This window comes from Allomuricauda sp. ARW1Y1, from assembly GCF_013407935.1.
In the GTDB taxonomy this organism is placed as follows: domain Bacteria; phylum Bacteroidota; class Bacteroidia; order Flavobacteriales; family Flavobacteriaceae; genus Flagellimonas.
Map to the genome: position 1 here is coordinate 57,672 of NZ_JACBZU010000001.1, position 57,671 is coordinate 115,342.

Sequence of the window (57,671 nt, forward strand, 5' to 3'; positions counted from 1 at the left end):
TGTCGTTGGGGGGCACCACTGGCTATGCCATCAACCCGGCACGTGATTTGGGTCCGCGCATTGTGCATGCGCTCTTGCCGTTAAAAAATAAAGGTTCCAATGGTTGGGGCTATGCATGGATTCCCGTAGCGGGACCTATTCTGGGAGGGGTGATAGCCGCTTGGGTAGCCATGCTCTTGCAATAATCTCATGAGGATATTCCTTGTGCAGCGATGTAGGCACCCGTCCATGCGTTCTGAAAGTTAAAACCGCCAGTTATGGCATCGACATTGATGATTTCTCCTGCAAAATAGAGGTTAGGATGTAGTTTGCTTTCAAAGGTTTTAAAGTTGATTTCTTTTAAATCGACTCCGCCTGCGGTCACGAACTCTTCTTTGAAGGTGCTTTTTCCTTCCACTTTGAACGATGATGCAGTCAATTGCTCTGCCAAGGTCTGAAGCTGCACCTTCGTAATGTCTCCCCAACGTTCCTCTGGTGAAATTTGGGCGGCAGCTACCAAACGTTGCCACAAGCGTTTGGGCAACTCGGTGAGGTTGGTTCGCATCACGGTCTTTTTGGCCTCTACGCCTTTTAATTCCTTTAAATACGCTTCCATGGATTCGGTGCTGTAATCGGGCAACCAGTTGACCCGAATTCTAAAAGCGTAGTTATACTCGTTCAAGATATTGGCTCCCCAAGCCGACAGTTTTAAAATGGCTGGCCCGCTCATCCCCCAGTGGGTTATCAATAGTGGACCATCGGCATACAATACGGCATCCTCCCTAGCCACGCTTTTGAGGTTGAGCGATTTTCTATCGGTATGGAACGTTTTTTTGGGCAAAACCTCAACTGTTGCGTAGGTACTCAATCCTTGTATACCTTTAATTCGTTCATCATTGATATTGAAGGTAAACAAAGAAGGCACGGGAGCCACGATATGATGCCCCAAGTCTTCCAGCAGCTTCCATATTTTAGGGTTGCTCCCCGTGGCCAATAGTAATTTTTTGGTAGAATACATTTTGTTCATCGTCGTGACCTGCCAACCCTCATCCAACTTTGCAATGGCTTTTACTGAACTATTTTTGAGGATGTGCACCCCCAAACGTTCCGCTTGGCCCACCAAACAATCAATGATGCTTTGGGAAGAATCGCTTTTTGGAAAAACTCGGCCATCTTCCTCGATCTTGAGCGGAACGCCACGTTCCTCGAAAAAGGACATAACATCCATGGGAGCATAGGTATGAAAGGGCCCTAGAAGCTCCTTTTCGCCCCTTGGATAGTTGGCCGTAAGTTCTTTCGGAGAAAATTCACCATGGGTTACGTTGCAGCGTCCGCCGCCTGACACTTTTACCTTGGATAGCACGGTCTTACCGCGTTCAAAAATGGCAATGTTCAGGTTCGGTGCCTGTTCCGCAATGTGAATTGCGGCATAAAATCCGGCTGCTCCGCCCCCTACTATGATTACATCGAACATCAGTTCACTCGTTCCGGGAAGTTGGTGATAATACCGTCCACCCCGAACTCCATCATTTTTTGGATGTCAGCAGGTTCGTTTACTGTCCAAGTATACACTTTGTATCCCGCTGCTTGCATTGCCGCTGTATTCTCTTGGGTCAATTGTTTAAAGTAGGGATTTATGGCCACGGCGTTCAGTTCCTTGGCGACTTGCATCGCCTCCATAGGATCATCTTCGGTCAAAACCGCGATTTGAATGTCTTTGTTCTTTTCCCTCATCGTACGGAGCTCATCCCATTTGAAGCTGGAAATCACAAAATTTTCCGGGCTCCAACCCTCTTTTTCGATATAATAGTTGACGATATGGTTCACCTTGTCGGCAGTGTCATCCCCTTTTAATTCGATATTCAGCACTACTTGGTTATTGATCAATCTCAAAACCTCCTGTAACATTGGAATCTTGTGTCCACCATCCAAAATGAGCTGTCGAAGATCGGCAATATTGTATTCCTCGATATTGCCCCCGGCATTGGCAAGTCTATCCACTCTTTCATCGTGAAAAACAACGACTTCCCCACTGCTTATTTTGAAGACGTCGATTTCGATCATATCCACGCCCAAATCCAAGGCTTTTTGTACCGATGCCAATGTATTCTCGGTCTCATGCCCCATGGCTCCTCGGTGACCTATCACCAATGGTTTTTTCTTCATTTCACAACTGGTTAAAAGCAACATAGCTCCGAGAGCTGCAATACAGGTTTTCTTCATTTTTGGTTCGTTTTGGTTGATAAAAATACAATTTGCTTCGGAAATTTGGTTGATACTGGGGCCCATGACATTGCCGTATGCATATCATTTGTTTGAATAGTATCAAGGCAACTGAAAAATAAAGGATTCCAAGGGTTCGAGCTGCACTTGAACCTGACCTTGACCATTCTTCACTTCCAATTGCGGTTGTGTTTGTTGATACAGCATTTCTGTTAAAGGATACGTTCCATCGGTCAACTTCCATTTCGCAATCACGTCTTCCGGCACCTTCAGGTCAAGGGAATAGCTTTTTTCTGCATCAAAATTGGACAGGACAATCAGCTTTTCATTTTCGGTCCATCGCACATAGGATAACACTCGGTGATCATAGCCTTCGGTGTGGTCCTTATTGTAAAAATGGATTTCTTGATACGCTCCCATCAAGGCTTCACTATTGATGGTGAAGTTTAAGAGTCGCTTATAAAAATCGCGTAAATCCTTTTCTTCTTCGGATAATTGGCCACCATCAAACTTTTTATCATTAACCCAACGTTGATGATGAGGCACTCCAATATAATCGAATATCGAAGTCCGTGATGGTTTTCCAAAACCTGCATCTTCCGCCCCGGGCTCTCCCACTTCCTGACCAAAATAGATCATGGTAGGAGATGTACTGATGGTAGCGGAAACCACCATGGCAGGTTTGCCCAATTGAGCATTTCCAGCAAACTCAGGACTTGCAATACGTTGCTCATCATGGTTTTCCAGAAAATGGAGCATGTGGTGCTCTATGTCTGCCATTCCTTTTTGGACCACGGGAATATGGTCGGTCCAACCGTAGCCTTTCATAATGTGTTTGATGCTATCGTACAGTTCTACCTTGTCGTAGAGATAATCCATTTTTCCCTTGTGGATATAATCTCGGTACAATTGGGGATTGTAGACTTCGGCCAAGAGAAAGGCATCAGGATTTTTCATTTTGATATTGGAATTGAGATAGCTCCAAAATTCCACGGGTACCATCTCGGCCATATCAAACCGGAACCCGTCTACACCAAAGTCCAACCAATATTGGGTGATGTCCTTAAACTTGTACCACGAATCGGGCAGGGCCTTATCCTTCCAAAATTCGTAATGTTCCTTATAATCTTTTTGACGGTATTCTTCGGGCAGTTCCTCAAAGTCTTTGGTTCCGTCCGGACGTACGCCATAATTGATTTTTACAGTTTCGTACCAATCATTAAAATGGGGCCGGGCCAAGCGCGAGCCATTTCCGGTCCATTTGGCAGGAACCTCTTCAAATTTGGCATCGGCCAACCGATGTGCATTACCGCCCAATGGCAGGTACCCATCTTGCCATTCGGGCACTTGGAAAGCTTCGCCGGGGATATAGTAAAAATTGTTGTTTTTATCGTAGGCTTTGGAGGTATCGTCCGAAGCCCCAAAATCTTCCACACCTTCGGGATTGGTCAACCCTTCGTAGTTTCTGGCTACATGGTTGGGCACAATATCGATAATCACTTTCATCCCCGCATTGTGCGTACGCTGAACCAGCGCCTTGAACTCTTCCAGTCTTTTTGAAGGATCAATAGCCAAATCGGGATTCACATTATAATAATCTTTTACCGCATAAGGGGATCCTGCCCTTCCCTTGACAACATCAGGATCATCATTGGAAATGCCGTATGCAGTATAATCACGGATAACAGCATGGTGAGGCACACCGGTATACCAGATATGGGTAATCCCCAAATCCTTTATTTCGGTCAGGGCTTCGGTGGTAAAGTCGGCAAACTTGCCCACACCGTTTTCTTCAATGGTTCCCCAAGGTTTGTTATTCGTATTGGTATTGCCGAACAATCGGGTAAATACTTGGTAGACTACTTCTTTCTTCTTCATGGTCGGGACTGTCGGTTTTTGACTGGGTTCTTCTTTGCACGCAGATAGGATGGTCAGGATAGTCAGAAAAATAAGGGTCTGTTTTGCATTCATACCATCTGAAGCTAGGTTATGCGACTTAATGTGCAATGGAATCACGGATTACCAATGTGGGTTCCAATATTTTGGTCTGATAGGTCTCTTCCTCCGCTTCGCTTTCTACCTTATCGATCAACATTTGGGCAGAAACCTCTCCCATTTTTTCACCATGCTGCGCCACCACGGTGAGGCTGGGGTTGGCATATTTGGACAAAACGCCATCGGTAAACCCGATAAAGGCGATATCCTCGGGAATACGCAATCCTTTTTGCTGCACCAATCGCATACTGTACACGGCAAATATTTCATTTACACAGAGCACGGCATCCGGGTTTTTGGTATTTAAAAAGTTTTTGATGGCCTGTTCATCCATTTCCATGGAGGGCATTTTTAAGATCATGGATTCATCCGCCTCCAATTCACTGTCCTGCAAGGCCTTCCAATAGCCTTTGGTCCTTGCCTTGCTTACGCTCAAGTAGTCGTCGGTAGTAATCAGGGCGATACGTTTTTTGCCTTGGGATATAAATTTGTTGGTGGCTTGGTAAGCCCCTAGCTCATCGTCGATAATCACCTTATCACATTCCACTTCATGAGTGATCCTATCAAACAATACCACAGGAATACCTTGCTCGGTGACTTCCTTTAAGTGGTTGTAATCCCCTTTTTCCTGTGTTTGGGAAGAGAGCGACATGATAAAGCCATCGATACTGCCATTGGCCAACATTTCCATATTGATGACCTCCTTATCAAAAGATTCTTCGGACAAACAAACAATCACGTTGTAGCCCCGTGCATTGGCGTATTTTTCGATTCCACGAATAACTGTGGTAAAGAAATGATGTACAATATCGGGGATAACCACACCAATGTTTTTGGTACGCTTGTTTTTAAGACTTATGGCTATGTTATTGGGCTTGTAATTGTAGAGTTTGGCAAAGGCCTGTACCTTTTCCTTGGTATCCCTGCTGATTTCCTCACTGTTCTTCAATGCTTTGGATACCGTGGAAATGGACACCTCGAGTTCTCTGGCTATATCTTTAAGGGTAATCTTTGCTTTCAATGACCTAATTATTTAAACGGAGCTTGACAATCCGCGCGTGAAAATTACTCATTTATGCTTCAAGAGCGTACAGAAATGGTACTTTTTTAACACAATGGACACAATTCAATAAGGACCCCAATTCCATTTAAAATCCTTACCAAAGGATAAAATTGTTATATTAGGGCCAATATTGCTATATTCACAATCCCCACTGCTTTAATTGGGAATGCAGCAAACAGGTTGATTTAAATTTGTCGATTTAACACATTATAAAGTTATGAACACGAAACCGTTTTCGTTGTCTTTTACGATATGCTTAAATTTACATTAACCTTTTTTTTATATATGTTTAACACTTGAATTAAAATTAACTAAACTTAAATCTAATTATTTATGAAGATTACGCTACTACGAAGCTTTTTGATGCTCGGGGCATTTTTATGCTTTGGGTTGGTGAAGGCTCAAACAGTATCAGGTACCGTTTCTGATGCAAACGGACCGTTGCCAGGGGCAAGCGTATTGGTAAAAGGGACTACCAATGGTACGCAGACCGATTTTGACGGTAATTACACCCTTAACGATGTGGGAGAGGATGCTACGATAGTGTTTAGCTACATTGGTTTCCAAACCCAAGAGATTGCCGTAAATGGTCAATCTACCATTAATGTGACCTTGACCGAAGATGCGCAAGCTTTGGACGAAGTGGTAATCATTGGTTACGGCCAAACCACGGTCAAGGATGCGACCGGTGCGGTTGCTGCGGTAACTTCCGAAGAATTCAACGGAGGTGTGATCGCATCCCCAGAACAGTTGATTCAAGGTAAAACCGCGGGTGTACAGATTACACAGGCCAGTGGTGAACCTGGTGCCGGGGTTAATCTTAGGATTAGGGGTTCCAACTCCATTCGTTCCAACAATAATCCGCTTTTCGTAGTGGACGGTATTCCACTTTCAGGGGAGTCAACAACTCCTTCCGGTGGTGACGTAATCAACGGTAGCAACGCTACAAGAAACCCATTGAACTTTATCAACCCGAACGATATCGAGAGCATGTCCATTTTGAAGGATGCTTCCGCTACGGCCATTTTACGGTTCCCGTGGTGCAAACGGTGTTGTAATCATTACCACTAAAAGTGGTAGAGCTGGTTCAGGCGGCGTTTGGGAATTCAACTCCAACTTGAGTATTTCCACACCTGCCAATGAGTATGACTTGTTCAATAGAGATGAGTTCTTGTCTGCCACTGCTACTGAAAGAAGTCAGGAAATTGCCGACGCTGCTGATTTCGGTTTCGATACAGATTGGCAAGATATCATCACAAGAACTGTTGCTTCACAAAACCAAAACCTTTCTTATTCCAGAAACTATGGTAGCGGTAACGTAAGAGCTACTTTCTCTTACAGTAAGCAATTTGGTGTGATTGAAAAATCTGCGCAAGAGCGTATCACAGGAAGAATCAATGCAAGCCAAAGATTCTTGGACGATAAGTTGCGTTTGACCCTTCAAGCTTCGCTTTCCCGTGTGAACGATGATGCTCCACCTATTAGTGGTGGTTCTGGAGCTAGTGGTAACTTGATTGGTGCTGCCTACTCGGCTAACCCAACTTGGCCTTCAAGTCCAGATTTCTTTTTGGAAGGTAACCAGTTGAACCCAGCCAACTACTTGGCTAGCTGGCAATCTGTAACCAACACCAACCGTGCATTGATCAACGTTTCTGCAGAATATGATATTCTGGACGAGTTGACTGCCAAGGTAAGTGTAGGTTACGATGATTCGGATGCAGATGCGATTACTTCCATTTCCGCAAGAGCCAACAACTTTAACCGTGTTACTGGAAATGGTCAAACCGCCTTCAACAACTTGAACGCTACCAGCCAACTGTTGGAAGCTACCCTTAACTACAAAAAGGATTTCGATAATTCTTCTTTGGATGTTATCGTAGGTTATTCTTTCCAGGATTTCCGCAGAAGAGGATTCAACTCTCAAGGATGGCGAGCCCCTACCCAAGACTTGAATGCTATGGGTGAGCTTTTGGTCGACGATGTGAACAGCATCCGTAACAGCATCACTGGACCATACCAGCAAGCTGGGTTTGCTCCTAACGGTACTTTCGTAAACAGTATCAATCCTTTTGAGGATACAGCAACCTTGGATATTACTTCCGGTAACTACACCTCTGTTTGGATTGACACTTTCGATAATACAGACGAATTGCAATCTTATTTTGCAAGGGCGAATTATAGCTTGATGGACAAATTCTTATTTACGGCTACCATAAGAGCTGATGGTTCTTCAAGATTTGGTGGAAACAATCAATATGGTTACTTCCCATCCGGTGCTTTTGCCTGGAAATTGAACGAGGAAGACTTTATCGGTGACGCTTTCTCCACCTTGAAATTGAGATTGGGTGCTGGTATCACCGGTAACCAAGAAGGTTTGGGTTATGCCAACTTCTTAAGAAGGGTACGTTTTGGAGGACCTGGTATCACTGACAGTGGTGACATCATTAGGCCAGGTGCACAGACCGTAGCTGTACAAAACCCAGATTTGAAATGGGAGTCTACTTTGGATCTGAACGTTGGTTTGGATTTCGGTATAAACATGGATAGATTCAGCGGATCTGTTGACTTGTACCGTAAAGAAACAAGAGACCTATTGTTCAGACAAGGTGCTGCAGCCCCTGCTGCCGACCCATTCGTGTTCAAAAACCTTGAAAATGGTACAGTAATCAACCAAGGTGTTGAAGTCGCGTTGAACTATGACTTCGTTCAAACACAGGATGTAACATTCTCCACTTCCTTCAACGTAGCTTACAACAAGAACACCGTGGAAGGTTTGAATGGTATTACTGCTAACTTCGGTGCATTGAATGGACCTGGTCTTACAGATGCATTCGCTCAGCGTTTGGGAGAAGGTAGATCTTTGTTCTCCTTCTACATGGCCGAGTATTCTGAAGACAGCAGTGGAAATCCAAACTTCAACCCTGATCAAAAAGATTTCGTGGGCGAAGATGGTCTTCCTGATGTAAACGCTGGTCTATCCCTAAACCTTAGGGTTAAAAACTGGGATGCTTCAGCTTTCTTCACAGGTCAGTTTGGATTCTCAGTATATAACAACACTGCCAACGCCTTCTTGAACAGACCAACGTTTGAAACTACAAGAAACGTTGACCCAAGAGGCTTGGAAGTTAATGTAAGCCAAGAAGTATCTACCCTGTATTTGGAAAAAGGTGATTTTGTGAGATTGCAGAACGCCAACATCGGATACAATGTACCATTGAGCGGAGAAGGAGCCTTGAAAAGCCTAAGATTGTCACTAACCGGACAAAACTTGTTTTTGATTACCGATTATAGCGGATTGGATCCAGAAGTATCCTCCAACACAGGAGACTTCGGTACTGGTATCCCCAGTGCAAGTATAGATTACACTGCGTTCCCACGACCAAGAACAGTAACTTTGGGAATCAACGCTAAATTTTAAAAAAAAAAGAGCAATGAGAAATATTTTAAAACAAACGAACAGATATTTGGCACTTCCCTTGCTAGCAGGTGTCATGCTGACTTCCTGTACCGATTTGGAAGTAGAGCCAACTGATTCATTACTGGCGGAGGGTTTCACGGGAATTGAAACCGCTGAGGCCGCATCCAGCCAGGTGACTGCAATGTACAACGATTTGTATGGCTATTTTGGCACGCAGGCTAACCTGTATGCATTGAATGAAGTAACCACAGACGCCCTTTTGGTACCCACCAGAGGTTCCGATTGGGGTGATAATGGAATTTGGAGACAATTGCACCAGCATTCCTGGACTCCCGAGCACCAATATATTTTAGGTGTTTGGAACGAATGGAACGGATTGCAATTGCAGGCCAGCGAAGTTTTGGATTCTAGATCAGCTTCCTCAACCGAAGCGGTTGGTCATGCTGCCTTCATCAGAGGACTGTCCATGTTCATTATCTTGGACAACTTTGGACAAGTACCTTACAGGGACACTGAATCTGCAGACCCATTGGGAGATCCAGATGTTTTGACTGGTGAGGACGCTGTATCCTTTATTTTGAGTGATTTGGATACTGCTATCTCCAATCTGCCAACATCATCTGCTGGTGACGACAATTCAAGAGCTACCAAGGCTGCCGCTAGATACTTAAAAGCAAAAGTACTTTTGAACAGACATATCTACAATGGATCAGGAACTCCTGATTCGGCTGATATGACAGAAATCATCTCTTTAGTAGATGGTATTGAAAGCGATGGCTATGAGTTGGCTGACAATTACTTCGACATCTTTGTACCAGGAGGTGACACTGAAACTATTTTTTACGTACAGGCTTCCGCAGGTGCCAGAATTTTCAACACTTTGCACTATAACTCTACCGAGTTAGGTGGTGGTGGTTGGAATGGATTCAGCACCTTGGCAGAGTTTTACGACTTGTTCGAAGGAGATGCCAACAGCAACAGAGGCCTTAACGATGGCACCTTGCAAGATGGTCAAGAAACCCGTAGAGGATTTGTTCCTCCAAGCGGAATTGCCTTTGATGGATCTTACGGTACTGACGAAAACAGCGATGGCATCGTTGACGGTTCCAACGTTGGATTCGGATTCTTGATTGGACAACAATATGGTCCAAACGGTGCAGCCCTAGAAGATAGAAATGGCAGCCCATTGAGCTTCACCAGAGATTTCTTTAGTGCTGTAGACGGACAACCAAGCTTGGTTGACAACAACGAAGTAACGGGTATCCGTGTAATCAAGTACAACCCAAGGGATGGTGCTTTCGCTAACCATATCATCTTCTTCAGATATTCAGATGCGTATTTGATGAAAGCAGAAGCTATGATGAGAAGTGGTGGTGACCCAACCGCTATGATCAATGAGTTGAGAACCCTTAGGGGAGCTGCTCCTCTTGGAACAGTTACAGAGCAAGATCTTTTGGATGAAAGAGCTCGTGAGCTGTACACTGAAGGTTGGAGAAGAAACGATTTGATTCGCTTTGGGCAGTACACCAAAGATTGGGACTTCAAAGAAGCTGACGCTGTGGGCAACCCAAATCGCCAATTGTTCCCAATTCCATCTGCACAACTTATTCTTAATCCTAACTTGGTGCAGAACCCAGGATACTAGTAATTCAAAGTTTAAGCTGTTTAATATAGGAAGAGACCACCGATTGGTGGTCTTTTCTTTTTGCATTGTACATCATTAGTCAATTATTAATTCTTTCTTAGAAAAACATTAGTGTATTTGATGTCCGCCATGCAAAGTAATTATTTATATTACCCCCTGCTATTGAAGAAAGAAATGAAAGGACAGTTCTGGATACTTTTTGGAGTCTTGACGACCTTAATAAGCTGCGGTTCCCAACAACAGGAGACTCTCTTTGTGCTGAAAGAAGCCAAGCAAACAGGTATCACTTTCAGCAATAGCCTAAAACAAACTCCTGAACTTAATATTCTTAACTACCTTTATTTTTACAATGGCGCTGGGGTCGCTTCTGGAGATTTCAATAGCGATGGACTGCCCGACCTATACTTCACCTCCAATCAAGGGGAAGACAAACTATACCTCAATCAAGGTAATTTTAAGTTCAAGGATGTTACCAAGGAATCCAACCTAATGAATAATGATGGATGGACCACTGGGGTAACCCATGCCGATGTCAACAATGATGGTCTGCTGGATATTTACGTTTGCAAGGTCGGAGATCATGGCATTATTCGTGGGCAAAACCTACTCTACATCAATCAAGGGAACAACGCAAAAGGTATCCCAACATTTAAGGAAGAAGCCCAAAAATATGGTCTGGACTTTATAGGCTATGCTACCCAAGCTGCCTTTTTCGATTACGACTTGGACGGTGATCTGGACATGTACCTCCTTAACCACTCCGTAAACCCCAATCGTTCCTACGGAAAAGGGGCCAAAAGAAAAATCGTCGATTCCATGTCGGGCGATATCCTTTTTGAAAACCAAAATGGAGCTTTTATCGACGTATCCAAGAAAGCCGGTATCTTTCAAGGAACCATCGGGTATGGACTTGGGCTTGCCATAAGCGACATCAACAATGACGGTTATCCCGACATTTATATTGGTAACGACTTTTTTGAAAATGACTACCTCTACATCAACCAAAAGGATGGCACCTTTAGGGAAATCATCTCCGAGAACGACCAGAAGCTAGGACATACCACCCACTTTTCCATGGGGAACGATATTGCCGATATCAACAACGATGGCCTTTCCGACATTCTTTCGTTGGATATGCTTCCCGAAGACCTGGAAACCTATAAAACATCTGGGTTGGAATACGCCTATCCAGTGTATCAGCAGTTCCTAAAGAATGGTTTCGCTCCCCAGTACATGCAAAACACCCTTCACTTGAATCTGGATGGGGAAAATTTTGGGGAAATTGCCAACCTGAGCGGTATCGATGCCACGGAATGGTCCTGGGGCGCCCTATTTGCCGATTACGACAACGACGGGTTCAAGGACCTATTCATTTCCAATGGCATACAGGGGGTAACCAATAACATGGATTATATCAACTATATATCCAATGAAGAAATCCAACGAAACATTGAAACAGGGCTATCGGACAAGGACATGGAACTGATTGACCGGTTGCCCAAAAAGAAAGTGCAGAACTATTTTTATAAAAACAACGGCGGGGCTCATTTCAATAATGTCACCAAAACGTGGGGGCCTCAGATAGATTCCTACAGCAATGGATGCGTATATACTGATCTGGACAATGATGGGGACCTTGATATTGTAGTGAACAATGTCAACCAAGAAGCCTTTGTGATGGAAAACACCCTAAGCGAGGGGAATTTCATCAAAATGGCCTTTAAAGGAAGTGAAAAAAATACCTTTGGTATAGGCACCAAGGTTATTATGTTTCGACAGCAGGGAGTATCGGTTCAAGAAAACATCCCCACACGCGGCTTTATGTCCGCCAAGGACAATACCTTAACCTTTGGTGTTGGCAACGATTCCATAATTGATTCGCTCCATGTGGTTTGGCCATCAGGAAAGTTTGAAACGCTGAAAAACGTAAAAGCCAATCAACTTTTAAAAGTTGACCATTCCAATGCCAGTGGCAGTTATTATGAAAAACCCTTTAAAAAAGAGCAACTACATTATAATCCGTCCTCACGCAACCTCAATTTTGTGCACAAGGAATACCCCACCTTGGACTTTGATCGGAATCCATTGGTTCCATTTGCCCATTCAAATGAGGGACCTTCGGTAAGCGTAGCCGATATCAATAATGACGGATTGGACGACGTCTTTATTTCTGGAGGCAAAAAACAGGGTTCCAAACTCTATCTTCAAGATCAACAGGGAAACTACAACGACCATCAACCAGAACTCTTCGAAGAAGATGCCATAGCAGAGGACGTTGACCAAGTATTTGTGGACGTAGACAACGATATGGACCTCGATATTGTGGTGGTAAGCGGCGGAAACGAGTTTACAAGCGGCAACCCATTACAGCCGAGATTGTATCGCAACAATGAAGGGATACTGGAGAAAGACAACAACGCCTTCCATCAAATAGAAATCAACGCCGCTAAGGTAGATGCTGTAGATATAGACAATGATGGCGACATGGACCTCATGATTTCATCCAATGCGGTTTCGACCAAATTTGGGGAGAAAAGCCAACAATACCTTCTCCAAAATGACGGTAAGGGCAAATTCCAAAACATCACCGCTTCATTTGCTCCACAATTGCAAAATTTAGGCAACATTAAAGACTTTGTTTGGCAAGATTTGGACGGAAATGGCTATGTAGATCTTATTGCCGCAGGGCACTGGAATCCTATCTCCATCTTTTTGAACGATGGCAAAACACTATCCCTCCAAAAAAATAATGGACTCGACAACACCCATGGTTGGTGGAACACACTAGAGCTTGCAGATTTTGACAACGATGGCGATCTGGACATACTGGCCGGAAACTGGGGCCTAAACACCAAATTTGACGCTTCCGTTGAAAAACCAATCACTTTGTACATCAACGATTTTGATGACAATGGGTCTATTGAGACTGTTGTGACCCATTTTCATGGGGACCGGGAGACTGCCTTTGCCTCAAAGGATGAGTTGGCCAAACAAATGCCCTTTTTGAACAAAAAATTCCTGTTTTACGAAGACTTTGCCAAAGCATCCTTGGATGAACTCTTTGGAAAAGACAAATTGAATGAAGCTATCCAAAGAAAAGTATATCTGCTAAGCACCTCCTATTTTGAGAATGATGGCAATAACAACTTTACCCTAAGAACATTGCCCCATTTGGTACAGTCATCTTCGGTAAACGATATACAGTTAGTAAAAAACGATCAAGGAAAGATTAATGAAATATTAATGGTGGGCAATAATTTTGAGATAAGCACTCAACTTGGTAGATTGGATGCTTCACACGGATTTTTGTTGCAGAATGACGACAGTGGCAACATTAGCTGGGAGCGTAGTCTGGGCATTTCCGGTGCAGCCAGAAAAATTGCAAAAATAAACAACAATGGGAACGAAGAATTCATCATTACGATGAACAATGCTGCTCCCATTTTTTTGGTTAAAAAAAAGAACGTTAGATGAAACTGAAATATATCACCCTATCCCTTGTACTACTAGGTCTATCTGCCTGCAACAGCAAAAAAGAAGACCAAACCGCACAAGAAGCGAAAAAAGAGACCCTTTTCACGTTGCTCTCACCTGAGGAAAGTGGCGTTACCTTCATCAACAAAGTAGAGAACAGAAAGGATTTCAACATTTTCAAATACCGAAACTTTTACAATGGTGGAGGCGTGGCCATCGGCGATGTTAACAACGACGGGCTTCAGGATATTTACCTTACCGGAAACATGGAACCCAACAGACTTTATCTCAACAAGGGCAACATGAAATTCGAGGATATTTCCGAGCAGGCCGGGGTACTGGGGAACAAACCTTGGTCCACTGGGGTGGTTATGGTGGACATCAACCACGATGGCCTTCTGGACATCTATGTCTGTAATGCCGGAAACATGGAAGGCAATAACCACGATAACGACCTCTACATCAACAATGGGGATTTGACCTTTACCGAAAAAGCAGAAGAATACAACTTGGCCAAAACAGGCTTTACCACACATGCCTCCTTTTTTGATTATGACAAGGATGGCGATTTGGACGCCTATATCCTCAACAACAGCAACATCCCCGTTAGCAGCCTTGGTTATGCGGAACAACGAGACGTAAGGGCGCAAGACTGGGAAGGTGTTCCAGATATTTTTAAGGGTGTGGGCGATATGTTGCTGCGCAATGACGACGGTAAATTTGTGGATGTCAGCGAAGAAGCCGGCATCTACGGAAGTCTTATCGGATTTGGTCTTGGTGTTTTGGTCACCGATTTTAATGGAGACCTTTACCCAGATATCTACGTATCCAACGATTTTTATGAAAGAGACTACCTCTATATCAACCAAAAGGATGGCACTTTTAGTGAGGAAATCAACGACTGGACCTCCCATTTGAGCCTATCCGCCATGGGAATCGACGTGGCCGACATCAACAATGATGGACATAACGATATTTTTATCACCGATATGCTTCCGGAGAAAGAGCATCGGGTAAAATCAGTGATGGAATTTGAAGGGTACAACGTATTTAACCTGAAACAGAATAAGGATTTCGGACAACAGTACATTCAAAATACCTTACAGCTCAACAATGGCAACGGCACTTTTTCCGAAGTTGCCTACTACAGCGGCATACACGCCACCGATTGGAGCTGGGCCGGCCTTATGTTCGATATGGACAATGATGGTCTTAAGGACATTTTTATCACCAACGGTATCAACCACGACCTGACGGATTTGGATTTTGTGGATTTCTTCGCCAACGAGATTGTGCAAAAAATGGCACTGACCGGAAAAAAGGAGTCCATAGACTCCATCATCAACAAAATGCCCATAAAGCCACAGCCCAACTATGCATACAAGAACAATGGCGATATTTCCTTTACCAATGCAAATGAGGAATGGGGTTTTGAGCTCCCCTCCCGCTCCAATGGTGCCGCCTATGGCGATTTGGACAATGATGGGGATTTGGACCTAGTCATCAATAACGTGAACACTCCCGCTTACATTTATAAAAACAATACGGAGTCCCAGTTGAACAATAACTACATACAGCTCAAATTCAAAGGACCCCAAGGCAACCCTTTTGGTGTGGGCACTTTGGCCAAGCTTTATTTCGATGGAAATATTGTCAACCAAGAATTGATTCCCTCAAGAGGATTTCAATCCTCCATCCAATACGATATGACCATTGGACTGGGAAAAACCGCCCAATTGGATTCCATTCGCATCGTTTGGCCCGATGAACGAACCCAGAAATTTGAAAACGTACAAGCCAATCAAGTCCTGAATGTAGAACATGCCAATGCAACCGAAACCTACGTCCTTCCAAAAAAGGAGGTGAAAAAATCCTATCTCAAGGAAATGGATGCCAATTTTGCGGCTGCACATCAGGAGGATAGCTACAATGATTTTGATTACGAAGGATTGATTTCCCACAAACTTTCCCAAGAGGGACCCTCCCTTGCGGTTGCCGATGTTGACGGCGATGGCAACGAAGACTTCTTTATTGGAGGCGCCAAAGGTCAGCCTGGAATCGTATACCTGCATCGAGGTAATGGCAGAATATCTGCAAAAAACAGTGCTTCCTTCGAAGCGGACAAGAATTTTGAGGACGTGGCCGCAGCGTTTTTTGATGCTGATGGCGATGGGGACCTCGATTTGATCGTTGGCTCTGGAGGCAACAACGTGGGCATGGAGCGTACATACGTTGCCCGACTGTACCTCAACGATGGCAATGGGAACTTTTCAAAATCAGGGAACGAACTGCCATCCACCTATAAAAACATCGCGACCATAGCACCGCATGACTATGACGATGACGGTGACATAGATCTATTTATAGGCTCCCGAAGCGTAGTTGGCGTGTACGGAATCTCTCCAGACCACCTGTTATTGGAAAATATGGGTGATGGCACCTTTACCGATGTTACCGAACGGTTGGGGTACGATTTAAAAGATGCCGGAATGGTGACCGATTCCCAATGGCAGGACATGGACGGGGACGGTAAAAAAGATTTGATCGTCACCGCAGAATGGGACACCCCAAAAATCTATAAAAACACGGGGAGGAGATTGACCAAAATGGACAGCTCCCTGGACAGCCTGTACGGATGGTGGAACACTGTAGAGACTGCAGATTTGGACGGTGATGGCGACCAGGACTTGATTCTGGGCAACCAAGGTCTAAACCTACATTACAAGCCCACGGAATATGCCCCGATGAAACTCTACATCAACGATTATGACAACAACGGGACCATAGAGCAGATTATGACCCTTCAGGAAAATGGAGGGGATTATCCCATTCACCAAAAAAGGGAACTCACCGAACAATTACCCAACCTCAAAAAGCAAAACCTCAAGGCTTCTGATTATGCCCACCGGACCATTCACCAATTATTCCCGGAGGAGGTAATGGCCAAATCGATAGTGAAAAAAGCGGAAACCTCAGCATCAGTAATCGCCATAAATGAAGGTAACGGTAAGTTTATGATCAAAAATCTTCCCGCTCGGGTACAGTTGTCCTGCGTTTGTGATATCACTTGTACCGATGTCAACAACGATGGCAATTTGGATTTGATCATGGCCGGGAACAACTACGAATTCAAACCGCAATTTTCCCGATTGGATGCCAGCCAAGGCAATCTCCTTTTGGGCGATGGGCAGCTTGGCTTTACATGGCAAGATTATGAAACCAGTGGATTCAAAGTTCGGGATGAAGTAAAATACCTGAAGCAATTCAAGGACAAAAACGGAAAAACTTACGTTATTGCGGCCGTAAACAATGACAAACCAAAGATTTTTGCCATCAATGAATAGGTTTCTCATCATAGCGTTGATTACCCTTGGTACGGTCTCCTGCAAAAGGGAAGGGAGTCTTTTTGAAAACCCCGAACCCCAAAAAACAGGAGTTGAGTTTACGAATACCCTCACCCCTACTGATGATTTGAGCATATTGGATTACCTGTACTTCTACAACGGAGGAGGCGTATCCATCGGCGACATCAACAATGATGGCTTGCCGGACATCTTCTTCAGTGGAAACCAAGTCAAGAACAAATTGTACCTCAACAAGGGAAACCTACAGTTTGAGGACATCTCGACCTCCGCAGGAATAGAAGGCAATAGCAGTTGGAATACCGGCACCACCATGGCCGACATTAACGGGGATGGCTTATTGGACATCTACGTTTGTGCCGTAGTGGGCATTAATGGATTCAATGGCTTCAACGAGCTGTACATCAACAATGGAGACAATACCTTTACCGAAAGTGCCGCGCAATATGGGCTGGATTTCGACTCGTATAGTTCCAACGCCTCTTTTTTCGATTATGACCTTGATGGCGATTTGGACCTCTATCTTCTCAACCATGCGGTACATACCCAAAACTCCTTTGGACGTTTTGACCTGAGGTACGAACGTCGGTACGAAACTGGGGACAAACTGCTCCGCAACGACAACGGAAAGTTTACCGATGTAAGTGAAGAAGCCGGCATCTACGGTGGAATCAACGGATACGGACTTGGATTGGCCATTGCCGATTTTAATCAAGATGGCTACCCCGATATCTATGTGGGCAACGACTTCCACGAGGACGATTACTATTACCTCAACAATGGCGACGGAACCTTTACCGAAAGCCTTAAAAAATATTTTGGACATACCTCCCGATTTTCCATGGGGAACGACGTGGCCGACATCAACAACGATGGCCGCCCTGATTTTCTTTCCTTGGATATGCTTCCCGAAGACGAAGTGGCGTTAAAATCATCGGAAGGGGACGACAATGTCCAAACCCAAAAAATGCGCATCGACCGTTTTGGGTACCACTATCAGTTTACCCGCAACATGCTTTTTGTGAACCAACCCGATGGCAACTTCATGGAAACCGCCCTAATGAGCGGCATCGCTGCTACGGATTGGAGTTGGAGCGCCCTCTTTGGTGATTACGATCTGGACGGTCAACAAGACGTTTTTATTTCCAACGGGATTCCGAAAAGACCGAACGACCTTGATTTTATCAAATTTGTATCCACAGAACAAATCAAACAAAAAATAGACAATACTAAACTGGTGGACCAAAAAGCACTGGAGCTGATGCCTTCGGGCAATGTTCATAACTACGTATTTAAGGGAAACAAAGACCTACAATTTCAGGATATGTCCGAAATATGGGTGACCAAGGATACCCTGATTTCCTGTGCCACCGCAATGGGCGATTTGGATGGTGACGGTGATTTGGATTTGGTTACCAACAATATCGACCATCCCGCATCGCTCTACATCAACAAAACCAACGGAAAAGGCAATTACCTAAAGGTAAAGTTCGACTATACCAAGAATAATAGATTCGGTATTGGCACCAAGGTGTATGCTTACAACAAGGAAGGACTTCAATTTAAGGAACTGTTTACCACTCGCGGGTTTCAGGCCTCTTCCGAACCTATGGTTCATTTTGGATATGCCTCGGACCAGCCTTTGGATTCCTTAAAAATTATTTGGCCCGATAAAACCTATCAAGTGCTGACGAATGTCAACTTGAACCAAACATTGACCATAAAGCCATCCAATACCCAACCGTTTGATTATGGTAGCCTTAGGGCAAAGAAACAACCGATGTTTACTCCCGTGGACAATACATTGGGCTTGGACTTTACCCATGTGGAGGACAATTATACCGATTTTAACCGTGAAAAACTGATTCCCTATCAGATTTCCGATAGAGGTCCCGCCCTTGCCATTGGGGATTTAACAGGCGATGGAAAAGAAGATGTCTTTTTTGGAGGGTCCAAGTACATATCCTCCCGATTTTTTGTGCAACAGGATTCCATTTTTGTGCCCAAAAGTTTTGCTAGCCTTCAAAAAGACTCCATCAAAGAGATAGTTTCCGCGAGCATTGCAGACTTTGACAATGACGGCAAGAATGATATTATCACCAGTTCCGGCGGCGGTGACTTTTATGGAACTTCGGAGGCTCTTTTAGATGCTTTTTACGTACAAAAGGACACTGTATTCGAAGCCGTAGCACTACCAGAAATCTACCAAAACTCCTCGGTCGTCAAACCTTTCGACTTTGATGATGATGGTGATTTGGACGTGTTTATTGGTGGACATACGCTAACCGGTAAATTTGGAACCCTGGCCACATCGGTTTTGCTCGAGAACCAAGGAGGCAAGTTTGAAGCCAGAAAAGAGTTTGAATCCTTGGCCAAAGGGATGGTTACCGACGCCATTTGGAGCGATTTTGATGGGGATTCCATCATCGACCTTATTTTGGTCGGGGAATGGATGGCCCCAAAATTCCTAAAATACCAGAACGGAACTTTCACCGAAGTGGCACAATTGGATTTGACCGGACTTTGGCAGACCATTGAACCCTTTGATATGGATGGTGACGGGGACATGGACTACCTTTTGGGCAACTGGGGCACCAATTCCAAGTTTAAGGCATCCAAAAAACACCCCATGAGGCTTTATTTCAACGATTTTGATGAAAATGGTCAGACCGAGACCATTACAGCCATGGAAAAGAACGGGAACTATTATGCCTTGGAAACCTTGGACGGACTGGCATCGCAATTGGTCTATCTCAAAAAGAAATATACCACCTACAAATCCTTCGCCGGACAAACCATCGAAGAAATTTTCGGTGAAGATGCTTTGGATGCATCGACGCTGTTGGAAGTAAACACCTTACAATCGGGCTATGCCAGAAACGACGGTGGCACATTTACCTTTGTCCCGTTCAACAATGCGCTTCAGGTATCTCCCATAATGTCCATTCTAGTGGACGATTTCGATGGGGATGGCAAAAAGGAAGCACTTTTGGGAGGTAATTATTTTGGGGTAAAGCCCTACCACGGCAGATTGGACTCGTTTCCGGGCGCCCTTATCAAAAATGAAGATGATATCGTTTTAGGAAACCAACTTGGGTTGGATTTTACCAAAAAATCGGTTCGTCATCTACAAACTTTTACAGTACAAAATCAAAAATATGTGTTGGCCGTCTTCAATGATGATGCAGCACAAGTATATAAAATCAATAAGTAATCGTTAGGCCATGATAAAAAAAGGAATACTACTGATCACAGCCATTTTGCTGGTTTTGGCATCTTGCCAGAAAAAAGAGGAACCCATTGAAATTTCTCCGGAGGAATTGCACGCTTCGGTGGACAAGGTCATTGAGATCATGATCCATGATATATTTTCCCCGCCCGTAGCCAGCAGAATTTTTGCGTACCCCAACATTGCCGCTTACGAAATTGTTGCCTTAAAAAATGACAAATACAAGTCGTTGGCGGGCCAAGTAACCGATTTAGGAAACATTCCCGCGCCTAAAAATGAGGAAAACATCAATTTTGAAATGGCCGCTTTGGTGGCCCACATGGATTTGAGCAAGCGTCTCATTTTTTCGGAGGAGCGGATGGAGACTTTCCGGGACAGCTTGTACACCATTTGGATGGAGAAAAATGAACCCATGTTTAATGCCTCCAAGGCTTATGGATTGGAAGTGGCGGATTTTATAGGGGAATGGATGAACAAGGACAATTATAAGGAGACCCGCACCATGCCCAAGTTCTCCGTGAATTCGGACGATCCTTCGCGTTGGCAGCCCACTCCCCCAGCCTATATGAACGGTATTGAGCCCCACTGGGAAAAAATCCGTCCTTTTGCCATCGATTCAGCTCAGCAATTCAAGCCCATACCCCCACCAGAGTTTTCCATGGAAGAAGATTCACAGTTTTACAAAGAAGTGATGGAGGTTTACGAGGTTCGCAAAAACATGATCGGTAAAGGTGATAAATCAGAAGAGATTGCCATTGCGCAATTTTGGGACTGTAATCCCTACGTTTCCGTAACACGTGGACATTTAATGTTCGCCACCAAAAAGATTACCCCCGGAGCGCATTGGATCGGCATTACCAAAATTGCATCCCGGAAAACAAATTCCGATTTTGCCAAAACCCTTTATGCCTATACCAAGACCTCCATTGCCATTGCCGATGCCTTTATCAGCTGTTGGGACGAAAAGTACCGAAGCAATCTCATCCGCCCGGAAACCGTCATCAACGAGTACATCGACGACAGTTGGGAGCCAGTGTTGCAAACCCCGCCATTCCCAGAATACACAAGCGGGCATAGTGTAGTCTCCGGAGCTGCGGCTATTGCGCTGACCAGTATTTTTGGCGATAACTTTGCCTTTGATGATGATACAGAAGTAGCCTACGGCCTTCCGGTACGTTCTTTTTCCTCGTTTAACCAAGCATCCGACGAGGCAGCATTGAGCCGAATGTACGGTGGTATCCATTATAGGGCGGCTATCGATGTTGGGATAAAGCAAGGTAGGGACCTAGGGAAATTTGTGGTCGATAAATTGGACATGACAAAAGGCTAATCCGTATTTTTGCTCCTTAGTTATGAGGAAGATCAGTTCAATAATCCTTGCCCTTGTGGTAGGAGTGATTTTATGGTACTTTGTATTAAAACCCCAAGATTATCAGGTCAATTTTAAGGCCAAGGCCATTCCTGGGACCATATTTGAATCGGTAAAGGCTTGGAACCAAGGATTTGATTCCGTTATACCGCTGGATTACGAAAGTCCAAGACATTTTAGGCAAACCATTTTGGTAAACGATTCCTTGCAGGTATTTGAGTGGGAGATTCAAAAAGTGCATGACTCATTGAGCGAAGTTCAAGTAAACATAACAGACTTGGATCATTCCTTCAATAATCGTTTGGGCGTCCCTTTTTCCGATACCGATTTTGAAAAAGGCTCCAGACGGTTACTTTTGGATTTCAACGATTTTTTGAACGACCATATCCAACGGTTTACGGTATCGATTGAAGGTGAAGAGGAAATATTTTCATCCTTTTGTGCCTGTATACAGCTTACCACCACCACGGAAGGCAAAGCTTTGGGCATGATGAAGAACCACAATTTTTTAAATGGTATCTTGCTTCAAAACCAAGTGCAATTGAACGGCCCTCCATTTGTTCAAGTAGTGGATTGGGACTTAAAGAACAACCGCCTGTCCTATAACTTCTGTAATCCCATAATACGTTCAGAGAAACTTCCAGACCATCCAGATATCGTATACAAACGGATATTCTCCCAAAACGCAATTAAAGCCATCTATCATGGCAATTATATCACGTCTGACAGAGCATGGTTCGCATTGTTGGATTATGCCGAGGAAAAGAACATCCCTGTTGAGCGCACACCGATAGAGGTTTTCTACAATAACCCCAATATGGGAGGGAATGAACTGGAGTGGACCACGGAAGTGTTTATGCCCATAAAGGAAAGTGATGAATAAATTATCCCTTTTATTGCTCGTCATGGTTGCGCAAACCTGTGCTCAGCAAAATTTTCTGCGCGAATTGGAACCCATGGGCGATCTTCCTTCCAAACTAAAGGAAGTATCGGGTCTTGAGCTCGCGGATGACGGCCATTATTGGGTGATAGAAGACAGTGGTAACCAGGACGAAATTTATAAAATTGACGACAAGGGCCACTTAAAGGAATCCTTGGAAATTGACCATGCCAAAAACGAGGATTGGGAGGATTTGGCCATGGATAAGAAGGGCAACCTGTATATCGGAGACTTCGGAAACAACAAAAACGAACGGGATGACCTGGTCATATATAAAATTCCGAAAGAGGAACTGGACAGAAAAAAGCCAAACGCCGACAAAATTAAGTTTCGGTATCCCCAACAAAACGATTTTCCACCCAAAAAGGACAGTCTCTATTATGACACAGAGGGATTTTTTCACCTGAAGGGGCATCTTTACATTTTCACCAAAAATCGAACACGGCCTTACTCCGGAAAAACATTGATGTATCGTGTACCTGACGAAGAAGGGTCTTACGAAGCCGAATTTTTGGGTTCTCTTTTCCTTTGTGGGGACCAAAATCGCTGTTCGGTGACCAGTGCCGACATCTCACCGGATGGGAAAACCATTGCACTTTTGAGCTATGGACTCGTTTTTTTACTTACTGACTTTACAGTACCGGACTTCTCCCAAGCCACCATTAAAATAGTGGACTTAAAAACCAATACACAGATTGAATCGGTCTGTTTTGCCGACGACAAAACCCTTATCATTGCCGACGAAAAAAATCCGTTTGGTGGGCAGCATTTGTATAAATACACTATTGATTAAAATCCAAAACCAAGTCCAAAAGCGAATCGAAGTCCATCGGAGCTATTGAAAAGTCCGAAATTGGCGGAGAGTATATCTGCTCCGTTCACGAAAAATCCACCTCCGTACGAATTGTGCCAAATTCGCGAGGAATCTCCCGGGAACCATACCCTGCCATAATCAAAACCACCATAAATTCCGGGTGTTACAGGAAGAATTCCCGTTTTGGTCCTTCGAAAGCTGTAACGGATATCCGTATTTTGGAAATAAGCCGTTTTACCCGTAAACCGTTGAAATCTAAAACCGCGCAATCCATTGTTGCCGCCTATGCTTGCCGCTTGATAAAATTCATATCCATTGCCAATGGTAAAGTGACCCTTGAGTTGCGTGGCCAAAACCAACCTACCGTCCGCCGAAAGTTTATGGTCCATGGAAAATGACGGTATCACATAGCCAAAAGACCGTGAACCATCGTCCAAATTTTTACGAAATCCACCTTCCAAAGAAAAGGCCATGCCCACAGTCGGGAACGCTTCGTTATCCGTATTCGAATAGCTGTATTCGCCATCCAACCCAAAAAAGCTAAGGTGGTTTTCTTCGCCGTTGGCCACATAAAATTCATTGATAAACCTGTCTTCGGTCTCTTCGATTTCGATGTTCTCGTAGGCTAGGCCCAATCGCACTTTGGACCCCAGAAAACCGCGCCATACCAACGAGGGTGCAAGCTGTAGAGTACGGATGCGTACCCGATTGTAATCCAATCCTAAGGGTTCTGTATCATCATTGTTGACCGTTTCGTTGCCAAACCCGAAAAAGTTACGGGTAAAGTTGGGACTCGTAAACTTGGCATACACCTCAAGGTTCACTTTGTTAAACACATGGGCAAACTCTCCACGATAGCCCAAATCAAACCCATCCGTGGCAAAATAATAGGCCGCATTAAAGGTATGTTGCTGCGTAAATGGGTTTTTCCTAAAACCGTTGAAGGTATAGGTATCGGTAAGCCCAATACGTACGCCATCGTCAGGATTAAAACCAATGGTAGGCAATATTTGGTTGTTACTGGCCTTGATGTTCAAAAACTCATAAGTGTTGGTGTCATAATCCCTTACAAGGCGAATCTTTCCACCGTAGGCTTCGTCCAGCGTATTCTTTTTGTCTTTAAAATCGTAGACCGATAATTTCTTGGAGCCTTCGGAAATTTTGTACACATCGTTGTTTTGCCCCCCCACAATGCGAACCTTTATTTGTGAGGTTTCGGTACGGGCATCGAATACATCATCATCATCCAGACCGTACACCCATATCTCCTTGGTATAGGCTGGATCATAAACCTTGTTGAAGAACAAATCGGTCATTTCCCCTCCCTTGATGCGATATGCTCGAACCTCAACATGACCGTTGGGCAATGATACGATATTGAAGTAATCATCCTTATCCGTTCCGGTGACCACACTGTAGCGATTCAAAACAGCGAAATAGTCCTTCGCAGTCTGAACCAGGTTAGCTTTTCTGGCCAATAGTATCCTTTTGATTTCGGTCAACGTTTCGTCCCTGACCTCTTCTGGAAATGCCAAAAATGCTTCATCGATGATTTCTTCGTTCAGATTTTGCTGAATGAATTCGGCCTGCTCTACCCAGGTGTCCAAATCGGTTTCTGATAACAGGGCCATATCCAAGGCAAAGGTGCGGGGGGAAGAGGTGAATCCTTCCACACTTCGTATTTCTTCGTGGAAACCTTCAAAAATCCGTAATCCAGGTACGGCCCTGGAACCAAAGCCCATGATCAATCCGTCTCCCCAACGGGAAAATACTTGGTCCCTGTCTCGAGCAATCGGTTTGTAGACTTTATTGCCCTCTTCGGTTTCAAACTCTGCCCATCTCCATTGATCCACGTGTCTATCCCAATCCCCGATCATAATATCAAAAAGCCGGGCCTTGGCGTACTCCTTCTGGTCAATGCTATACTCTTCATCTTCGCGGAGCTTGTCCATCAGGTCGTAGGTGCTTTCGATTTTTTTGGTATATCCGAAGCTTTTGAGATTATCATGATCATCGGAAACATGCTCCTCGATCATATAAAGGCTGTTTCCGAATTCTTTATTGTAATCTCCCAAAACTGATTGTTTGGGCACGTAAAACAATTTGGGATTGGTATGGAACATTCCGAGGGCCTCGGAAAGTTTACCTATGGTAAATGGGGCATAGGGATGTGCTCCGGTATACAGGTCCAGCAACAATTCTTGGGTATAGGTGTCCTGAAATTCCCCAATGATATATTGCTCTTGGAATGCAATGGCCTGGAGGTATCTTTCAGCGCTCTTCCTTAAATCCCGCATAACGTACTCCCGACCTTGCTTATCTGCCAATCGCAACGAATTGGATTGGTTGCCGCCACCTTTCCGTACCACGGTGAGTCCCCCAAAAAGTGTATCCAATCGCACCGTGGGTGCCTTGATCTGGGTTCCGTAATATTTTCGATACCGCTCTCCCCAAAGGAATTTGTGAAATCCACTCTTTTCGATTTCTTCCGGTGAATAGACCGAAGCCATTTGATACGCCGGAAAATCATCATCCATCTTGATTTTTTTCGTTGATCTATCTGGTGGAAGGACAGGGGTCCGGAACAATACGGTATCTGCTTCGGTCCCACGGAACACCACCTCGGATGAACCATCTTTGTAAACGGTCAAAACCGCATACCCATTCATTCCTGAAGAAAACTTACTGCCATTTAGCAATCGGGTTGCACCAGTTTTTGCTCCAGAACCACTAACAATCTGAGGCTTACCAAATTCTTCGATATACTGGAGGGTATGTTCGTGTCCTGATGCGAAAATAATCTTATCAGAATATTGCGATAGCGTCAGGATTCGCTGCTTTAACTCGTTGTATAACGGATTGGAAAGGTCTTCTGCGGATGCGCCCGATGTCTTCCGTAGCAGATTGATGGCTGCACCCAAAAATGGCATGGGCACCTTACCTCCGCTGGGATAAAGCCCCTGTTTAAATGAGAATTGCCCTCCGTGCACTCCATAGGACAACAGGGGGTGGTGCATGGCAATGATCACCGTTTTGTCCCTGTTCTTTTTGATTAAACTTTCCAGTTCCTCAAAAAACCGTCCCCTACTTTTGATTTCGCATTCATCGTTCATGGTGGGATGCTTATCCCAATTGACCAAGTACCACTCTGTATCAATGGCAATGACCATAACTTTGTCACTGATCTCTATATCCTCAATGGGGCAGCCGTTTTCGGGCTGAAAGGCCTCATTATCATCCAATACATCCTCAACATACTCCTCTTCGCGCTTCAGGCCTTTCAAACCATCGCTATACCAATCATGGTTTCCTGGGATAAATAGTGGTCTGCCTTTAAAGGCTTCCAAGGTAGCCAACTGGGCATCCAAATAATGTTTGGATTGCCAATAGGCCCCTGGGTCGTGATCCTTATCCACAAAACCGGCGGGATAAATATTATCTCCCAAAAAAATAGCGGTACTGTTGGGCTGGGCGCTCTCCAGTTCTTTCTTGAACTTTTTTAAGGTGGGGTTGAGCTCTCCCATGGGAGATTTTCCCGCGTCTCCAATCAAGTAGAAGGTATGCTCCACTTCCTTTTGAAATTGGCCAGTGGTACCCGGGTAAGAATCCGCATACTTGGTTTGGTAGGTGGCGCAACCATGCAATACGCCGATGAGCAGGGCTAGCAAGTAATGTTTCTTCATATTGCACGACGTTAATACCAAAATTTCGTAATTTGGAATTCCAATCAGAATATATGTCGGAAATTGTTGATAAAACTAAACACTTCGTTTCTAAACTTTTAACGGAGGAACTTGACCCCAAGTTCTTGTACCACAACTTGCGACATACCGAACGAGTAGTCAAAAGTACTAAAGAATTGCTCAACTATTATAACTTGGGCGATACGGAGAACGAACAACTGCTATTGGCAGCTTGGTTTCACGATGTAGGTCACATTAATGGCCATGAGGACCATGAAGAAAGTAGTTGTAAGCTTGCTTCCGATTTTCTTAGGGAACAGGGCTACGACCAAAAGGGAATCCATAAGGTGTGCACCCTCATCATGGCCACCAAAATATACAGCGAACCCCAAACCTTGCCGGAAGAAATTATCCGCGATGCCGATATGTCTCATTTCGCCAAGCGAAGTTATTGGGAAACCACCGATTTTTTAAAGGAAGAATTCAAGCAATTGGGGATTGCAGACTATTCCTCCAAAAAGTGGCGGGACAAGAACATCAAAATGTTCCGCAAGCACCAGTTTTACACGGATTACGCAAAGGAAAACTGGGAAGATGGAAAGCAGAAAAACTTGAAGCAGCTCCTCAAAGAGAAAAAGGCTGAAAAAAAGATTGCCAAAAAAGAAGCCCTCAAAGCCAAATACAAAAGTGAAAGTCCCGACCGAAGTGTACAAACGCTGTATCGGGTAACCTTAAAAAACCACTTGAAACTAAGCGATATCGCCGACACCAAAGCGAACATCCTGTTATCGGTGAATGCGATTATCATTTCACTGGTATTGGCCAATTTGCTTACCAAACTTGACAATCCTTCCAATACCTATATGATCTATCCTACCTTGATCTTGATCATGTTCAGTGTCGTTTCCATGGTGCTGTCCGTATTGGCAACAAGACCCAATATCACCACTGGGAAATTCACCAAGGAAGATGTGGAAGAGCGACGGGTAAACCTTCTCTTTTTTGGAAACTTCCATCAAATGGATCTAAAAGAATACGAATGGGCACTGCAGGAAATGGTGAAGGACAAGGATTATGTGTATTCTTCCCTTACCAAAGACCTTTATTATTTAGGTGTTGTTTTGAACAGAAAGTACAAGATACTTCGGATTACCTATAATATATTCATGATAGGGATGATCATTTCGGTAATTTCCTTTGGGATTGCCTTCCGATTTTTTGGCCCGGACCGGTTGATTTTCTGATCTAGCTGTTGAGTTCCTCCATGAGATCATCGTAGGTATAGGTACGCTCGGATTTTTTATCCTTTTGATATAGGATTTCAGCACGAATGGCTTTCAACCCCGAAACTCCTTGTACACCTTCAAGTTCCACGATTTCGATGTTATTGGTAAAGTAACCTTTGGCTTTTAGGAAACTGATATATCTCAAATATTCCTTTTCGTCCTTGCGCTGGGAGTACACAATGGCCAATTTACCCTTTTGGGTAAGGCGCTCGTTGGTTCCCTTCACAAAGGATTTATCGATTCGCTTTTTAATGACCTCGTATCTGGCATTGTAGGTGCCATCAACATCAAAGCGCTTTTCGTCCATCCTAAACCGTATGGCCAAGGACGTACTGTACACCAAGACCAAGGAAGCCACATCCAACTTAACGGGCAAATGAGGTTTAAGTGCGTAATACTTGTTCTCCATCTCCACCATTACCTGCAACTGCCACAATCTTAGGTTGCTCAAAAACAGTTCATTGAACTCTCTGTCCTTTGCAATGGAACTGCCGATGTACATATTGTGTTCCACTCCGTCGGTTTTGTACCGTTCAAAATAGTGCGGGAACATTTTTTGGGCCTCTTCCTGCTTTTTATCCAATAGGGCCGCCAATTTCATGTTGGCCTCCATTACGCTATCATCGTAGTTTCTACGATGGTCGTAGTAGCTTTCGGTGGTCTTGTCTATTTTTTGTTTGTACGCTTGAAGTAATCCTGCGATTTCTTCATCTTCTTTTTGTAAATGGTCAAATACAGGGTCTACTTCCTCTTTTACAAAATCGAAAACCGCTTGTTCGGTGTGGGTGAACAAGGCCTCCTTAACTTCGTTTAGGTAATTGTTGACCCTGAACATCAGTTCCTCATAGATGGGAAGTTCATATTTGGAGAAAGCAATTTGGAGGATATCATTGATTTCAGATAACTGAATCATCAAATCACGTTGGATCGCCAGATTGCGTTCCTTCGCGGAATCCTTGATATCAATTTGTCCGTATAGCGGGTAAACATCCTTGAAGACGATTTCTTTAAAAACGGCTTCGTTGCCCGAAAGTTCATCGGCCATAAAGCGCTTGGCCTCTTCTTGAAACTTCCAATATACCGATGGGTGAACCGAGGTGCATTCGTGCTGGATTACTGCATCAATCAGATTCTCCTCTTCTTCAATGGTGCGCATCACTGCCGCCACGATGTAAGGCATCACATCGTCCAACTTGTTGGCATTAACGCTGTTGAGTTCGTTTACTTTGCCGGAAACCAGTTCCAAAACCCCCAAAAGCTCGCCGTGAACAGCAATAGGGGCCAAAATGGCACTTCGGATGCCCTGGTCCATCAAATTTTTATAGGGCTGTACTTTGCCTTCCGTTTTATTATAATACTTCTCCACATTGGAAATGGCAAAATACTTGTTCTCCTTAAAAAGCTTTCCATGGGAATAACTACAAAACGTGGAATTACAGTCTTCGGTTTCCTTCCCATTCAGGATATAACTATCCATTCCCTTTCCATAGATTTTAAAAAAGCGGTCTGCACCGGAATCGTAGCCCGCAAATCCGACCTTAATATCGTTCAACCTAAAGAAAGATCTAAAGGTATCCTCGAAATTTTCCATAAAGGAGTCGTTCCCACGTTGGGTCTTTCCAATCAAGGTCGACTTGATTTCCGAAACGGAATGCTCGGCGGTAACATCGAACATATTGGATATAACAAAACCCCTCGCCAAAAAACTGTTCGGTGGAATTTTTTCCTTCCAAAGATCTAAGTTGTAAAAGTTCTCCAACAATTCATCCACATCATCTTGGCTAACGGGCTTTGCTTTGTCCGTTGGGATGATTTCCATAAAATCAGCATTGTACAAAATACGGTAACGGCGCATCACACCGTTGGAATCGGGTATATCGAAAAAAAATGGACGTTTAAAATCTAAATTGTAACCGTAATAAAACTGCAAGATCACCGTACACTTCATGATGTAATCAAATTCCCTTGGAATGTTGGTGATTTCCGGTTCGTACTCCTCTCCGGCATCCTTCAAAATTTGACGAAACCGTTCAGAAGAGTTAAAAACCAAGTTTTCGAAGGGCGTTGAAGCTGTTTTTATCTCGTTCTTGGTCAAAATGGGGGCAAAAGAATCCTCTAAAATTATGCTGATTACATCCTTATGGGTCTCCAACAACGACAAATCGGTGAAGCCTTCACGAAGTTCTGGGTAGGGAGCCTGTGCATCCAAGACATATTTGGCCCGTTCGGCCAAGTGCTTGTTTGAACTCTTAAGCTGCTCATCGTAATGTTCCAACAGTTTGTTGAAACTCACCAATTGAACAAGTGGGCTTTCAGAATGGTAGTCGTGCTTCATACACCATTTAGTCGAGGTTTCTACTACAAATTTACAAAAAGTAAAGGCGCATATGGTTTTATCAATATCTTTATGGACAAAACGTCCTTTTTTAAGGATTTTAGTACCTTTTTCATGTCCTCTTCGAGCCGATTAGACAATGCCTACAAAAACGCCAAGGTCATTCCCTTTGATGAAGGCTCCAAATTCATTTTTTTTAGTGATTGTCATCGTGGTGACAACAGCTTCGCCGACGATTTTGCCAATAATCGGAACATTTACTTTCATGCGCTAAACCATTATTATCGGGAGGGGTTCAGCTACATCGAACTTGGTGATGGGGACGAGCTTTGGGAAAATATCAGTTTTGATTCCATTTTTGAGGCACACAAGAATGTCTATCAATTGTTGCGGAGGTTCCATTTGGAAAACCGTTTGCATATGCTTTGGGGCAATCACGATATGGTGTACCGCGACCCCGCCTATGTGGATGAGCATCTTTCCCACTATTTTGAGCCCATTGATGGGTCGGACAAGGAACTTTTCGAGGGCATTACGTATCACGAAGCTATTGTTTTGAAGCATGCTGAAACGGGACAGGAGATATTTTGCGTTCATGGGCATCAGGCAGACTGGTGGAACTATGTCTGCTGGCGGATTGGTCGATTTTTGGTGAGGGTGTTGTGGAAACCGCTTCAGGTAGTGGGCATTGCCGACCCTACGAGTCCTGCCAAAAATTACAAGGAGCTCATCCGAATCGAAAAGCGCATCAAACGCTGGATTCTTAAAAATGGATTGTTGATTACCATGGCGGGACATACCCACAGACCGAGGTTTCCAGAGCCCGGACAAATTCCATTTTTTAACGATGGTAGCTGTGTACACCCGCGAAGTATCACCGGTATTGAGTTGGAAAACGGAGAACTATCACTCATTAAATGGCACATTGATACGAAGCCAGACGGCACCCTTCAAATTGTTCGGGTATTATTGGAAGGACCTGAAAAGCTTCGGGATTATATGGATCATTAAGTTCGCTTTGCCATCGTTTTGATGGCACTCACGAATTGGTCAAGTTCATTGGTGGTGGTAAACACGTTGGGCGTGATCCTGCAGCCATGGACATTTTCAAAATCTATGGCAACGGTCCAGATGTTGAACTCATCCAGTAGGGTCTTTGCCATTTCCGAAGGCTTCATGTTGGTAAGTCCCACATTGGCAATACCACAACTGCGGTGCGGCTCCACTGGAGTATTGATGACCACATTCTCCACATCCCGGAGTTGGTCGCTCCAATAGCGTTGCAGGTAGCGCATTCGGTTTTCCTTACGCTCCAATCCAATCATGTCCAAGTAGTCCACAGCATCATTAATGGTCAAATCTGTATGAACGGGATGGGTTCCTGTATGGTTGAGCCTACGAATCTTGGTGTCATCCTCTTCGTGTTCCGCAAACAAGGGCCATATTTTAGGAATATTCTTCTCCGCAACATAGAGCATGCCCGCTCCCAATGGGGAACAAAGCCATTTGTGCAAACTGGATCCATAGTAATCGCAGTCCAATTCGGCCAAATCCACCTTTATGTGTCCAACACAATGGGCGCCGTCCACCATGACTTCGACCCCATGGGCATGGGCCATATCGCAAATCTTTCGGACGGGCAATATCTGTCCGGTCACATTGATCATATGGCAAATCATCAATAATTTGGTCTTTGGAGTTATTAGCGATTCGTAGAGCGACACAATTTCCTCATCCGATTCTGGGTGATTGGGTACGGATACCTTTTTGCAAACAATACCATAGCGGTCTTCCATTTGATGAAAATGTATCTGCATGGCCCCATAATCTTGAACGGCAAAAACAGCTTCGTCACCCTTGTTCCAAGGAAAACCACCAATGATCATATCCAAGGACTCGGTGGTATTTCGGGTAATTATTAATTCCTTTTCAGAACAATTGACGAGTTCCGCCACCCGTGCCGCTGCCTTGTCCTTGTTTTCCCATTGCACGGTACGCATATAGTACGAACCTTCATAATTTACGTGTTGTACGTGTTCGGTGAACTTGTTAAGGATGGGAGTTGGAATAATGTTGTAGTACCCACTTTCCAAATTAATATAATCCGGCTTTAAGCGGTAATCTTCCCTGATGCGTTCCCAAAATGCTTCACTGTCCTTATCGGGATACGGCCCTTTCTCGGTCATGGCGCCATCCAAAGTAATCGGAAAAAGAGGGGCGGCCATGGCGGCACTGCCCATATAGCGTAAGAATTGTCGTTTTTTCATTTTGGTGTCAGGTTGATTTAAAAAAGAATGGTAATTTTCATTTTTACTTGCTTTCAAGATACAACTTATACCCCATAAATGAATGATGTAGCGGCCATATTAGATCAAATCCCCATTCGGTACGACCTTGCATCGCACATCATGCTCTTGGGCATAGTACAGGGGGTTTTCTTGGCCTTGGTCATCTTTTTAAGGGCAAAACGCGATTCGGCCATCATTTTCTTTGGTTGGTCCCTTTTGGTGCAGTGCCTCGTATTTTTGGACATCTACCTTTGCTACACCGGTTTGATGAAATACACGATGCACTTGAACGATTCAACCGAGTTTCTGGTGCTCTTGATTGCTCCAACCTTATACTTTTTCTTGTTTGCCCTGTTGGAACGGAAGCCCATCGGCCTAAAACAGCATTGGCCCCATTTTATACTCCCATTGCTCTATGCCATTTCACAAGTGAACTTCTATACCAGTCCCATCGAAGTAAAAATCAACGCCTATCTCGGAGCTTACCATAGTGATTTAGGCTTTTTGGAAGTCCCGGGCACTATGGACTACTCATACCACCATATTAAAGACCAATTTCGATGGTTGGTCCTAATCAGCTTTGCATTTTATCTGATTTTGTCTCTTATGTTAGTGCTTAAGTCCCATAAAAAAGGATGGACCAAGGCCAAAAACATTAAAGTCGACAAGTACATATTTTCCAGAAACACAGTTATTTTTTTCTTAGTGATCCTACTGACTATATTTATTATTTATCTCAATTTTGATGATGACGGTGGTGATCATATCATCGGAATCATACAAACTGCCACTATCTTTATCACCTCTTATTTCATACTTTCCGAATCGCGCTTTTTTGAAAAATCTTGGATTGCCGATAAGTATGAGACCTTGTCGGGCACTTCCGTTCAATTTAGGACCCTTGAAGCATTTATCGAAGATTCCCAATATTACACCCATCAGGATATCAGCTTAAAAAAAATATCCGAGCAGCTGGATACCAATAGCAATACCATCTCCAGATTGATCAACTCCGAAACGGGCAACAACTTCAACGATTACATCAACCAAAAAAGGATTGCTCTTGCACAAGTGAGGTTATTCCATCCAGAATTTCAGCAGCTCACGGTTGAGGCCATTGGTGAATCGGTCGGGTTCAGGTCCAAATCAGCCTTTTACAGTGCTTTCAAAAAACATACAGGCCAATCCCCTTCCGCTTATATGAGGGAAAATAGAACTTAATTCCTCCAGAATTGCAATTCAGGACATTTACGAGCTCCAAAAAATATGTGGTTTCCCCTATGCTCCACATCTTTGGAAAAAATTTTAGCAATGGATTCCAGCATTAGACGTTACGATTTGGATTGGCTTCGGGTGATTGTATTCGGCCTACTTATTTTTTACCACGTGGGGATGTTCTTTGTCCCCTGGGGATGGCATGTGAAAAACAACATTATTTACGATTGGCTGCGCTGGCCCATGCTGTTTTTAAACCAATGGCGATTGCCCATACTTTTCGTGATATCCGGAATGGGTACGTTTTATGCCCTGGGCAAACGCGGGATGGGAAAATTTATGTGGGAACGATTTCTGCGCTTGGGGATTCCTTTGGTGGTAGGTATGTTGCTTATTGTGCCCCCTCAAGTGTACGTGGAACGCTTGGCAGAGGGACAGTTTACGGGTTCCTATTGGGCATTCTTTTCAACAGTTGCTTTTGATGGGGTGTATCCCGAAGGAAATTTAAGTTGGCATCACCTGTGGTTTTTGCCATATTTGCTGGTTTTCTCGTGGGTCTTGGCCCCGTTTTTCGTCTATTTGAGGAACCACAGCACAAAATTCGTGGAATGGGTTAAAAACATCATCCAAAAATCATGGGGCATTTACCTATTCGTGATTCCGCTTTATTTGGTGGAATCCTTGGTAGAACCATTTTTTCCCATTACCCATGCTTTGGTGGATGACTGGTTTAATTTTATATTCAGCATCATTCTGTTTTTTTACGGCTTTGTTCTGGTCGCTACGGGAGATATCTTTTGGAATACCTTGGGCAGGATGAAGAAAAAAGCCCTTCTTTTAGGTATCGTAGGTTTTGCGGGGCAGGCCATCATCTGGTTATTTTTTGAAGACGGTTATGTAATTCACTTTACCGAGGCCCTTCTGAAAGTGGTGAATATCTGGTCGTGGATCTTGGTGCTATTTGCCTACGCCGCCCAATACCTCAACAAACCGAGCACTGGACTTGCCTATGCCAACAGGGCCGTATACCCATTCTACATATTGCACCAGACCATCACGGTCTGCATCGGCTATCTTGTAATGGATTTGGATTGGGGACTTGCCCCCAAGGCGTTGATCCTTGTTGTAGGTACCTTTGGACTGAGTTGGCTCATTTACGACTTGATTATCCTTCGGATACCCGTTCTACACCCACTTTTTGGACTTAAAAAGAGAAAGCACTCCAAAAAAGACTACAGCTTAACGATTTAACGTCAATTTATACAATTGGTGGCAAGGTATTTGCTAATTTTATAATTGGACCATTGCCTTAGTTGCCATGAAAAAGAGTGTATTTGCTTTGTTAGGGGTTCTTTTGTTTGCCATGCCCATGCATGCGCAAGGTGACATTCCCACAACCCGGCCCTTAAAAATTGGCGATAATAATAAGCTCGATGTCAAAACCAGCAACCAAGGTACCTTGCTAAGAATGCCTTCCGTGCTGGACGAGAGCCTTACCTCCAAGAATGAGAAGCCCGGAGTTCAAATGTTGCCAGACAGGCAACTGGTTCAGGCAGGTCACGACATGGTCATCGACCCAAAGATCAAAGAAAAAAAGGAAAAAGGCTCCAACGAATATTTTGGAGACCAATATTTGGGAGATTTCACCACCAAAGCCAAGTTTGTGGGCATTGTGGCCCGCGACCACGAATATGTGGATGGTGACCGCATCAAAATATATGTCAACGGTGAAGTTGTAGAGTACAATCTGCTACTCGATGGTTCTTTCAAAGGACTCAATCTGGATTTAGTGGAGGGTTTTAACCGTGTAGAGTTCGAAGCCTTGAACCAAGGTTCTTCTGGACCGAATACCGCACAGGTAGTAGTCACCGACGACAAGGGCGTGGTTATCCATAACAACCGCTGGAACCTCTCCACAGGTTCAAAGGCCAGCCTCATCATCGTTAAGGAAGAGGACACTGGCATCGAAAAGAACAACTAAACCCTTATCTTACCTTTTACCGGGCGAGTAGGTCTCTTTTGCACGTTTGAGCACATCTTCTTTGTAATAAGCGGCATCTTTGAATTCCATATCGGCATAGCGCTGTGCCTGATCGTTAAAATGTGGAGAATTTGGGTCGCCGCTCTGTCCACCGGCCAATATGGTCTTCGCCTTCACTTTATCGCCAAACTCGACTGCCGCTACGAAGCTATTGCCCCGAGTACCGTAGATTTTTTTGGTATTGTTATCATATCGGGCGCCATAGGCAGCCAATGCCCCCCAAGTACCACTGGCAAAACCAATGGGAATGCTGGGTTTGGCATCATCAAAAGGTTGAAGGATATCACCATTTAAACGTTGGTAACGATTGACCTCGCCCCAAGGCATTTTCCAAGTTCCAAAATCGGACTCCAAAATACCCAAGGCCTCTTTGAGGAAGGCAAGCTTTTTATCGTCGTCCCATGCATCTCCCCAATATTCCACCAATTCCATGGAAAACATCCCTTCAGGCCTTTCCGCCTTCGCATAACAAAGGGTTCCATAATAGTGCGCCAATGTCATTGCAATGGATTCTTTGGATGTGGTATAGTCCCAATTCCGAAGTGTATCGATAGCTTCCTGCAAGGCTGGGTCCGGATTATTGTCATACGCCCTGACCAAACCCGGAATCAATGCTTCAAAGGCAGGCAAATAGGGGTCGTGGGCCAGCTCAATCAAACTGTCCAAAGTGTATCCGCTTCTTCCTGTCAAAAGTTGAATGGCATGGATACCCCTAAAATTTTCTTGGTCCCGGGACATGTAATTGGGATAGTCCTTCCGCTTGGGACTGTACTCCAAAGCAGAAGTATAAGGGGTGGAATTACAATTTTGAATCCAACCATTGGCTGGATTGAGTACCAAGATATTTTCATTCACCGTATGCAATCCTTGCCAATCTGTTTTGGGATTGCTACCATCCACAGGCTCAGTGTAATCAAAAATGGTATCGCGCTTGGGCACAAAATTCCCATGGAAATAGGCAATATTACCTTCGGCATCCGCATAAACCGTATTATTGGAAGAATTGGTCCGTATATCCATCATGTTGCGAAAACCTTCATAACCGTCCTGCTTGGTTCGGATATAGGACTGTTCCAACGCCTTGACCGGTTCCCACATCATGGCCGAAGCGGTCCATTGGTCATCCACTTGATGTGTAATCGGTCCGTGATGGGTTCGGTACATGGGGAATGTTCTTTCTTTCATGGCCTCCCCTTCCTTATATTTTAGGGTGACGGTTGTGGAATCCACAGGTCGTAATTCTTCCCCATATTGGTAAAACAGCTTGCCATCGTTCTTTACAATGGTCTCCTTAAACTCGTCCATTACATCGGTATAGGTAGAGGTATGCATCCAACCGGTCTTTTCATTGAAGCCCTGATACACAAAAAACTGCCCCCATGTTACAGCTCCGTAGGCGTTCAATCCCTCTTCGCTCACCACATGCACTTCGCCCCTAAAATAAAAGGAGGTATGGGGATTGATTAAGAGCATGGCATTACCGGATTCGGTCAAATCACCGGAAATGGCGATTCCGTTAGAACCTTGGGGTTCTTCCATTTCAGCTTCCTTTTTGAGTCGCAGGGCCTCCATCTCGGGTAATTCCATCCCACTTTCGTAGAAACTTTTGATTTTTCGTGTGGAAATACGTTCAATATCCCCTCCTATGGAGCCTTCGCTAAAATACATCGGCATCCATGGCTCGAAACGGGTCAGCAGTTTTGGTTTCACCTCAGGATGGGTGTGTAGGTAGTAATTGATACCGTCGGCAAAGGCATCGCACAGCTCCTTGAGCCACTCGGGACTATTTTCGTAATTGGCCTTGGCCTCTTCCTCGGTCATGAACATTTTTGCCCGAAGGTCGCTGTAGAGGGCATCCTCGCCTTCCACTTCGGCCAATCGGCCCGTGGCCCAAATATAGTTTTGTTCCACCCGGTTAAAATCATCTTCGCATTGGGCATATAACAAGCCAAAAACCGCATCGGCATCTGTTTTTCCATAAATGTGGGGAACGCCAAAATTATCACGGATAATGGTAATGTTCTCAGCTTGGGCCTCCCATTGTTCCACCTCGGTTTGAGGAGATGGGGAACAGGATATAAATATCAGGATGGCGGCGAATAGTAAGTTTCTCATAAGTTAGTTTGAAAAGGTATTAACGGTTCAATTTGATAAGACCACTTTTATTTTTTCTTTTTAAAGATTGCAAAAAGAACCACCATTCCAACTATAAACCCTAAAATGAAAATCACAAAAGAATTAGCCATAATAATTGATGGTGTTAAATTTAGTTGTTGGAAAATACAGAAATTAAACCACAATTACCAACTTCCACTGGCCCCACCACCTCCAGAACTGCCGCCACCTCCAGAAAAACTACTGGATGAGCTTCTTCCCCCAGAACTGGAACCAAAAGAATGGGTTCCAGATGATGAAAAGGTTTTCTTCATGTAGGCTTTATCCGATTTCAACAGGGAAAGTTTAAACCCTTCGTCTCCTTTTCTCTTGATTTTTAGAATCACCAATATAATGGTCAAAACCCCAAAAGCCAATAGTCCGGAAAGCACCAAAATCCCAACACTTACTCCATTTTCGAGAAGCACCTCTTCAAACCCCAAGATCATCGCCATAAAAAATATAGGCATCCCCATAAAAACAAGTCCAAAAACCATGGGAAACGACATGAAAATGGCCATAAAAATGCCTCGAACCACGGCCAACTTTCCAGTGAATATGCCCCGCAAAATTTCAATGAGAGTGGAATAGCCCTTATAAAAAACAAATGCGCCAGCGGCGACGAACATCAACAAGAACAGGCTGATCAATCCCAGTAGCCACCATGGCATTTCCTCCTCCTCGGCGATTTCTGCCTTAAATTCCTCCAACGCTTCCGGGTGTTTTAAAAAATCAATGATTTGATCGGTGGCCAGATCCAGTCCACCATAATAATCTTCCTCTTTGAATTTCGGTATCATGGTATTGCGGATGATTCGGGAGGCAACCGCATCCGTGATGTAGGATTCCAATCCGTAGCCCACCTCAATCCGAACTTCCCGGTCCAGTTTGGAGAAAAGGATCAAAATACCATTGTCCTTGCCCTCCTGTCCCAATTTGTTTTGGTTGAACACTTCAAACGCATACCCCTCAATGGTTTCGTTGCCCAATGCATCTATGGTCAAAATCACCAATTGGTTGCTGGTTTCCGATTCAAATTGATAGAGTTTTGTGCGAAGCTCTTCCAATTCGGACGGGGTAAAAATCTGGGCTTTGTCTGTTACGATTTCGGTTAAAGTAGGGTACGTTCCTTGTGCATAAGACAAGGAGCTCATTAAAAACAATAGAATCAGATGTAGTGATTTGGGCATGGTTAGTGGTCTAATTTAGATGCCTAAATATAACATTTGTAGGCTTTTACACGATTAAAAAAATCAAGATTCGGCATCCCTTCCAATTTGCCGTAACTTGCACCCTCTTTCGAAAAACTGCTATGTCCAACAAAAAAGTAAGTATCCTCACCGCATTTAAAACCATTATTTGGCCCAAACGCAAATTGGTGCTTCTTGGTCTTTTGCTCATCGCTATAAGCAAAGCAGCCAGTTTTGTGGCTCCAATTGCATCCAAACACCTTATTGATGATGTTATTGTGAACAAAGATGTGGACATGCTGAAATATCTGGTGGCCGGGGTCATGTTCGCCATTTTTGTCCAGGCGGTCACTTCTTTTTTGTTGACGAAAATATTGAGCGTGCAGGCACAGTATCTGATTTCCGAGCTTCGGGCACAGGTACAGAAAAAGGTGTTGGCCCTGCCTGTCCGATTCTTTGACAATGCAAAATCCGGAGCGCTCGTTTCTCGTATCATGTCCGATGTGGAAGGTGTACGGAACCTCATCGGCACTGGTTTGGTACAACTGGTGGGAGGCATCATTACGGCCGTGGTTTCCCTTATCCTGCTTATGGACATCAGTGTATTCATGACCTTGTTCACCTTTATCCCATTGACTATTTTCGCCATTATCGCATTAAAGGCTTTTAAAATCATTCGGCCCATTTTCAGGAATCGCGGGAAAATCAATGCAGAAGTCAAAGGTAGGTTGACAGAAACCTTGGGTGGAATCCGTGTCATTAAAGGGTTCAACGCGGAAAAGCAGGAAGAAGAAGTGTTTGAAGTCGGGGTGGAACGCCTGTATGAAAACGTAAAAAAGAGCTTGACCACCACCGCTTTTATGACGAGTTCGTCTACCTTTTTATTGGGCGTAGCCACGACCAGTGTGATGGGTTTTGGCGGCTATAAAATTATACAGGATACGCTTACCATAGGTGAATTTGTGGAATTTACGGTCTTATTGGGTTTGATGATTGCCCCTATTGTTCAAATGAGCAGTGTGGGAAGTCAACTTACGGAAGCATTGGCGGGCCTGGACCGCACTGAAGAACTCATGAATCTCGAAGAGGAGTCCGATGAGGAAAACCGCACCATACTATTAGATCATGTTGAAGGACGAATGTCTTTCTCCGATGTGCGCTTTTCCTATGAAGCGGATAAAGAAGTGTTGCACGGCATCAGTTTTGATGTAGCTCCAGGGCAAGTGATTGCCTTGGTCGGTAGTTCTGGCTCAGGTAAATCCACCATTGCAGGCTTGGCGGCCAGTTTCCTTAATCCTGATTCGGGCACCATCACCATTGATGGGCACGATTTGTCCAAAGTAAACCTAAACAGTTTTCGCCAACATTTAGGAGTGGTGTTACAGGATGATTTTTTGTTTGAGGGCACTATTCGGGAGAACATTTTGTTTCCCAGGCCCAATGCCAGTGGGGAAAAATTGATGGAAGCGGTAAAAGCGGCTTACGTCGACGAATTCACCGACCGTTTTGACAAAGGATTGGACACCCTGATCGGGGAGCGTGGGGTAAAGCTATCCGGAGGTCAGCGCCAACGGATTGCCATTGCGCGGGCCATTTTGGCCGACCCTAAAATATTGGTCTTGGACGAGGCTACCTCAAGTTTGGATACGGAATCCGAAGCCTTGATCCAAAAAAGTTTGGGCGAACTTACCAAGGGTAGAACCACCTTTGTGATTGCGCACCGGCTGAGCACCATCCGCAAAGCGGACCAAATTTTAGTGATTGAAAATGGTCATATCTTGGAACAGGGTACCCACGAAACATTGATTGCTTCCGAGGGAAGGTATTACAACCTCTTTACGTACCAAGCGAGGATTTAGGCCTCTTCAGGGGCAAGTTCCACCTCCAGACCGTCCAAATCCTCGGTAATGTGGATTTGACAGCCCAAGCGGCTATTGTCCTTTACAAAAAAGGCTTCGGCCAACATGGCCTCCTCATCATCAGACTTTTCAGGCAGCTGATGGTCCGACTGAATATAACATTGGCATGAGGCGCACATGGCCATACCACCACAAATACCGATGGTTCCTTCTGGAGCCAATTCGTACGAACGAACCACTTCCATGAGGTTCATGTTCATATCGGTAGGGGCATCCACTTCGTGTGCAACACCTTCCCGGTCAATTATTTTTAATTTGATATCGCTCATACCTCGTCGAGAACCTTTGTATACAGTTCCGCTATCTATTTAAAATTGCACTTATACTTAGTCGATTGCTTTCACCACAGCTTTCGGGGCCTCCTTCTTGCTTCCATCGAAACCGGTTACGCCACCCACGGTGGTATACTTCATCACGTATTTTTTATCTGGATGGATTTTTTGGTAGGCACTTTGGCACATCAAGGTCGCTTCGTGGAACCCGCACAGAATCAATTTCAACTTGCCCGGATAGGTATTCACATCACCGATGGCGTAAATCCCAGGAATATTAGTCTGATAATCATAGGTATTGTCCACCTTGATGGCATTTTTTTCAATCTCCAATCCCCAGTTGGCTATAGGCCCCAATTTTGGGGACAATCCGAAAAGGGGGATAAAATAATCCACGGCTATATCGGTTTCTTCGGAAGTATTGGTGTTTTGTACGGTTACTTTTTCCAAGCTATCCTCCCCTTTTAGGGCAACTACTTCTGCTGGGGTAATCAGATTGATTTTGCCTTCATTTTTGAGGTGCTGTACCTTCTCTACGGAATCCAATGCCCCCCGGAACTCGTTCCGACGGTGTACCAAGGTGACTTCTTCGGCAACATCGGTCAAAAAGATGGACCAATCCAAGGCGGAATCTCCCCCTCCTGCAATCAGTACTTTTTTACCCCGATAGATTTCCGGCTCCCTAATCATATAGGCTACACCGTTATCTTCATATTTTTCCAGATTTTCCAACAGGGGCTTTCTGGGCTCAAAACTGCCCAAACCACCTGCGATGGCCACTACTGGCGCATGGTGCTTGGTCCCTTTGTTGGTAGTGACGATAAAAGTGCCATCATCCAATTTTTCGATGGTCTCTGCACGCTCACCCAAGGTAAAACCAGGCTGAAAGGGCTTGATCTGTTCCATCAAATTGTCTACCAAGTCGCCTGCCAATACTTCGGGGAATCCGGGGATATCGTAAATGGGTTTTTTGGGATATATTTCCGAGCATTGTCCACCAGCTTGCGGCAAGGCATCGATCAAATGGCACTTTAGCTGCAACAGGCCAGCTTCAAAAACAGCAAAGAGACCCGTAGGTCCCGCTCCAATTATCAGAATATCTGTTTTGATCATATACAAGAGGTTTTGGCACGCAACTTACTGCTTGCCTCAAAAAAGATTTATGATTTTAATCAGTTAGGAAATATTGATGACTTCTTCGATTTGAGGGGCATATTTTTTAATGGTCATTTCCACGCCACTTTTCAAGGTCATTTGGTTGACGCTGCAGCCAATACAGTTACCCTCCAATCGAACCTTCACGGTATTGTCTTCGATGGAAATCAATGTGATGTCTCCACCATCGCTCTGCAGGAAAGGTCGGATTTCTTCCAACGCCTTCTCTACATTGCTTCTTGTTTCTTCTGATGTCATTGTTGTCATGCTCACTTCTTTTTAACAGCGGAACAACCAGCCATTGTTGTAATTTTTATTGCCTCGGTTGGAGGAAGGTCTGTATTTCTTCGCACCAATTCCTGTACCACATTTTTCGTCAGTTCCTCAAAAGCTTCTTCTGTGGGAGTGGCCGTCTGCAGCGCAGCAGGTCTTCCTACGTCACCAGCTTCTCGAATGCTCTGCACCAGTGGTATTTCCCCCAAAAATGGAACATTTAAGTCTTCTGAGAGGTTCTTTGCCCCATTTTTACCAAAGATATGATATTTGTTATCGGGTAATTCCGCAGGTGTAAAATACGCCATATTCTCCACGATTCCCAATACCGGCACATTGATGGCTTCTTGCTGGAACATGGCCACCCCTTTTCGGGCATCCGCCAATGCAATTTCTTGTGGTGTACTTACCACGACCGCGCCTGTTACCGGCAAGGATTGCATAATACTCAAATGGATATCCCCTGTTCCCGGAGGTAAATCCAACAAAAGAAAATCCAATTCACCCCAATGGGCATCAAAAATCATTTGGTTCAATGCCTTTGCGGCCATAGGACCCCTCCAAATCACCGCTTGGTTGGGTTGGGTAAAGAATCCAATGGAAAGCAACTTCACCCCATAATTTTCGATTGGTTTCATTTTGGCCTTTCCATCCACATTGATGGACAAAGGCTTTTCCGCAGCCACATCGAACATAATGGGCATTGACGGTCCGTAGATATCCGTATCCAACAAACCTACTTTAAAGCCCATTTTGGCCAAGGTCACCGCCAAGTTGGCCGTAACCGTAGATTTACCTACGCCCCCTTTGCCGGATGCAACGGCAATAATGTTCTGTATACCGGGAATGGGTTTCCCTTTGATTTGGTTTACCTTGGGCTTGGCAGGGGCATCCACCTTTAGATTGACCTTTATTTTGGCTTTTTCATATACCTCGCTGTGGATAATTTTTAAAATCTCCACCTCGGTCTTCTTTTTTGCCTGAAGACTCGGGTTCTTTATGGTGACATCCACTTCGACCTCGTCGCCAAACACCTGAACATTGGTCACCGAACCGCTTTCCACCAAATTTTGGCCTTCGCCCGGTGCGGAAATTTTTTCCAATGCCTTGAGTATATCTGCTTTTTTCAACTTCATGATTTGCAATTTTTTAAACCAATTGTTTGAACTGGTTCTAAACTACAAAGATACGATGTTGGTCTTAGATTAAGAAGTTGTCCCTCCGATTTTCAAAAAAACTGAGAATCGACCCTAAGTTTCTTTTTAAAAAAGGTTTCGGACACAAAACGAGTCCTAAATGATGCTCTTTTTTTTGAAAAAATGTAGTTTAGAAGCCGCTATTTCAAATTATCGACCCATATGCCAACCAAAACCAAATTTCCCCTTATTCTCCTTCTTCTGATTTCCCTGACCTGGATTTCCTGTTCCACCAACAAAAATTTCTTTAGCAAACGGGACGTCAAAAAATCGGAAAAACTCATCGGCTTACATTTCGCCAACAAACAAATCGATACGCTTTACCCCTATTTGCAACGAAATAGAAGTGGTTTTGATTCCCTTCGTAAATACCCGTTGGACAACGGAGTATTTCCTGCCGTCCGTTTTGACCCTACTCCCTTTGGCTTCCAAATGCCAGAGCAACAGGAAGGAACCCAATGGAATATACCCGACTATGTAGAAGTACCTGAGCCTTACGACCTATTGGCATTTTATACGATCCCGCAGCTGGCTTCCCTCATTAAACATCAAAAAATAACCTCAACGGAACTCACGAAATTCTTCTTGGCCCGATTGAAAAAATACCAGCCGGCACTCCAATGTACCATCACTATTACGGATAGCTTGGCCTTGGAACAAGCGAAGCGGGCCGACGAAGAAATCCAAAACGGAAATTATCGTGGCATCTTGCACGGCATTCCCTACGGGACCAAAGATTTAATGGCGGTTCCCGGATATCCCACCACTTGGGGCGCGGCTCCGTACAAGGACCAAATAATCGATGAAACGGCGACGGTGATAGAAAAACTGGAAGATGCAGGGGCCGTTCTGGTGGCCAAACTGGTTTCGGGGGCTTTGGCCCGAGGTGATGTTTGGTTCGATGGAAAAACCAAAAATCCTTGGGACACCACCCAAGGGGCCAGTGGTTCCTCTGCCGGGTCGGGTTCGGCCACCTCAGCAGGACTTGTTCCATTTGCCCTGGGGACAGAGACCCTAGGCTCGATTACTTCTCCCAGTACCCGAAACGGGGTTACGGGATTGCGGCCTACCTACGGCAGGGTGAGTCGCCATGGGGTGATGAGCCTAAGCTGGTCCATGGACAAGGTTGGGCCTCTGGGCCGAAATGCAGAGGACTGTGCCATTGTGTTTGAGGCCATTCAGGGAAAGGATAAAAACGATTTGACCACAGTGGACCTTCCGTTTGGGGTGGATTGGAGCAAAGACATCAAAAATTTACGGGTCGCCTATCTCCAGAAAGATATCGAAAAGGACACGACTGAATCCGGCAACAATCTGAGAAATGCCCTAAAATCGCTTAAGGAAATGGGTATAGACCCAACGCCCGTGGAAATGCCCGAGGCGTTGCCCTATCGTGGTTTCGACATTATTTTAAGAGCGGAAGCAGGTGCCTTTTTTGATGAACTGGTCCGTTCGGGAGAGGTAGATTCAATGGTAGAGCAAGACCAGCGTTCCCGCGCAAATTCACTACGACAGAGCCGATTTATTCCCGCTGTGGAATACATTCAGGCGAACCGCCAGCGACAGGTGCTCATCCAAAAAATGCAGGATTTGATGAAGAATTATGATGTGTTGATCTCTCCCACTTTTGGAAACGACCAACTCTTGGCCACCAATTTAACGGGTCATCCCGTTATTTCGGTACCTACGGGCTTGGACGATGAAAACCACCCAACAAGCATGACCTTTGTGGGCAATTTGTATGACGAAGCAAGTATTCTATTGTTGGCCAAAGCGTTTCAGGACAACACCTCTTTTGACGAGTTGCATCCTCCAGGGTATTGATCAAAGTTCTTGGGCAGGGTCCCAGAAGTATTTTTGAAAATCGACAATTTGATTGTCCTCTATTGGGATTCCTTCGTTCTCGAGGAGCTGCTGCATTACGTTGGTGCCATCAAAATGGTGCTTTCCCGTGAGTACGCCCACTCGATTCACGACACGATGTGCGGGAACATCCTTTGCCAACGAATTGTTCATCGCCCAACCCACCATACGGGCGCTTCGGGCAGCTCCCAAATATTTGGCTATTGCTCCGTAAGACGTTACCCTACCATAAGGAATCTGTTTGGCCACTTCGTAGACCTTATCAAAGAAGTTTGTCTCTTCCATAGGATCAACGGTACATAATTCGAATCAGGGTAATGATGAGCAAGAGCAACATCAATGCACTCAAAATGTAATTGGAGTTCCTTGAAAAGCGACTGTTCTTGGTCTCCAATTTGTCAAAATAAAAGGTATAGAGGTAAAGCACCGAGAAAGTACCTGTGCCAGCTGCGACTACAAAAGTGGTGATGTCCTTGGCCTCGAACTTGATCCATCCGGCCTCGTTCCACATGGCATTCAAGCCACTGTAATAGGGGATGGTCAATAAATTGAGGGCAGCTAACAACACTCCCTTGAAGAAGCTGTTCTTTTTGCTCAGATTCACTTCCTTGATGGCCTGTGCCTTGGCCTTGTTCCGTTTGGCCACTACGAAAAAGTAAATGGCAAAAAATGCAAAAACGGCCACCGCAATCTTAAAAAGTACATCGACCACTTCTGGGTTTCGATATAAAAACTTTGAAATGTAAACTGCGATATAGGCCTGCACCATTATGGTACTCGAGACGCCCAAACTAAATATGATTCCGTTCAGTTTTCCCTTCTCCACGCTCACCTTGGCTGCGTTCATGTTGAGCAGACCCGGCGGCACCGTTGCCATAAAGGCGGCCGAAAACGTGGCAAAAAAGAGAATGAGTACGTGGGTCATTGGTTAGTTGATCCTAAATTGGATATAGGTAATTGGTTTTCCTTTTTCAAGATACTGATTTTCATAGAAAGTTTGAATCTCGAGAACTTCGGGAGGTGCCCCTTCGTTTTTATAAACGTCGTGGTTGGCATACAGGATTTCATGCCCCAACCCCTGTAAAAGTCCCAAGGTATAGCCATGCATGTATTCGCTATCGGTCTTAAGGTTGATGAGTCCGCCTGGTTTCAATATTTTCTTGTACCGTTCCAGAAATACGGGATTTGTCATACGATGTTTGGTCCGTTTGTACTTGATTTGTGGGTCGGGGAAAGTTATCCAAATTTCGCTGACTTCGCCCTCTCCAAAAAGATGGTCCACCAATTCTATCTGAGAACGCAAAAAGGCCACATTGTTCAACTCTTTTTCCAAAGCAGTTTTGGCACCACGCCAGAACCGCGCCCCTTTGATATCGATACCAATATGGTTGTTGTGGGGGTTGATTTGCGCAAGACCCACCGTATATTCTCCTTTGCCACAGCCCAGCTCCAAAACTATCGGGTTGTTATTGCCAAAAAAGGAAGACCATTTGCCTTTATATTTGAATCCAGCCATGACCTCTTCGCGACTGGGCTGCACCACATTGGCGAATGTTTCGTTTTCCTTGAACCTTTTGAGTTTGTTCTTACTTCCCACTTTTTGGTATTGAATTGAGCAAAAAATTAATGATTTGGCAAAACTAAGGAAATCTAAAAGCAATTCGCATTTTGTTTTTTTGTGATCATGGAAAGTTCCAAACGTATTCTGGTCGCTCCATTAAATTGGGGACTGGGACATGCCACTAGGTGCATCCCCATTATCCACGAATTACTGGCCCATGGCCATCAACCCTTTATTGCATCGGATGGGGTGGCCTTATCCTTATTAAAAAAAGAATTTCCCGAATTGCCCGCTTTTGAATTGCCTTCCTATAAGATCTCTTATGCGGAGAAGGCGAAAAACTTCAAAATCAAAATGATTTGGGATTCCCCCAAGGTCCTCAAGGCCATGGCCAAGGAAAAGAAGGAAGTAAAACGTTTGGTGAAGGAGCACGGTTTGGATGGTATCATTTCCGATAACCGATTGGGAGCCTATCATAAAAAAGTACCCTGTGTGTTCATCACGCATCAACTCAACGTGCTTTCGGGCAATACAACTTGGATGAGTTCCAAGGCCCATCAAAAAATCATCAAAAAATTTGATGCCTGTTGGGTTCCCGATGTACAGGACAAACCCAATTTGACCGGGAAGTTGGGCCATTTGAAAAAATCCAAATTGAACATTGCCTATTTGGGGCCCTTGAGCCGTTTTGAAAAAAAGGAAATTCCCCTGATGTATGATTTGATGGTTTTGCTATCGGGCCCAGAACCTCAGCGCACTTTTCTAGAAGAAAAACTGTTGAACGAACTACGGGGTTTTGAAGGCAACATTCTTTTTGTAAAGGGAAGAATTGAAGATGAACAGGTGAGGGAGGAGATAAAGACACCCAACGGAAACATCATCCATTACAATTTTATGAAGTCGGCCGAACTGGAAGAAGCCCTGAACCAAAGCAAACAGGTGCTGTGCCGATCGGGCTACACTACGGTAATGGATCTGGCCAAATTGGAAAAGAAGGCATTTTTTATCCCGACTCCTGGGCAATACGAACAGGAATATTTGGCCAAACGGATGCAAAAGCAGGGACTGGTCCCTTTCAGCACTCAAGAGGACTTCTCTTTAAATGATTTATCCAGAATTGGCGACTTTAAGGGGTTGACTCAATTTGAATCCCAAACGGACTATTCGGACTTGTTTTCGGTCTTTTCTACCACAGGGGTTTTTGATGCTTTCTCCAGTGTAAATGAAAACTCAGAACCTACATCCACTTCGCTTTCCACATAGATTTTTTCACCATGGGCCTCTACAATGTGCTTTACAATGGAGAGTCCAAGTCCCGAGCCCCCTTCGGCGCGGCTACCGCTCTGGTCTACACGATAAAAGCGTTCAAATAGGCGTGGTATGTGCTGTTTGGGAATTCCACCGCCATTATCCGTAACCCGAACGATTACCTTGTTTTTTATGAGGTTTTCCACGCTTACTTCCGTAGTTCCCTTGGGCAGTCCGTATTTAATGGAGTTGACCAGCAAGTTGCTGATCACCTGCTGTATTTTATCACGATCACCGTTAACGTAAATGGGATTGGGGTACTCCATATCAAAAGTTAGTGAAATTTCCTTTCGGGCGGCTTTCATCTCCAATAGGTCAAAGGTATTTTGAATGAGCTCTATGATGTCGAAATCCTCCCGTTCCAATTTTAATTCCCCAGCTTCCAACTTGGTGATCAAATCGAGGTCTTTTACAATATAAATCAAACGTTCGACCCCTTTACTGGCGCGCTGCAAATACTTTTTACGAAGCTTCTTGTCCTTCATTGCTCCATCCAATAGGGTAAGTATGTAACCTTGGACCGTAAACAAGGGTGTTTTGAGCTCATGGGAAACGTTCCCCAAAAAGTCCTTTCGGTATTCTTCGCGGATTTTTAGGGTATCGATTTCAATTTTCTTGCCTTCGGCGAACTTTTCGATCTCCTGGACCAAGGTTCGCATATCGGTGGTAACCGGTTTGGAGGAAAAGGAGGAGGATTCCAAAAGGGAAACATCGTCGTAAATCTTTTTGATACGTCGATAAATAAATCGCTCCACCCGTATTTGAATGATGCCAAAACAGATACCAAAACACAATACAACAAAAAGGAGGATATGAATCCAGTCAACACTTCCGGCGTCCCATTGGAAGCCAACGAAAACAGCGGTAATTAAAAGGGTGATGGCCAGTGAAGACCTTAAGGCAAACTTGTATGATTTCTTTAGTTTTATGGCCATTAGAGCACAAACTTATACCCAACGCCCTTTACGGTTTTAAAATGGTCATCCCCAATTTTTTCGCGTAATTTTCGGATATGGACATCGATGGTACGGCCACCAACGACCACCTCGTTGCCCCAAACTTTATCCAGAATCACCTCGCGCTTAAAAACCTTGTTGGGTTTGGAGGTCAATAGCGACAACAACTCAAATTCCTTGCGGGGCAGCACCATTTCCTCTCCATTGTTCACAATCTTGTATTCTTCCCGGTTGATGACGATTTCTCCCACCTTTACAATATCCTCTACTTCTTTTTTATCGTCCTTCAACCTGCGCAACAAGGCCTTTACCTTGCTCACCAGCACTTTGGGCTTAATGGGCTTGGTGATATAGTCATCGGCTCCTGCATCAAACCCCGCCACTTGGGAGTAATCTTCGCCACGGGCGGTCAAAAAGGCAATGATGGTATCCTCCAGCCCAGGCGTGTTACGAATTTGTTCACAGGCTTCGATTCCATCCATTTCGGGCATCATCACATCCATAATGATCAGGTGCGGATTCTTCTTCTTGGCCTTGGCCACGCCATCGGCGCCATTCTTGGCAGTAAATACTTCGTAACCTTCCTCTGCGAGGTTGTAGCTTATAATTTCCAGAATATCAGGTTCATCGTCTACTAGCAGAATCTTAATGTCCTTGTTTTTCATAGGATGTGGTTTCTGTGTTAATCGCCCAAATGTAAAGATAATACACTTACGGGATAAACGGTTAACGTTCATTTAATCTAGTAACATTATTGTAACAGAACTGAAATAAACACTTAACATACAACTAACACCGCTTTTACAACCTCCCCGTTTCTTTGCCCCGAATTAATACGACAGCGTAGAGTATGAAAACATATCTATTATTTGCCTTTTCTTTATTTACCCTGGTGCTATCCGCCCAACAGAACGGAAGCGTTGTAGGGAAACTTACGGACAAGGAGCTTAACAATGAACCTCTACCCTTTGCCAACGTGCTGATTAAAGGGACTACAAAGGGGACAACTTCCGACTTTGATGGTCTTTTCCAGATTGAAGATGTAGAACCGGGAACCTATACCTTAGTATTTAGTTTCTTGGGCTATGAAACCTTGGAAGTGCCTAATGTTGTTGTTGAGGCGGGCAAGGTAACCGAAATCAATGCCGGTCTTGGTGCCAGTAGCGTTGGTCTTGATGAAGTGGTAGTGACCACAACGGCAAGAAAGGATTCTGAAATAGCCCTTTTGCTCCAACAAAAGAACGCTTTGGTGATGCAAGAGGCCATTAGTGCGGAAGCATTGACCTTAAAAGGTATTGATGATGCAGCAGCTGCCGTGGCCCAGATTTCAGGTATTTCAAAACAACAGGGGTCGAGTAACGTATATGTGAGAGGTCTTGGTGATCGTTACCAGAACACCACCATGAACGGTCTTTCACTCCCATCCAATGATGTGGAAAAAAAGAACATCAACTTAGATCTTTTCGGTTCCAGTATCATTGAAAATGTGGCTGTTAGCAAAGCATACAGCCCTACATTTTACGGCGATTTCGCCGCAGGAAATGTTAATGTAGATTCAAAAGAGTACACTGGAGATGGTTACTTGGAAGTTTCTATGGGCAGTGGAATCAACACCAATGCCGCTGGCGAAGATTTTGTAAAGAGTGAAGGTACCAGCGATTTTGGTTTCTACAATAGATATGACAACAATCCATTTGCAGTAGTTCTCTCCCATGGCGTAGACCCTGAAGCTGCCTGGGACCCTATTAACATTAACGGGGCAATTGAGGGTGGTTATTCCTTCGACTTCAATGATGACAAGTCCAGATTGAGCTTTTTTGGCGCGGCAAGTTTTGCCAATGGTTATGAGATTTGGGAAGGACCTGCTAGGGACTTTACCAATGTGCTTAAGGTAGACTTTCCAGATGTTCGAGAGTTTGCATACAAATCGACCACCACAGCTTTAGCAAATGTTACATATCGCATCAACACCGAAAACAAGGTGAAGTTCAGTTCATTATTTGTGAATAGCGCCGCCGACAGGGTTGGCTATTATGGCGTGAACGGTCAGGGAAGAAACCGTGATGCCATATTGGACACGGACCAAGGCTTTTATGTAATGAACGTTCAGTTTAACCAAGATATGATTTTTGTAAATCAATTGACCGGTCAACATTTGTTCGATGATAAACTTTCATTGGATTGGGGCGTTGGTTTCAACAAAGTGTTTTCAGATGAGCCGGACAGAAAACGTATCACCTTAGAAAACTATCAATTGGCATTGGACAACGACGATACCACCAATCCGGTATTCTACACCAACATTCCTTTTGATAACCAACGTTTTTTTCAAAGTATAGATGAAAACGAGCTAAACAGCTTTATGAACTTGGGCTATAAGGTTTCTGATAAGGTTAAGTTCAATTTTGGCTACAATGGAAGGAGGAAAGAACGTAGGTTCAGCAGCATCCGTTATGGCTATGATATTGTAAATAGGGACAATACGCCTGTAACCGATGTAAACAACCTCAACTCCATTTTTAATGTAGAAAACATTAATATTCCCTCAGGTGCAGGACTTTGGAATACCATTGTTCTTAATCCTATCACCAATGAAATTGGCAATACCAACCGACCTGGTTTACCAGAGAACACTTATAAAGGTAATTTGGGAATCCATGCTTTCTATACCACGGCAGAGCTAGGCCTAACAGATAAACTAAGCCTTGTGCCCGGTATTCGTATCGAATCTTTCAGCCAAAAAGTGGAGTACGATGTAATCAATATCAGTCCCGTAGACCCAGGTTTTAGGGAAGTTTACGAAAACATCTTTTTACCTAGCTTGAACGTAAAATATGCCCTGAATGAAAATTCGAACCTAAGGGCTGGATTCAGCAAAACCGCTTCTTTTCCAGAATTTAAGGAGGTTGCCCCTTTTGTTTACGAATCGGTAACCCAAAGGGTGGGTGGTAACCCTGATCTTTTGGGCGGTTTGAACGGTGATGGCGCCACTTATTCAGATATCTATAACTACGACCTTAAATATGAATGGTTCTTGGAAAGAGGGGAAATCATCTCCTTGGCGGCTTTCGCAAAAACAATCAAGAACCCTGTGAACCGAGTCGTTGCAGCCGATGCAACAGGTACACAACGCTATTTTAGGACAGGTGACCAAGCGGATATTTACGGGGTTGAATTGGAGGCCAGAAAAAATCTTGTGATGGACAGCGACGAAAACGCCATTGTTTCCATGGGATTGAATGCGGCCTACACCCACACCGAACAGGACTTAAAAGATATCCCTGCCGGTACTGAAAACACCTTTGGAACCTCATTCGACCGATCTTCAGATCAGTTGGAAGGGGCGTCTCCATTCATTATTAAAGCGGATTTAAACTATAGTCCCACATTTGGAAATTATAAACCGAAAGCCACAGTGGCCTTCTCTTATTTTTCCGATCGTATTTTCTCTTTAGGGGCCGGTAGCTTGGGCAACATAGTTGAAAAGGCTGTCCCCACATTGAATTTCGTGTGGCAAAACTCTTTTGGAGAGCACTTTGAAGCCAATCTTTCAGCCAAAAATATTTTGGACCCAGATATCACCTTCGTTAGAGAGGGTACTGATTTGGGCGACATTGTAATAAGAGAGTATAACCTTGGGGTTAACATTGGGCTAACCCTTAAATATAAATTTTAATTCTATCTAAATTTCTGACAAATGAAAAACAAGTTTTTATTTTTAGGTATAGCCGCTGCTTTGTTCATTGCCTGTGAAGCAGACGATACCTCAGATATTGTTATCACCGATAACAGTGTAACGAACAATACCACCAACAACACAAGCGGTGGTGGTGGAGAAGAAGTAACTGCCGTAAGCCTAAATGGGTTGTACACCCAAGATCTTACATTAGATCCAGACATCGCTTACACCGTAACCGGGCCAGTACTTATGGCAAACGGAACTACCCTTACTATTCCTGCTGGCATGACCATAGAGGTGGAGCCTATTGGAGTAAACGCCTATATTGCCATTCAGCAAGGGGCGCAAATCAATGCAAACGGAACTGCTGCAAATCCAATAGTATTCACTTCAAACAGTTCCGATCCAGGACCTGGTGATTGGGGTGGATTGATTATCTTGGGAAGAGCGCCTATCAACTCGACTCCTGACGGGTCTACTGATATCGCTACCTCTGAAGTTGGTGCATTGGCTTATGGCGGAAATACTCCAGCAGATAATTCTGGAGTTATCCGATATGTGCGTATAGAGTATGCCGGTGGTGCCATTGATGGCAATGCCGAGTTGAACGGACTTTCCCTTTACGCCGTAGGAAACGGAACCTTAATCGATTATGTGCAAGTGTACGAAGGCTCTGACGACGGATTCGAATTCTTTGGTGGAACAGTTGAAGCTAGTCACTTGGTTGTAGTTAATGCTGAGGATGACTCTATCGACTGGACCGAAGGATTTACCGGGGTACTTACAGATGTATATGTACAACACGGAGGTACCATCAACGACAAAGCTTTTGAATGTGACGGTTTCAATACTGACTTCAGCAATGAAGCAGGCTATTTCTCCAACCCAACCGTAACCAATGTAACTGTGGTAGGTGGACCCAATAACGCTGGCGAAGCTGTAAGATTGCGTGCCGGAACACAAGGCACCTTCACAAATGTATTGGTTATCGATTTCGAGGAAGCGTTTGACTTGGATGACGCTGATACGGGTCAAGGTGTATTGGATGACCTTTTGAATATTGTAGACGTTACTTTCACCAACGTTACCGTAACCTTGAAAAACGATACTGGAGCTATTTTTGACGAAACCGACGTTATCTCTGGTGTTGGGAATGGTACTGGAACTGACATTGCAACTTGGGGTGCTGGTTGGACCGTAGGTATCAACTAACCATCCTTTCAAAATAAGATATTGTAAGCCCCCGGCATTCCGGGGGCTTCTTTTTTGCATTTCATCGAAAAGTAAACCTCTATTTGTCAAAAGGTTCCGCTTTCGCATTCCAATTTTTATATATTTGTGGCATAGCCTTTGTAACCATTAACGTATGAAGCACCTTTACCTCGTCATGTTATTATTTGTCTGCACCCTTGGGTTTTCTCAGGAAAACGCTAGGTCCAACGCAGATATTGACGGGTTTAAGCTCTACCCCAACCCGGTTACCCAAGGCAAAGTGTATATAGAAACCACACTCAACGCACCCAAAAAAATTCTGGTTTTTGATGTTTTGGGCACACAAGTTCTCCAAACCACCATTTTAGGCAAGGAACTCAACCTCTCGGAATTGGACAAAGGCGTCTATATTCTTCGCGTGTTCGAGTACAACAAAGTGGCGACTAGAAAGCTCATTGTGAAATAGTTCCGTACTTTTTCCCAAAACATCCATCTGCCAAACCACAACAATCAACGCTTTACCACCCATTTTAGTGTTTTCACAACATAAAATGGCTCAAATTGCCGTGTTGATTTACTTTTATATTGCACATAGACCCCAAATCAGCGCATATGAAGAAAATCTACTTTGTATTACTACTTATGGCTTTACCTTTGTTTTCTTTCGGTCAAGACTTAGTTACCGTGAACAACGAACCGGTACAAGAGCTACAGGGTTTTAAAATGTACCCTAATCCCGCATATGGGAACGAAGTTTACATTACCACCGAAACCAACGGTGTAAAGGATATTAAGATCTATGATGTATTTGGAGAAGTGGTGCTCACCAGCCGAATCACGACCAACACTCTCGACATTTCACGATTGGTGCCGGGTGTTTATGTACTCCAAGTAACAGAACGCAAAAAAACCATGACCAGAAAACTGGTCGTCAAATAAACCATACTTCATCATTTTTAAGGCCCTTTTCCGAAAGGGCCTTTTTATTTTTGGGTACTTTTGCTCAAGGATGAAACAGTTTGAGACCCATCGGATTTTCAATATTGAAAAGGCAAATGAATTCAATGATTTGGCCTTGGATGTTTTTCGTTTCCAGTTTGAAAACAATGTAGTCTATCAGGACTTTTGTCAACACCTAAAAAAAGGACCTGAAACCGTTTCGCATTATCTCGACATCCCTTTTTTACCCATATCCTTCTTTAAGACCCATCGCGTGCTTTCCACCCAAAAAGAAGTCGAAACCATTTTCACGAGCAGCGGAACCACACAAAGCAAGACCAGCAAACATTTAGTGCCGGACATCAAACTATATGAAAACAGTTTTTTAAGGGCCTTTGAATATTTTTATGAAGCTCCCGAAGAAATCTGCATTTTGGCATTGTTGCCCTCTTATTTGGAAAGGGAAGGTTCCTCGCTCATTTATATGGTCGACTATTTAATCAAAAAATCAAATCATCCTGATAGCGGATTTTACCTTCACAACCTCGATGAACTTCACCGAAAATTGCTTGACCTAAAGCAAAAAAACACCAAAACCCTTTTGATAGGCGTGTCGTTTGCTCTACTGGACCTGGCCGAGCAATTCCCTATGAAACTCAACAACACGACGGTCATGGAGACGGGAGGGATGAAGGGACGTCGTAAGGAACTCATTCGCGAAGAACTCCATCATATCCTAACCCAAGGGTTGGGTGTTGATAGGATTCATTCCGAGTATGGGATGACCGAGCTCTTATCACAAGCTTACTCCAAGGGCAATGGGATTTTCCAAACACCCCCTTGGATGAAAATCATCACTCGCGATACCGAGGACCCCCTCAGCATCCAAGCCTACGGAAAAACCGGGGGTATCAACGTAATCGATTTGGCCAATGTTTACTCGTGTTCCTTTATCGCCACACAAGATTTAGGGAAAACTCATGCCAATGGCAGTTTTGAGGTGTTGGGGCGGTTTGATGATTCGGATATCCGTGGCTGTAATTTAATGGTACTGTAAAGTTTTAGGGGCGGTTTTTCTACCATCTATACATGAAATAGACCCTCTTATGTAGTAAATGGGTACTTCTTTGAACGTTTTTAACTATTTTGAAAGGATAACCAAACAAACGTAAAATGAATAGAAATGCATTTTTAAAAAGAGGGGCACTTTCAGCCGCGGCACTTGCATCGCTGCCAGCCTTTGCCCATTTTTCCGCTAAAGAAGAAAGTGAAAGCACCAATCTAAAGCCTAAAATCGTTAGAAAAGGCGAAGGGAAAAAAGTGAATGTTATTGGAGACCAACAAACTTTTAAACTAACCAGTGAAGACACCAATGGCCTTTTCACCCTAATTGAGGAAGTAAATCCGCCTGGCACCATGATTCCTCCCCATGTACATACCAATGAAGATGAGATCTTCAAGGTTTTGGAAGGCGAACTTGAAGTTACTGTGGGAGAGGAAACCACTATATTAAAGGCCGGTGATTTGGCATTTGCGCCAAAAAATGTACCACATACTTGGAAAGTGGTGGGCGATCAAGATTGTAAAACAATTCTGAGTGTTTTCCCAGCAGGACTGGAACTGATGTTCGAAGAA

42 protein-coding genes (2 of these 42 cut by a window edge) are annotated in these 57,671 nt (G+C 44.3%); 24 read left to right on the forward strand and 18 right to left on the reverse strand.

The features are described 5' to 3' along the window. Nucleotides 1-185, forward strand: partial view of an MIP/aquaporin family protein gene (locus tag GGE08_RS00275; RefSeq protein WP_179382923.1) — the 3' end only. 544 nt of this gene lie to the left of the window's left edge; 185 of the gene's 729 nt are visible here — the last part of the coding sequence; its start codon lies off the left edge, out of view; it ends in the stop codon at nt 183-185. Nucleotides 186-187: 2 nt separating this feature from the next. On the opposite strand, the gene GGE08_RS00280 is transcribed toward GGE08_RS00275, so the two are convergent. The 4 genes from GGE08_RS00280 to GGE08_RS00295 form a co-directional block, all read right to left on the reverse strand. Then, complete coding sequence (locus GGE08_RS00280) at nt 188-1,453, reverse strand: NAD(P)/FAD-dependent oxidoreductase (protein ID WP_179382924.1); 1,266 nt, start codon at nt 1,451-1,453, stop codon at nt 188-190. Continuing rightward, the gene (locus GGE08_RS00285) at nt 1,453-2,202 is read right to left on the reverse strand and encodes a glycerophosphodiester phosphodiesterase (RefSeq protein WP_257023918.1); all 750 of its coding nucleotides are present in this window, start codon (nt 2,200-2,202) and stop codon (nt 1,453-1,455) included. Before GGE08_RS00285 ends, GGE08_RS00280 begins: the two co-directional genes overlap by 1 nt. A 102-nt stretch (nt 2,203-2,304) precedes the next feature. Continuing rightward, nucleotides 2,305-4,173, reverse strand: a complete 1,869-nt coding sequence (locus GGE08_RS00290; RefSeq protein ID WP_179382925.1) for an alpha-amylase family glycosyl hydrolase — start codon at nt 4,171-4,173, stop codon at nt 2,305-2,307. A gap of 25 nt (nt 4,174-4,198) precedes the next feature. Next, entirely contained in the window at nt 4,199-5,218 is a 1,020-nt protein-coding gene (locus GGE08_RS00295; RefSeq protein WP_179382926.1) for a LacI family DNA-binding transcriptional regulator, read from the reverse strand. Between the two features lie 375 nt (nt 5,219-5,593). Between GGE08_RS00295 and GGE08_RS16155 the strand changes: the two genes are divergently transcribed. From GGE08_RS16155 to GGE08_RS00335, 9 genes are all read left to right on the forward strand, one after another. Continuing rightward, nucleotides 5,594-6,331: a carboxypeptidase-like regulatory domain-containing protein gene (locus GGE08_RS16155; protein WP_306456964.1), complete on the forward strand. Its 738-nt coding sequence runs from the start codon at nt 5,594-5,596 to the stop codon at nt 6,329-6,331. Beyond that, a complete protein-coding gene (locus tag GGE08_RS00300; RefSeq protein WP_306456965.1) occupies nt 6,267-8,678 on the forward strand; it encodes a SusC/RagA family TonB-linked outer membrane protein in 2,412 nt (803 codons plus the stop codon). The genes GGE08_RS16155 and GGE08_RS00300 overlap by 65 nt, the downstream gene beginning before the upstream one ends. 13 nt (nt 8,679-8,691) lie before the next feature. Further along, nucleotides 8,692-10,323: a RagB/SusD family nutrient uptake outer membrane protein gene (locus GGE08_RS00305; RefSeq protein WP_179382927.1), complete on the forward strand. Its 1,632-nt coding sequence runs from the start codon at nt 8,692-8,694 to the stop codon at nt 10,321-10,323. A 162-nt stretch (nt 10,324-10,485) separates the two neighbouring features. Further along, nucleotides 10,486-13,797, forward strand: a complete 3,312-nt coding sequence (locus GGE08_RS00310) for a VCBS repeat-containing protein (RefSeq protein ID WP_306456966.1) — start codon at nt 10,486-10,488, stop codon at nt 13,795-13,797. Then, nucleotides 13,794-17,141 (forward strand): CRTAC1 family protein, encoded by a 3,348-nt coding sequence (locus GGE08_RS00315; protein ID WP_179382928.1) that lies wholly within the window; start codon nt 13,794-13,796, stop codon nt 17,139-17,141. Before GGE08_RS00310 ends, GGE08_RS00315 begins: the two co-directional genes overlap by 4 nt. Then, the gene (locus GGE08_RS00320) at nt 17,134-20,373 is read left to right on the forward strand and encodes a VCBS repeat-containing protein (RefSeq protein WP_179382929.1); all 3,240 of its coding nucleotides are present in this window, start codon (nt 17,134-17,136) and stop codon (nt 20,371-20,373) included. Before GGE08_RS00315 ends, GGE08_RS00320 begins: the two co-directional genes overlap by 8 nt. Nucleotides 20,374-20,383: 10 nt before the next feature. Continuing rightward, nucleotides 20,384-21,718 (forward strand): vanadium-dependent haloperoxidase, encoded by a 1,335-nt coding sequence (locus GGE08_RS00325; RefSeq protein WP_179382930.1) that lies wholly within the window; start codon nt 20,384-20,386, stop codon nt 21,716-21,718. Between the two features lie 22 nt (nt 21,719-21,740). Beyond that, complete coding sequence (locus GGE08_RS00330; protein ID WP_179382931.1) at nt 21,741-22,640, forward strand: AraC family transcriptional regulator; 900 nt, start codon at nt 21,741-21,743, stop codon at nt 22,638-22,640. Next, the gene (locus GGE08_RS00335) at nt 22,633-23,490 is read left to right on the forward strand and encodes a hypothetical protein (protein WP_179382932.1); all 858 of its coding nucleotides are present in this window, start codon (nt 22,633-22,635) and stop codon (nt 23,488-23,490) included. The genes GGE08_RS00330 and GGE08_RS00335 overlap by 8 nt, the downstream gene beginning before the upstream one ends. Here GGE08_RS00335 and GGE08_RS00340 read toward each other — a convergent pair. Continuing rightward, on the reverse strand, nt 23,487-27,194 hold the full coding sequence (locus tag GGE08_RS00340; protein WP_179382933.1) for a metallophosphoesterase: 3,708 nt from the start codon (nt 27,192-27,194) through the stop codon (nt 23,487-23,489). The two genes, GGE08_RS00335 and GGE08_RS00340, sit on opposite strands and share 4 nt — an antisense overlap. Nucleotides 27,195-27,247: 53 nt before the next feature. On the opposite strand from GGE08_RS00340, the gene GGE08_RS00345 reads away from it, so the two are divergent. Further along, the gene (locus tag GGE08_RS00345) at nt 27,248-28,438 is read left to right on the forward strand and encodes a Pycsar system effector family protein (RefSeq protein ID WP_179382934.1); all 1,191 of its coding nucleotides are present in this window, start codon (nt 27,248-27,250) and stop codon (nt 28,436-28,438) included. A 1-nt stretch (nt 28,439) separates the two neighbouring features. Here GGE08_RS00345 and GGE08_RS00350 read toward each other — a convergent pair whose 3' ends face one another. Further along, nucleotides 28,440-30,815: a GAF domain-containing protein gene (locus GGE08_RS00350; protein WP_179382935.1), complete on the reverse strand. Its 2,376-nt coding sequence runs from the start codon at nt 30,813-30,815 to the stop codon at nt 28,440-28,442. A gap of 114 nt (nt 30,816-30,929) precedes the next feature. Here GGE08_RS00350 and GGE08_RS00355 point away from each other — a divergent pair, with 114 nt between their 5' ends. After that, nucleotides 30,930-31,826, forward strand: coding sequence for a metallophosphoesterase (locus GGE08_RS00355; protein WP_179383723.1), 897 nt, complete (start codon nt 30,930-30,932; stop codon nt 31,824-31,826). Here the strand turns inward: GGE08_RS00355 and GGE08_RS00360 are convergent. Then, entirely contained in the window at nt 31,823-33,082 is a 1,260-nt protein-coding gene (locus GGE08_RS00360) for an aminotransferase class V-fold PLP-dependent enzyme (RefSeq protein WP_179382936.1), read from the reverse strand. The two genes, GGE08_RS00355 and GGE08_RS00360, sit on opposite strands and share 4 nt — an antisense overlap. 78 nt (nt 33,083-33,160) lie before the next feature. Here GGE08_RS00360 and GGE08_RS00365 point away from each other — a divergent pair, with 78 nt between their 5' ends. The 3 genes from GGE08_RS00365 (at nt 33,161) to GGE08_RS00375 (ending at nt 36,299) form a co-directional block, all read left to right on the forward strand. Continuing rightward, nucleotides 33,161-34,324: a helix-turn-helix domain-containing protein gene (locus tag GGE08_RS00365; protein ID WP_179382937.1), complete on the forward strand. Its 1,164-nt coding sequence runs from the start codon at nt 33,161-33,163 to the stop codon at nt 34,322-34,324. 90 nt (nt 34,325-34,414) lie between these two features. Next, on the forward strand, nt 34,415-35,569 hold the full coding sequence (locus GGE08_RS00370; protein WP_179382938.1) for an acyltransferase family protein: 1,155 nt from the start codon (nt 34,415-34,417) through the stop codon (nt 35,567-35,569). Nucleotides 35,570-35,636: 67 nt separating this feature from the next. After that, nucleotides 35,637-36,299, forward strand: a complete 663-nt coding sequence (locus GGE08_RS00375) for a hypothetical protein (protein ID WP_179382939.1) — start codon at nt 35,637-35,639, stop codon at nt 36,297-36,299. A gap of 9 nt (nt 36,300-36,308) precedes the next feature. On the opposite strand, the gene GGE08_RS00380 is transcribed toward GGE08_RS00375, so the two are convergent. Together GGE08_RS00380 and GGE08_RS00385 are read right to left on the reverse strand one after the other, a co-directional pair. After that, the gene (locus tag GGE08_RS00380; RefSeq protein ID WP_179382940.1) at nt 36,309-38,474 is read right to left on the reverse strand and encodes an acylase; all 2,166 of its coding nucleotides are present in this window, start codon (nt 38,472-38,474) and stop codon (nt 36,309-36,311) included. Between the two features lie 185 nt (nt 38,475-38,659). Next, complete coding sequence (locus GGE08_RS00385) at nt 38,660-39,703, reverse strand: TPM domain-containing protein (protein ID WP_179382941.1); 1,044 nt, start codon at nt 39,701-39,703, stop codon at nt 38,660-38,662. Between the two features lie 122 nt (nt 39,704-39,825). Between GGE08_RS00385 and GGE08_RS00390 the strand changes: the two genes are divergently transcribed. Then, entirely contained in the window at nt 39,826-41,562 is a 1,737-nt protein-coding gene (locus GGE08_RS00390) for an ABC transporter ATP-binding protein (protein WP_179382942.1), read from the forward strand. On the opposite strand, the gene GGE08_RS00395 is transcribed toward GGE08_RS00390, so the two are convergent. From GGE08_RS00395 to GGE08_RS00410, 4 genes are all read right to left on the reverse strand, one after another. After that, nucleotides 41,559-41,891 (reverse strand): 2Fe-2S iron-sulfur cluster-binding protein, encoded by a 333-nt coding sequence (locus GGE08_RS00395; RefSeq protein ID WP_179382943.1) that lies wholly within the window; start codon nt 41,889-41,891, stop codon nt 41,559-41,561. The two genes, GGE08_RS00390 and GGE08_RS00395, sit on opposite strands and share 4 nt — an antisense overlap. 57 nt (nt 41,892-41,948) lie before the next feature. Continuing rightward, nucleotides 41,949-43,007: an NAD(P)/FAD-dependent oxidoreductase gene (locus GGE08_RS00400; protein ID WP_179382944.1), complete on the reverse strand. Its 1,059-nt coding sequence runs from the start codon at nt 43,005-43,007 to the stop codon at nt 41,949-41,951. A gap of 63 nt (nt 43,008-43,070) precedes the next feature. After that, complete coding sequence (locus tag GGE08_RS00405; RefSeq protein WP_108246045.1) at nt 43,071-43,307, reverse strand: NifU family protein; 237 nt, start codon at nt 43,305-43,307, stop codon at nt 43,071-43,073. Nucleotides 43,308-43,318: 11 nt separating this feature from the next. Beyond that, the gene (locus GGE08_RS00410) at nt 43,319-44,458 is read right to left on the reverse strand and encodes an Mrp/NBP35 family ATP-binding protein (protein ID WP_179382945.1); all 1,140 of its coding nucleotides are present in this window, start codon (nt 44,456-44,458) and stop codon (nt 43,319-43,321) included. Nucleotides 44,459-44,680: 222 nt separating this feature from the next. Here GGE08_RS00410 and GGE08_RS00415 point away from each other — a divergent pair, with 222 nt between their 5' ends. Further along, complete coding sequence (locus GGE08_RS00415) at nt 44,681-46,342, forward strand: amidase (protein ID WP_179382946.1); 1,662 nt, start codon at nt 44,681-44,683, stop codon at nt 46,340-46,342. On the opposite strand, the gene GGE08_RS00420 is transcribed toward GGE08_RS00415, so the two are convergent. Genes GGE08_RS00420 through trmB form a run of 3 tightly spaced genes read right to left on the reverse strand, consistent with a single transcriptional unit; the run spans nt 46,343 to nt 47,978 of the window. Beyond that, complete coding sequence (locus GGE08_RS00420; RefSeq protein ID WP_179382947.1) at nt 46,343-46,666, reverse strand: MGMT family protein; 324 nt, start codon at nt 46,664-46,666, stop codon at nt 46,343-46,345. It abuts the gene before it with no gap. Nucleotides 46,667-46,670: 4 nt separating this feature from the next. Next, on the reverse strand, nt 46,671-47,306 hold the full coding sequence (locus tag GGE08_RS00425; RefSeq protein WP_179382948.1) for a LysE family transporter: 636 nt from the start codon (nt 47,304-47,306) through the stop codon (nt 46,671-46,673). 3 nt (nt 47,307-47,309) lie between these two features. Further along, nucleotides 47,310-47,978 (reverse strand): tRNA (guanosine(46)-N7)-methyltransferase TrmB, encoded by a 669-nt coding sequence (trmB, locus tag GGE08_RS00430; protein ID WP_179382949.1) that lies wholly within the window; start codon nt 47,976-47,978, stop codon nt 47,310-47,312. Nucleotides 47,979-48,065: 87 nt separating this feature from the next. On the opposite strand from trmB, the gene GGE08_RS00435 reads away from it, so the two are divergent. Continuing rightward, complete coding sequence (locus GGE08_RS00435) at nt 48,066-49,205, forward strand: glycosyltransferase (RefSeq protein ID WP_179382950.1); 1,140 nt, start codon at nt 48,066-48,068, stop codon at nt 49,203-49,205. Here GGE08_RS00435 and GGE08_RS00440 read toward each other — a convergent pair. After that, nucleotides 49,103-50,185 (reverse strand): cell wall metabolism sensor histidine kinase WalK, encoded by a 1,083-nt coding sequence (locus GGE08_RS00440; RefSeq protein WP_179382951.1) that lies wholly within the window; start codon nt 50,183-50,185, stop codon nt 49,103-49,105. The genes GGE08_RS00435 and GGE08_RS00440 overlap by 103 nt on opposite strands. Then, the gene (locus GGE08_RS00445) at nt 50,185-50,871 is read right to left on the reverse strand and encodes a response regulator transcription factor (protein WP_179382952.1); all 687 of its coding nucleotides are present in this window, start codon (nt 50,869-50,871) and stop codon (nt 50,185-50,187) included. Before GGE08_RS00445 ends, GGE08_RS00440 begins: the two co-directional genes overlap by 1 nt. Before the next feature lie 185 nt (nt 50,872-51,056). On the opposite strand from GGE08_RS00445, the gene GGE08_RS00450 reads away from it, so the two are divergent. The 6 genes from GGE08_RS00450 to GGE08_RS00475 form a co-directional block, all read left to right on the forward strand. Continuing rightward, nucleotides 51,057-53,882 carry a TonB-dependent receptor gene (locus tag GGE08_RS00450; RefSeq protein WP_179382953.1) on the forward strand — a complete coding sequence of 942 codons (2,826 nt, stop codon included), beginning with the start codon at nt 51,057-51,059 and terminating at the stop codon, nt 53,880-53,882. Between the two features lie 21 nt (nt 53,883-53,903). After that, nucleotides 53,904-55,097: a multidrug transporter gene (locus GGE08_RS00455; RefSeq protein WP_179382954.1), complete on the forward strand. Its 1,194-nt coding sequence runs from the start codon at nt 53,904-53,906 to the stop codon at nt 55,095-55,097. Between the two features lie 154 nt (nt 55,098-55,251). Continuing rightward, nucleotides 55,252-55,563: a T9SS type A sorting domain-containing protein gene (locus tag GGE08_RS00460; RefSeq protein ID WP_179382955.1), complete on the forward strand. Its 312-nt coding sequence runs from the start codon at nt 55,252-55,254 to the stop codon at nt 55,561-55,563. 146 nt (nt 55,564-55,709) lie between these two features. Then, on the forward strand, nt 55,710-56,036 hold the full coding sequence (locus tag GGE08_RS00465; protein WP_179382956.1) for a T9SS type A sorting domain-containing protein: 327 nt from the start codon (nt 55,710-55,712) through the stop codon (nt 56,034-56,036). A gap of 70 nt (nt 56,037-56,106) precedes the next feature. Continuing rightward, nucleotides 56,107-57,093, forward strand: coding sequence for an acyl transferase (locus tag GGE08_RS00470; protein ID WP_179382957.1), 987 nt, complete (start codon nt 56,107-56,109; stop codon nt 57,091-57,093). Nucleotides 57,094-57,209: 116 nt separating this feature from the next. Then, nucleotides 57,210-57,671 carry the 5' portion of a quercetin 2,3-dioxygenase gene (locus tag GGE08_RS00475; protein ID WP_179382958.1) on the forward strand. The gene runs 84 nt beyond the window's last position, so 462 of the gene's 546 nt are visible here — the first part of the coding sequence; its start codon is at nt 57,210-57,212; its stop codon lies off the right edge, out of view.

What these genes read in the sequence shown, in the direction of transcription:
- GGE08_RS00280 (WP_179382924.1), bottom strand. Translation starts at nt 1,453, where the DNA reads ATGTTCGATGTAATCATAGTAGGGGGCGGAGCAGCCGGATTTTATGCC.
- GGE08_RS00285 (WP_257023918.1), bottom strand. Translation starts at nt 2,202, where the DNA reads ATGAAGAAAACCTGTATTGCAGCTCTCGGAGCTATGTTGCTTTTAACC.
- GGE08_RS00290 (WP_179382925.1), bottom strand. Translation starts at nt 4,173, where the DNA reads ATGAATGCAAAACAGACCCTTATTTTTCTGACTATCCTGACCATCCTA.
- GGE08_RS16155 (WP_306456964.1), top strand. Translation starts at nt 5,594, where the DNA reads ATGAAGATTACGCTACTACGAAGCTTTTTGATGCTCGGGGCATTTTTA.
- GGE08_RS00300 (WP_306456965.1), top strand. Translation starts at nt 6,267, where the DNA reads ATGCTTCCGCTACGGCCATTTTACGGTTCCCGTGGTGCAAACGGTGTT.
- GGE08_RS00305 (WP_179382927.1), top strand. Translation starts at nt 8,692, where the DNA reads ATGAGAAATATTTTAAAACAAACGAACAGATATTTGGCACTTCCCTTG.
- GGE08_RS00315 (WP_179382928.1), top strand. Translation starts at nt 13,794, where the DNA reads ATGAAACTGAAATATATCACCCTATCCCTTGTACTACTAGGTCTATCT.
- GGE08_RS00320 (WP_179382929.1), top strand. Translation starts at nt 17,134, where the DNA reads ATGAATAGGTTTCTCATCATAGCGTTGATTACCCTTGGTACGGTCTCC.
- GGE08_RS00325 (WP_179382930.1), top strand. Translation starts at nt 20,384, where the DNA reads ATGATAAAAAAAGGAATACTACTGATCACAGCCATTTTGCTGGTTTTG.
- GGE08_RS00330 (WP_179382931.1), top strand. Translation starts at nt 21,741, where the DNA reads ATGAGGAAGATCAGTTCAATAATCCTTGCCCTTGTGGTAGGAGTGATT.
- GGE08_RS00335 (WP_179382932.1), top strand. Translation starts at nt 22,633, where the DNA reads ATGAATAAATTATCCCTTTTATTGCTCGTCATGGTTGCGCAAACCTGT.
- GGE08_RS00340 (WP_179382933.1), bottom strand. Translation starts at nt 27,194, where the DNA reads ATGAAGAAACATTACTTGCTAGCCCTGCTCATCGGCGTATTGCATGGT.
- GGE08_RS00345 (WP_179382934.1), top strand. Translation starts at nt 27,248, where the DNA reads ATGTCGGAAATTGTTGATAAAACTAAACACTTCGTTTCTAAACTTTTA.
- GGE08_RS00350 (WP_179382935.1), bottom strand. Translation starts at nt 30,815, where the DNA reads ATGAAGCACGACTACCATTCTGAAAGCCCACTTGTTCAATTGGTGAGT.
- GGE08_RS00355 (WP_179383723.1), top strand. Translation starts at nt 30,930, where the DNA reads ATGTCCTCTTCGAGCCGATTAGACAATGCCTACAAAAACGCCAAGGTC.
- GGE08_RS00360 (WP_179382936.1), bottom strand. Translation starts at nt 33,082, where the DNA reads ATGAAAAAACGACAATTCTTACGCTATATGGGCAGTGCCGCCATGGCC.
- GGE08_RS00365 (WP_179382937.1), top strand. Translation starts at nt 33,161, where the DNA reads ATGAATGATGTAGCGGCCATATTAGATCAAATCCCCATTCGGTACGAC.
- GGE08_RS00370 (WP_179382938.1), top strand. Translation starts at nt 34,415, where the DNA reads ATGGATTCCAGCATTAGACGTTACGATTTGGATTGGCTTCGGGTGATT.
- GGE08_RS00375 (WP_179382939.1), top strand. Translation starts at nt 35,637, where the DNA reads ATGAAAAAGAGTGTATTTGCTTTGTTAGGGGTTCTTTTGTTTGCCATG.
- GGE08_RS00380 (WP_179382940.1), bottom strand. Translation starts at nt 38,474, where the DNA reads ATGAGAAACTTACTATTCGCCGCCATCCTGATATTTATATCCTGTTCC.
- GGE08_RS00385 (WP_179382941.1), bottom strand. Translation starts at nt 39,703, where the DNA reads ATGCCCAAATCACTACATCTGATTCTATTGTTTTTAATGAGCTCCTTG.
- GGE08_RS00390 (WP_179382942.1), top strand. Translation starts at nt 39,826, where the DNA reads ATGTCCAACAAAAAAGTAAGTATCCTCACCGCATTTAAAACCATTATT.
- GGE08_RS00395 (WP_179382943.1), bottom strand. Translation starts at nt 41,891, where the DNA reads ATGAGCGATATCAAATTAAAAATAATTGACCGGGAAGGTGTTGCACAC.
- GGE08_RS00400 (WP_179382944.1), bottom strand. Translation starts at nt 43,007, where the DNA reads ATGATCAAAACAGATATTCTGATAATTGGAGCGGGACCTACGGGTCTC.
- GGE08_RS00405 (WP_108246045.1), bottom strand. Translation starts at nt 43,307, where the DNA reads ATGACATCAGAAGAAACAAGAAGCAATGTAGAGAAGGCGTTGGAAGAA.
- GGE08_RS00410 (WP_179382945.1), bottom strand. Translation starts at nt 44,458, where the DNA reads ATGAAGTTGAAAAAAGCAGATATACTCAAGGCATTGGAAAAAATTTCC.
- GGE08_RS00415 (WP_179382946.1), top strand. Translation starts at nt 44,681, where the DNA reads ATGCCAACCAAAACCAAATTTCCCCTTATTCTCCTTCTTCTGATTTCC.
- GGE08_RS00420 (WP_179382947.1), bottom strand. Translation starts at nt 46,666, where the DNA reads ATGGAAGAGACAAACTTCTTTGATAAGGTCTACGAAGTGGCCAAACAG.
- GGE08_RS00425 (WP_179382948.1), bottom strand. Translation starts at nt 47,306, where the DNA reads ATGACCCACGTACTCATTCTCTTTTTTGCCACGTTTTCGGCCGCCTTT.
- GGE08_RS00435 (WP_179382950.1), top strand. Translation starts at nt 48,066, where the DNA reads ATGGAAAGTTCCAAACGTATTCTGGTCGCTCCATTAAATTGGGGACTG.
- GGE08_RS00440 (WP_179382951.1), bottom strand. Translation starts at nt 50,185, where the DNA reads ATGGCCATAAAACTAAAGAAATCATACAAGTTTGCCTTAAGGTCTTCA.
- GGE08_RS00445 (WP_179382952.1), bottom strand. Translation starts at nt 50,871, where the DNA reads ATGAAAAACAAGGACATTAAGATTCTGCTAGTAGACGATGAACCTGAT.
- GGE08_RS00450 (WP_179382953.1), top strand. Translation starts at nt 51,057, where the DNA reads ATGAAAACATATCTATTATTTGCCTTTTCTTTATTTACCCTGGTGCTA.
- GGE08_RS00455 (WP_179382954.1), top strand. Translation starts at nt 53,904, where the DNA reads ATGAAAAACAAGTTTTTATTTTTAGGTATAGCCGCTGCTTTGTTCATT.
- GGE08_RS00460 (WP_179382955.1), top strand. Translation starts at nt 55,252, where the DNA reads ATGAAGCACCTTTACCTCGTCATGTTATTATTTGTCTGCACCCTTGGG.
- GGE08_RS00465 (WP_179382956.1), top strand. Translation starts at nt 55,710, where the DNA reads ATGAAGAAAATCTACTTTGTATTACTACTTATGGCTTTACCTTTGTTT.
- GGE08_RS00470 (WP_179382957.1), top strand. Translation starts at nt 56,107, where the DNA reads ATGAAACAGTTTGAGACCCATCGGATTTTCAATATTGAAAAGGCAAAT.